The sequence below is a fragment of the Streptomyces sp. genome, assembly GCF_019510245.1.
GTDB lineage: Bacteria > Actinomycetota > Actinomycetes > Streptomycetales > Streptomycetaceae > Streptomyces.
The window spans coordinates 1-57,037 of the sequence record NZ_JAEKKT010000116.1 but is presented as its reverse complement, the minus strand read 5'-3'; the positions used below and the strand labels follow the sequence as shown (position 1 = coordinate 57,037).

At 71.2% G+C, this 57,037-nt stretch carries 46 protein-coding genes and 4 pseudogenes (1 of these 50 cut by a window edge); 24 read left to right on the top strand and 26 right to left on the bottom strand.

Annotated features, from left to right (window positions below; all coding sequences use genetic code 11):
• Window positions 1–1,489 carry the 5' portion of an MFS transporter gene (locus JF597_RS08150; RefSeq protein ID WP_293991104.1) on the bottom strand. It extends 110 nt beyond the left edge of the window, so the window shows 1,489 of its 1,599 coding nt (coding positions 1–1,489); it begins with the start codon at window positions 1,487–1,489; the stop codon falls past the left edge of the window.
• Window positions 1,490–1,724: 235 nt separating this feature from the next.
• Between JF597_RS08150 and panB the strand changes: the two genes are divergently transcribed.
• From panB to JF597_RS08135, 3 genes are all read left to right on the top strand, one after another.
• Window positions 1,725–2,600 carry a 3-methyl-2-oxobutanoate hydroxymethyltransferase gene (panB, locus tag JF597_RS08145; RefSeq protein ID WP_293991102.1) on the top strand — a complete coding sequence of 292 codons (876 nt, stop codon included), beginning with the start codon at window positions 1,725–1,727 and terminating at the stop codon, window positions 2,598–2,600.
• Between the two features lie 291 nt (window positions 2,601–2,891).
• A complete protein-coding gene (locus JF597_RS08140) occupies window positions 2,892–3,899 on the top strand; it encodes an ATP-binding cassette domain-containing protein (protein WP_293991100.1) in 1,008 nt (335 codons plus the stop codon).
• The gene (locus tag JF597_RS08135) at window positions 3,896–4,723 is read left to right on the top strand and encodes an ABC transporter permease (protein WP_293991098.1); all 828 of its coding nucleotides are present in this window, start codon (window positions 3,896–3,898) and stop codon (window positions 4,721–4,723) included. Before JF597_RS08140 ends, JF597_RS08135 begins: the two co-directional genes overlap by 4 nt.
• 19 nt (window positions 4,724–4,742) lie before the next feature.
• On the opposite strand, the gene JF597_RS08130 is transcribed toward JF597_RS08135, so the two are convergent.
• Together JF597_RS08130 and JF597_RS08125 are read right to left on the bottom strand one after the other, a co-directional pair.
• On the bottom strand, window positions 4,743–8,015 hold the full coding sequence (locus JF597_RS08130; RefSeq protein ID WP_293991096.1) for a BTAD domain-containing putative transcriptional regulator: 3,273 nt from the start codon (window positions 8,013–8,015) through the stop codon (window positions 4,743–4,745).
• Window positions 8,016–8,050: 35 nt separating this feature from the next.
• Complete coding sequence (locus JF597_RS08125; RefSeq protein ID WP_293991094.1) at window positions 8,051–8,596, bottom strand: Uma2 family endonuclease; 546 nt, start codon at window positions 8,594–8,596, stop codon at window positions 8,051–8,053.
• A 139-nt stretch (window positions 8,597–8,735) separates the two neighbouring features.
• Here JF597_RS08125 and JF597_RS08120 point away from each other — a divergent pair, with 139 nt between their 5' ends.
• Window positions 8,736–9,536 (top strand): site-2 protease family protein, encoded by an 801-nt coding sequence (locus tag JF597_RS08120; protein WP_293991092.1) that lies wholly within the window; start codon window positions 8,736–8,738, stop codon window positions 9,534–9,536.
• Between the two features lie 84 nt (window positions 9,537–9,620).
• Here the strand turns inward: JF597_RS08120 and map are convergent, their stop codons facing one another.
• Window positions 9,621–10,478 carry a type I methionyl aminopeptidase gene (gene map / locus JF597_RS08115; RefSeq protein ID WP_293991090.1) on the bottom strand — a complete coding sequence of 286 codons (858 nt, stop codon included), beginning with the start codon at window positions 10,476–10,478 and terminating at the stop codon, window positions 9,621–9,623.
• 58 nt (window positions 10,479–10,536) lie between these two features.
• Here map and JF597_RS08110 point away from each other — a divergent pair, with 58 nt between their 5' ends.
• Complete coding sequence (locus JF597_RS08110) at window positions 10,537–10,770, top strand: hypothetical protein (protein ID WP_293991088.1); 234 nt, start codon at window positions 10,537–10,539, stop codon at window positions 10,768–10,770.
• Between the two features lie 13 nt (window positions 10,771–10,783).
• On the opposite strand, the gene JF597_RS08105 is transcribed toward JF597_RS08110, so the two are convergent.
• Both JF597_RS08105 and JF597_RS08100 read right to left on the bottom strand, forming a co-directional pair.
• On the bottom strand, window positions 10,784–12,091 hold the full coding sequence (locus JF597_RS08105) for an MFS transporter (protein WP_293991086.1): 1,308 nt from the start codon (window positions 12,089–12,091) through the stop codon (window positions 10,784–10,786).
• A gap of 202 nt (window positions 12,092–12,293) precedes the next feature.
• Complete coding sequence (locus tag JF597_RS08100) at window positions 12,294–12,893, bottom strand: hypothetical protein (RefSeq protein ID WP_293991084.1); 600 nt, start codon at window positions 12,891–12,893, stop codon at window positions 12,294–12,296.
• An 80-nt stretch (window positions 12,894–12,973) separates the two neighbouring features.
• Between JF597_RS08100 and JF597_RS08095 the strand changes: the two genes are divergently transcribed.
• From JF597_RS08095 to JF597_RS08085, 3 genes are read left to right on the top strand one after another with little or no spacing between them, the layout of a single operon-like run.
• Complete coding sequence (locus JF597_RS08095) at window positions 12,974–14,053, top strand: sialidase family protein (protein WP_293991082.1); 1,080 nt, start codon at window positions 12,974–12,976, stop codon at window positions 14,051–14,053.
• 37 nt (window positions 14,054–14,090) lie between these two features.
• A complete protein-coding gene (gene npdG / locus JF597_RS08090; RefSeq protein WP_293991080.1) occupies window positions 14,091–14,810 on the top strand; it encodes an NADPH-dependent F420 reductase in 720 nt (239 codons plus the stop codon).
• Window positions 14,811–14,814: 4 nt separating this feature from the next.
• A complete protein-coding gene (locus JF597_RS08085) occupies window positions 14,815–15,054 on the top strand; it encodes a hypothetical protein (protein ID WP_293991078.1) in 240 nt (79 codons plus the stop codon).
• On the opposite strand, the gene JF597_RS08080 is transcribed toward JF597_RS08085, so the two are convergent.
• Window positions 15,044–15,715, bottom strand: a complete 672-nt coding sequence (locus JF597_RS08080; RefSeq protein WP_293991076.1) for a PhzF family phenazine biosynthesis protein — start codon at window positions 15,713–15,715, stop codon at window positions 15,044–15,046. The genes JF597_RS08085 and JF597_RS08080 overlap by 11 nt on opposite strands.
• A 261-nt stretch (window positions 15,716–15,976) precedes the next feature.
• Here JF597_RS08080 and efeO point away from each other — a divergent pair, with 261 nt between their 5' ends.
• From efeO to JF597_RS08060, 4 genes are read left to right on the top strand one after another with little or no spacing between them, the layout of a single operon-like run.
• On the top strand, window positions 15,977–17,110 hold the full coding sequence (gene efeO, locus JF597_RS08075; RefSeq protein WP_293991074.1) for an iron uptake system protein EfeO: 1,134 nt from the start codon (window positions 15,977–15,979) through the stop codon (window positions 17,108–17,110).
• A 10-nt stretch (window positions 17,111–17,120) separates the two neighbouring features.
• Window positions 17,121–18,386, top strand: coding sequence for an iron uptake transporter deferrochelatase/peroxidase subunit (gene efeB / locus JF597_RS08070; RefSeq protein ID WP_293991072.1), 1,266 nt, complete (start codon window positions 17,121–17,123; stop codon window positions 18,384–18,386).
• A gap of 3 nt (window positions 18,387–18,389) precedes the next feature.
• Complete coding sequence (gene efeU, locus JF597_RS08065; RefSeq protein ID WP_293991070.1) at window positions 18,390–19,283, top strand: iron uptake transporter permease EfeU; 894 nt, start codon at window positions 18,390–18,392, stop codon at window positions 19,281–19,283.
• Complete coding sequence (locus tag JF597_RS08060; RefSeq protein ID WP_293991068.1) at window positions 19,222–20,232, top strand: hypothetical protein; 1,011 nt, start codon at window positions 19,222–19,224, stop codon at window positions 20,230–20,232. The genes efeU and JF597_RS08060 overlap by 62 nt, the downstream gene beginning before the upstream one ends.
• A 123-nt stretch (window positions 20,233–20,355) precedes the next feature.
• Here JF597_RS08060 and JF597_RS08055 read toward each other — a convergent pair whose 3' ends face one another.
• The 4 genes from JF597_RS08055 to JF597_RS08040 form a co-directional block, all read right to left on the bottom strand.
• Window positions 20,356–21,102 carry a bifunctional DNA primase/polymerase gene (locus JF597_RS08055; protein ID WP_293991067.1) on the bottom strand — a complete coding sequence of 249 codons (747 nt, stop codon included), beginning with the start codon at window positions 21,100–21,102 and terminating at the stop codon, window positions 20,356–20,358.
• Between the two features lie 81 nt (window positions 21,103–21,183).
• Entirely contained in the window at window positions 21,184–22,179 is a 996-nt protein-coding gene (locus JF597_RS08050) for a small ribosomal subunit Rsm22 family protein (protein WP_293991065.1), read from the bottom strand.
• Window positions 22,176–23,369, bottom strand: coding sequence for a serine hydrolase domain-containing protein (locus tag JF597_RS08045; RefSeq protein ID WP_293991063.1), 1,194 nt, complete (start codon window positions 23,367–23,369; stop codon window positions 22,176–22,178). The genes JF597_RS08050 and JF597_RS08045 overlap by 4 nt, the downstream gene beginning before the upstream one ends.
• Window positions 23,309–24,730, bottom strand: coding sequence for a Bcr/CflA family efflux MFS transporter (locus tag JF597_RS08040; RefSeq protein ID WP_293991061.1), 1,422 nt, complete (start codon window positions 24,728–24,730; stop codon window positions 23,309–23,311). The genes JF597_RS08045 and JF597_RS08040 overlap by 61 nt, the downstream gene beginning before the upstream one ends.
• Before the next feature lie 123 nt (window positions 24,731–24,853).
• Here JF597_RS08040 and JF597_RS08035 point away from each other — a divergent pair, with 123 nt between their 5' ends.
• Window positions 24,854–25,852, top strand: a complete 999-nt coding sequence (locus JF597_RS08035) for a Gfo/Idh/MocA family oxidoreductase (RefSeq protein ID WP_293991059.1) — start codon at window positions 24,854–24,856, stop codon at window positions 25,850–25,852.
• A 152-nt stretch (window positions 25,853–26,004) separates the two neighbouring features.
• The gene (locus tag JF597_RS08030) at window positions 26,005–26,763 is read left to right on the top strand and encodes an SDR family oxidoreductase (protein ID WP_293991057.1); all 759 of its coding nucleotides are present in this window, start codon (window positions 26,005–26,007) and stop codon (window positions 26,761–26,763) included.
• A gap of 254 nt (window positions 26,764–27,017) precedes the next feature.
• Here JF597_RS08030 and JF597_RS08025 read toward each other — a convergent pair whose 3' ends face one another.
• Window positions 27,018–28,250, bottom strand: a complete 1,233-nt coding sequence (locus tag JF597_RS08025) for a serine hydrolase (protein WP_293991055.1) — start codon at window positions 28,248–28,250, stop codon at window positions 27,018–27,020.
• A gap of 198 nt (window positions 28,251–28,448) precedes the next feature.
• On the opposite strand from JF597_RS08025, the gene JF597_RS08020 reads away from it, so the two are divergent.
• Both JF597_RS08020 and JF597_RS08015 read left to right on the top strand, forming a co-directional pair.
• A complete protein-coding gene (locus JF597_RS08020) occupies window positions 28,449–29,948 on the top strand; it encodes an ABC transporter permease (protein WP_293991053.1) in 1,500 nt (499 codons plus the stop codon).
• Window positions 29,949–30,060: 112 nt separating this feature from the next.
• A pseudogene (locus JF597_RS08015) lies at window positions 30,061–30,735 on the top strand (ABC transporter ATP-binding protein); the annotation flags it as partial.
• A gap of 196 nt (window positions 30,736–30,931) precedes the next feature.
• Here the strand turns inward: JF597_RS08015 and JF597_RS08010 are convergent.
• The gene (locus JF597_RS08010) at window positions 30,932–31,918 is read right to left on the bottom strand and encodes an aldo/keto reductase (protein ID WP_293991051.1); all 987 of its coding nucleotides are present in this window, start codon (window positions 31,916–31,918) and stop codon (window positions 30,932–30,934) included.
• A 57-nt stretch (window positions 31,919–31,975) separates the two neighbouring features.
• Window positions 31,976–32,302, bottom strand: a complete 327-nt coding sequence (locus JF597_RS08005; RefSeq protein ID WP_293991049.1) for a nuclear transport factor 2 family protein — start codon at window positions 32,300–32,302, stop codon at window positions 31,976–31,978.
• Between the two features lie 133 nt (window positions 32,303–32,435).
• Here JF597_RS08005 and JF597_RS08000 point away from each other — a divergent pair, with 133 nt between their 5' ends.
• The 3 genes from JF597_RS08000 to JF597_RS07990 are packed head-to-tail and all read left to right on the top strand — an operon-like array spanning window position 32,436 to window position 33,743.
• Window positions 32,436–32,981, top strand: a complete 546-nt coding sequence (locus JF597_RS08000) for a DoxX family membrane protein (RefSeq protein WP_293991231.1) — start codon at window positions 32,436–32,438, stop codon at window positions 32,979–32,981.
• Between the two features lie 31 nt (window positions 32,982–33,012).
• On the top strand, window positions 33,013–33,486 hold the full coding sequence (locus JF597_RS07995) for a MazG-like family protein (RefSeq protein ID WP_293991047.1): 474 nt from the start codon (window positions 33,013–33,015) through the stop codon (window positions 33,484–33,486).
• A gap of 8 nt (window positions 33,487–33,494) precedes the next feature.
• Window positions 33,495–33,743, top strand: a complete 249-nt coding sequence (locus JF597_RS07990) for a hypothetical protein (RefSeq protein ID WP_293991045.1) — start codon at window positions 33,495–33,497, stop codon at window positions 33,741–33,743.
• A gap of 95 nt (window positions 33,744–33,838) precedes the next feature.
• Here JF597_RS07990 and JF597_RS07985 read toward each other — a convergent pair whose 3' ends face one another.
• The 4 genes from JF597_RS07985 to JF597_RS07970 form a co-directional block, all read right to left on the bottom strand.
• Window positions 33,839–34,396 carry a hypothetical protein gene (locus tag JF597_RS07985; protein WP_293991043.1) on the bottom strand — a complete coding sequence of 186 codons (558 nt, stop codon included), beginning with the start codon at window positions 34,394–34,396 and terminating at the stop codon, window positions 33,839–33,841.
• Between the two features lie 113 nt (window positions 34,397–34,509).
• Window positions 34,510–36,852 carry an FdhF/YdeP family oxidoreductase gene (locus JF597_RS07980; RefSeq protein ID WP_293991041.1) on the bottom strand — a complete coding sequence of 781 codons (2,343 nt, stop codon included), beginning with the start codon at window positions 36,850–36,852 and terminating at the stop codon, window positions 34,510–34,512.
• Between the two features lie 308 nt (window positions 36,853–37,160).
• Window positions 37,161–37,979, bottom strand: a complete 819-nt coding sequence (locus tag JF597_RS07975) for an SAM-dependent methyltransferase (protein ID WP_293991039.1) — start codon at window positions 37,977–37,979, stop codon at window positions 37,161–37,163.
• Window positions 37,980–38,265: 286 nt separating this feature from the next.
• Entirely contained in the window at window positions 38,266–38,502 is a 237-nt protein-coding gene (locus JF597_RS07970; protein ID WP_293991037.1) for a hypothetical protein, read from the bottom strand.
• A gap of 449 nt (window positions 38,503–38,951) precedes the next feature.
• Between JF597_RS07970 and JF597_RS07965 the strand changes: the two genes are divergently transcribed.
• From JF597_RS07965 to JF597_RS07950, 4 genes and pseudogenes are all read left to right on the top strand, one after another.
• Entirely contained in the window at window positions 38,952–39,641 is a 690-nt protein-coding gene (locus JF597_RS07965) for a DUF4142 domain-containing protein (RefSeq protein WP_293991229.1), read from the top strand.
• 158 nt (window positions 39,642–39,799) lie between these two features.
• Window positions 39,800–40,438 carry a DUF6518 family protein gene (locus tag JF597_RS07960; protein WP_293991035.1) on the top strand — a complete coding sequence of 213 codons (639 nt, stop codon included), beginning with the start codon at window positions 39,800–39,802 and terminating at the stop codon, window positions 40,436–40,438.
• Between the two features lie 246 nt (window positions 40,439–40,684).
• A complete protein-coding gene (locus tag JF597_RS07955) occupies window positions 40,685–41,707 on the top strand; it encodes an LLM class flavin-dependent oxidoreductase (protein WP_293991033.1) in 1,023 nt (340 codons plus the stop codon).
• A 148-nt stretch (window positions 41,708–41,855) separates the two neighbouring features.
• A pseudogene (locus tag JF597_RS07950) lies at window positions 41,856–42,167 on the top strand (SDR family oxidoreductase); the annotation flags it as partial.
• A 23-nt stretch (window positions 42,168–42,190) separates the two neighbouring features.
• Here JF597_RS07950 and JF597_RS07945 read toward each other — a convergent pair.
• Entirely contained in the window at window positions 42,191–43,405 is a 1,215-nt protein-coding gene (locus JF597_RS07945; protein ID WP_293991031.1) for a PP2C family protein-serine/threonine phosphatase, read from the bottom strand.
• Between the two features lie 439 nt (window positions 43,406–43,844).
• Here JF597_RS07945 and JF597_RS07940 point away from each other — a divergent pair, with 439 nt between their 5' ends.
• A complete protein-coding gene (locus tag JF597_RS07940; protein WP_293991029.1) occupies window positions 43,845–44,507 on the top strand; it encodes a hypothetical protein in 663 nt (220 codons plus the stop codon).
• Window positions 44,508–44,772: 265 nt separating this feature from the next.
• On the opposite strand, the gene JF597_RS07935 is transcribed toward JF597_RS07940, so the two are convergent.
• From JF597_RS07935 to JF597_RS07910, 7 genes and pseudogenes are all read right to left on the bottom strand, one after another.
• Complete coding sequence (locus JF597_RS07935) at window positions 44,773–45,222, bottom strand: hypothetical protein (RefSeq protein ID WP_293991027.1); 450 nt, start codon at window positions 45,220–45,222, stop codon at window positions 44,773–44,775.
• A 147-nt stretch (window positions 45,223–45,369) separates the two neighbouring features.
• Window positions 45,370–45,882 carry a hypothetical protein gene (locus JF597_RS07930; protein WP_293991026.1) on the bottom strand — a complete coding sequence of 171 codons (513 nt, stop codon included), beginning with the start codon at window positions 45,880–45,882 and terminating at the stop codon, window positions 45,370–45,372.
• A 50-nt stretch (window positions 45,883–45,932) separates the two neighbouring features.
• Window positions 45,933–46,454, bottom strand: a complete 522-nt coding sequence (locus JF597_RS07925) for an SMI1/KNR4 family protein (RefSeq protein WP_293991024.1) — start codon at window positions 46,452–46,454, stop codon at window positions 45,933–45,935.
• Between the two features lie 13 nt (window positions 46,455–46,467).
• The gene (locus JF597_RS07920) at window positions 46,468–49,590 is read right to left on the bottom strand and encodes an RHS repeat-associated core domain-containing protein (RefSeq protein WP_293991022.1); all 3,123 of its coding nucleotides are present in this window, start codon (window positions 49,588–49,590) and stop codon (window positions 46,468–46,470) included.
• 183 nt (window positions 49,591–49,773) lie between these two features.
• A pseudogene (locus JF597_RS55495) lies at window positions 49,774–50,124 on the bottom strand (hypothetical protein); the annotation flags it as partial.
• Between the two features lie 544 nt (window positions 50,125–50,668).
• Window positions 50,669–54,607, bottom strand: a pseudogene (locus JF597_RS55490) (LamG-like jellyroll fold domain-containing protein); the annotation flags it as partial.
• Between the two features lie 1,809 nt (window positions 54,608–56,416).
• Window positions 56,417–56,821: a hypothetical protein gene (locus JF597_RS07910; RefSeq protein WP_293991018.1), complete on the bottom strand. Its 405-nt coding sequence runs from the start codon at window positions 56,819–56,821 to the stop codon at window positions 56,417–56,419.
• Between the last annotated feature and the right edge of the window lie 216 nt (window positions 56,822–57,037).

Genomic DNA, 57,037 nt, shown 5'->3' with positions numbered 1-57,037 from the left:
CGCCACACAGGGCGGTGATGTGCATGGCGTGCAGGAAGGCGTCGTTGGCGGGGGTGACCAGGGCCTTGCCCTGCGCCCCGAGCTTCGAGGCGACGCCGAGCGTGGCCTCGATGGACTCGCCGGCGGTGTCGCGCAGCCCCGGGGGCAGCGCGCCGAGCCTGCCCTCGATGCCGTTGCGGTACGACGTCGACAGCACCGAGCCGAGCACGGCGATGCCGAGGGCGCCGCCGACCTGGCGGAAGGTGTTGCTGAGCGCGGAGGCGGAACCGGCCTTCTCGCGGGGCAGGGCCTGCATGATGACGACCGAGGTCGGCGTCATGATGTGCGCCATGCCGGTGCCCATGAGGAAGAAGACGACCTCGAGGATCCAGATCGGCGTGTCGGCCTCGAAGGTGGCGAAGGTGGCCAGGGTGGCGGCGATCAGCACCAGGCCGCCCGCGGTGGTGGCCTTGTTGCCGAACCGCTCCACCACCAGCCGGGCCCGCGGCGCGAAGATCATCTGCGCGGCGGCCAGCGGGAGCAGCAGCAGACCGGACTGCAGCGGCGAGTAGCCGCGCACGCTCTGGGTGTAGAAGACGGAGAAGAAGGTCACGCCCATCAGCGCGAAGAAGACCAGCGCGATGGCGGCCATGGCGGCCGAGAAGACCTTGTTCTTGAAGTAGGTGACGTCCAGGGACGGGTGGTCGCTGCGCTTCTCGTAGATCACGAAGCCGGCGAGGACCGCGAGGCCGGCGAAGATGGTCGCGAGCACCTTGGCGTCGGTGAAGTCGGCGAGCTCGCCGCCCTTGATGATGCCGTAGACCAGCAGGACGAGGCCGACTACGGAGAGCACCACGCCGACGGGGTCGAGACGGCCGGGGCGCGGGTCGCGCGAGTCGGGCACCAGCCAGACCATCAGGGCGAGCGCGATGATCACGATCGGTACGTTGACGAGGAAGACCGAGCCCCACCAGAAGTGGTCGAGCAGCACACCGCCGGTGATCGGGCCGATGGCGATGGCGAGGCCGACGCCGCCGGCCCAGATGCCGATCGCCTTCGGCTGCTCCTGGCGCTCGAAGACGTTCATCAGGACGGCGAGGGTGGCGGGCATCACGAAGGCGGCGCCGAGGGCCATCAGGGCGCGGAAGGCGATCAGCTGGTCCGCGGAGCCGGACTCGGCGGCCAGGGCCGAGCCGACGCCGAAGATCAGGAGGCCGCCGATGAGCACCTTCTTGCGGCCGAGGCGGTCGCCGACGAGCCCGGAGGTGAAGAGCAGGCCGGCGAAGACGAGGGTGTAGGCGTTGATCGCCCATTCCAGCTGGCTCTGGGTGGCGCCGAGGCCGACCGGGGCCGGGGTGGAGATGGTCTTGACGGCGACGTTCAGGATCGAGTTGTCGAGCACCACGATCAGCAGGCTCAGCATGAGCACGCCGAGAATCGCCCAGCGGCGCCGGTGCACCGCCTCGGGTATGCGCGGGCCGGGTGGAGCGTGGTCGGCAGGAGTTGTCATGCCGATGAGCCTATGACCATTCCAATACGGTACCGTCTCGTATCTGAATTCCTTTACCCAGACCTTACGGAACGCGGCAGAGCGGGGCGGCCCCGGGTCAGAGGGCGGCGGCCGGGGACCGGTGACCGATGGATCACACGGGGGTCCTCTGGCCGTCGGCGGCACGAAGTGCCACCATGAGAGGGATCCGGGGACACCGTCAGGGTGCCTCGAGATGACTGAAGGAGCCGTTGTCATGACGCAGCTTTCGGCTGCCCAGACTGTGCAGAACAGCCCCTCCGACGGCAGCAGGGCACTGTACGGGGGGAAGGGCACCCGCCGCATCACGGTTCGCGACATCGCCCTCGCCAAGGAACGCGGCGAGAAGTGGCCCATGCTCACCGCCTACGACGCGATGACCGCCTCCGTCTTCGACGAGGCCGGCATCCCGGTACTCCTGGTCGGCGACTCGGCCGGCAACTGTCACCTCGGCTACGAGTCGACGGTCCCCGTGACGCTCGACGAGATGACGATGCTGTCGGCGGCCGTGGTCCGCGGCACCCAGCGCGCCCTGATCGTCGGCGACCTCCCCTTCGGCTCCTACCAGGAGGGCCCGGTGCAGGCGCTGCGCTCGGCGACCCGGCTGGTGAAGGAGGCGGGCGTCGGCGCGGTCAAGCTGGAGGGCGGCGAGCGGTCGCACGAACAGATCCGGCTGCTCGTCGAGTCCGGCATCCCGGTGATGGCGCACATCGGCCTGACCCCGCAGTCCGTCAACGCGATGGGCTACCGCGTGCAGGGCCGCGGCGAGGAGGCGGCCCAGCAGCTGCTGCGCGACGCCAAGTCGGTCCAGGACGCGGGCGCGTTCGCGGTCGTGCTCGAACTGGTCCCGGCGGAGCTCGCGGCCGAGGTGACCCGGGTGCTGCACATCCCGACCGTCGGCATCGGCGCCGGTCCCGAGACCGACGCGCAGGTCCTGGTCTGGACGGACATGCTCGGCCTGACCTCGGGCCGGGTCCCGAAGTTCGTGAAGAAGTACGCGAACCTGCGCGAGGTCATGGGCGACGCGGCCAGGGCCTACGCCGAGGACGTCGTCGGCGGAACGTTCCCGCTGGAGGAGCACTCCGTCCACTGAGCGCTCCGCGAGGAGGGCCGCGGTGCGCCGTCGTTCGTCCGCGGCGTCGTCGTGGCCGGTCGCGCAGTTCCTCGCGCCCCTTTGGGGCCCGCCGAACAGCGGGCCTACTGAGAGCCACTGCGGAAACACCGAGGCCGGCCCGCCGATCTTCCCCCGTCGGCGGGCCGGCCGCTTTTCACCAAGCGACCGTCGGCGAGCTATCGCCGGCTATCGGCGGGCTATCGGTGAACTGTAGGCCGGTGTCGGCGGGCTGTCGGTGGTTTGTCGGTGGGGCCTGGCACCGTACTTTCCATGACGCGAATCGACAACAACGCCGTGTCCGTACGGGGGCTGGTGAAGCACTACGGCGACACCAAGGCACTCGACGGAGTTGATCTGGACGTCCGCCAGGGCACCGTGATGGGCGTGCTCGGGCCGAACGGGGCCGGCAAGACCACCCTGGTGCGGATCCTGTCCACGCTGCTGCGGCCCGACGCGGGAGAGGCGACCGTCGCCGGGTACGACGTACTGCGCCAGCCCCGCCAGCTGCGCCGGGCGATCGGGCTGACCGGGCAGTACGCCTCCGTGGACGAGAAGCTGCCGGGCTGGGAGAACCTCTACATGATCGGGCGGCTGCTCGACCTGCCGAGGAAGGACGCACGGGCCCGGGCCGACGAGCTGCTGGAGCGGTTCTCGCTGACCGAGGCCGCCAAGCGCCCCGCGAGCACCTACTCCGGTGGTATGCGCCGCCGGCTCGACCTCGCCGCCTCGATGATCGGGCACCCGCAGGTGCTGTTCCTGGACGAGCCGACCACCGGCCTCGACCCGCGCACCCGCAACGAGGTGTGGCAGGAGGTCAAGGCCATGGTCGGCGACGGGGTGACCGTGCTGCTGACCACCCAGTACATGGAGGAGGCCGAGTACCTCGCCTCCGAGCTGACCGTCGTGGACCGCGGGAAGGTCATCGCCGGCGGCAGGGTGGAGGAGCTGAAGGCGAAGGTCGGCGGGCGGACGCTGCGGGTGCGGCCCGTCGACCCGCTGCAGGTCCGGCCGCTCGCCGCCATGATCGACGAGCTGGGCATCACCGGGCTCGCCGGCACCACCGTGGACGCCGAGAACGGCACGCTGCTGGTGCCGATCCTCAGCGACGAGCAGCTGACCGCCGTGGTCGGCGCCGTCACCGCCCGCGGTATCACCATCAGCTCCATCGTCACCGAACTGCCCAGCCTGGACGAGGTGTTCCTGTCCCTCACCGGCCACCGCGCCAGTGCCCCGCAGGACGCCCAGCCCGCCGACGACCGTCAGGAGGTCGCCGTATGAGCGCCACGACCGCAACCCCCACCGCAACCGCGGCCGTATCCGATGCCCGGATCCCGCTGCGCGGGCACCTGCGGCACACCGGGGCCCTGATCCGCCGCAACCTGCTGTGGATCCGGCAGGACCCCGAGTCGATGTTCGACGCGCTGCTGATGCCGGTCGTCTTCACGCTGCTGTTCGTGTACGTCTTCGGCGGCTCGATCGGGCAGGCGCTCGGCGGCGGTCAGGACGGGTACGTCCAGTACGTCATCCCGGGCATGATCGCGATGATGAGCATGACGCTCTCGCAGGGCGTCGGCACCGGTTTCAGCCAGGACTTCAACTCCGGTGTGATGGACCGGTTCCGGTCGCTGCCGATCGGGCGCGGCTCGGTGCTGTTCGCGAAGATCTCGGTGGAACTGGTGCGGATGCTGTTCGCCACCGCCGTGCTGATGATCGTCGCCGTGCTGGTCGGGTTCCACATCAACCACTGGGGCGGGCTGTTCGCCGCCGTGGGCCTGTCCGCGGTCTTCGCCTCCTCGATCATGTGGGTGTTCCTCACCCTGGGCGTGATCCTGAAGAACGCCCAGTCCGTGCAGGCCATGGGGTTCCTGGTGCTGTTCCCGCTGCAGTTCGGCTCGTCGATCTTCGCGCCGACGAAGTCGATGCCGGGCTGGCTGCAGGCCTTCACCGACTACAACCCGCTGTCCACGCTCGCCGACGCGGCGCGCGGGCTGATGGTCGGCGGCCCGGTCGCCCACGACCTGTGGATCACGCTGGCCTGGTCGGTGGGGATCACGGCGGTGGCGGCGCCGTACGCGATCTACAAGTTCCGGACGAAGAGCTGACGTCCACCGCAAGGGGACGTCAGAGCAGGGCGGTGGCCTCCGCGCGGGAGAGGCCACCGCCCTCGGCGTACGCCGACTCGTAGGCGGGGTCGTCGGCGAGGGCGGCGCGGACCCGGACCTCCGACCGGTCGCGTGTCGTGCGCTCCAGGCCGACCTGGAGGTGGCCGGGCGGCAGCAGGGCGTCGGCGGCGCCCAGGCAGCGGGCGCCGTCCAGGGCACGTGCGCCCCCGTCGAGGCCGGCCAGGGCGACCGCGGCGACGGTCAGGCACAGGGAGGTCAGGTGCGGGGTGATGGCCTCGCTCAGCGGGTCGGCGGCGAGCCGCACCGCGTCCCGCAGCTTGGCCAGCGCCTCCGCGTGCAGGTCGTCGAGGGCGTCCACCCAGGCCTCCTGGGTGAGGATCAGGGCGTCGAAGACGACGAAGTGGGAGATCTTGAACTCGGCGCGCAGCAAGCGGAGTTGCTCGCGGGCCTCGGCGATGCCGCCGCTCAGCAGGAGCCAGGTGGTGAGGAAGAGCCGGGCGGCGGGCATCGACTCGTTGTTCAGGCCCTCGTTGTCGGCGATGACCTGGCGCAGCAGCCGTTCCCCGCGCTCGGTCTCGCCCGACTCGATCAGCACGCTGCCGAGGCGGGCGTGCAGCACGGCGGTCTGGGCGCGGGCACCGAGCCGGCCGACCCGCTCGATGGCGGCCTCGTAGTCGGCGGCCGCCGCCAGGTAGTCGCCACGGCGCTCCCGGGCCTCGGCGCGCCCGGAGAACGCCTCGGCGGTGCCCCAGTCGTCCCCGAGGCGCCGGAAGATCTCCAGCGCCTCGTCGGCGTCCCGGGTGGCGTCGCCCGCCCAGGCGGCGCGGTTGGCGAGCAGGTTGGCGCGCATGGCGAGGCTCCCGGCCAGCTCCCACTCGTAGCCGGCCGTCTCGCGGCAGGTGCGGACGGCGGCGTCGAGGATCTCGCGCAGCCGGTCCATGCCGCCGGTCAGCATCACGGCGAAGAACCAGAACATGCCCGGCGCCCGGCAGGTCTGCGGCATGCCGGGTTCGTAGACCTCGGTGACGGCGCGCAGCTTCGCCTGCGCCTCGGGCGTCTGCCAGGCGTCCAACTCGGTGTCCATGCAGGCCAGATGGGCCAGGTGCAGGCCGCGCCGGGCCTCGGTGAGGACCTCCCCGGTGTACGGCGGCGGGGCGTCGGTGCAGCGCTGCCACACCGGCTCGGCCGGGCGCAGCGGCGCGGCGAACGGGTCGGGGCCGAGGGCTATGACGTCGGCGCACCAGGTGCGGGTCTCGATCCGCTGGTCGTGCATCTGCCAGTACCAGAACAGCGAGTGGAGCAGGCAGAGCGCCTCGTGCTCGTCCCGCACGGCGATGGCGTGCCGCAACGCGGTGCGCAGGTTCTCGTACTCCAGCTGGAGCCGTGCGATGGCGGCCCGCTGGCCGGCGCCGCGCAGCAACGGTTCGGTGGTGCGGGCGAGTTCGCGGTAGTACGTCAGGTGGGCGCGCTCGGCGGCGGCGCGGCCACCGCTCTCGTCGAGGCGCTCGGCGGCGTACTCGGCGACGGTCTCCAGGAGCCGGTAGCGCATCCCGCCGTCCGCGGCCTCGTCCGAAGGGGCCGCCACGACCAGGGACTTGTCGACCAGGGTGCCGAGCGCGTCGAGGGCGGCGGGGCCGCAGACGGCCTCGGCGGCGGCCAGGTCGCAGCCGCCCGCGAAGAGGGAGAGCCGGCCGAGGACGTCGCGTTCGCCGGCGTCGAGCAGGTCCCAGGACCAGTCGACGACCGCGCGCAGGGTCTGCTGGCGGGGCAGCACGGTGCGGCTGCCGGAGGTGAGGAGCCGGAAGCGGTCGTCCAGCCGGTCGGCTATCTGGCGCGGGGTCAGCATCCGCAGCCGGGCGGCGGCCAGTTCGATGGCGAGGGGCAGTCCGTCCAGGCGGCGGCAGATCTCGGCGCAGGCCGCCGCGGTCTCGTCGTCGGCGTCGACCGTGAAGCCGGGGCGGGCCGCTGCGCCCCGCTCGGCGAGCAGCCGGAGCGCCACCGGCTCGGGCAGCGGCTCCACCGGACGCAGCAACTCCCCCGGCACGCCGAGGGGTTCGCGGCTGGTGGCCAGGATCGTCAGGTCCGGGCAGCGCTCCAGGAGCCGGGCCGCCAGGTCGGCCGCCGCGTCGACGACGTGCTCGCAGTTGTCGAGGACGAGCACCATCCGGCGCCGGGCGCAGTGCTCGACGAGCCGCTCGACCGGGTCGTCGTGCCGGTCGGCGGCGGCCCGCATGGCCTCGGCGCCGCCGCCGTACAGCACGGCCTGGCGGGCACCGAGCGCACTGAGCACGGCCTCGGGGACGTCGGCGGGGTCGTCGACGGGGGCCAGCTCGGCCAGCCAGACGCCGTCCCGGGCGTGTTTCAGGGTCTCGGCGGCCTCCTGCGAGAGCCGGGTCTTGCCGGCCCCGCCGGGTCCGAGCAGGGTGACGAGCCGGGCGGCGGCGAGGTCGCCCCGGATGGCCTCGATGTCGGCCTCGCGCCCGACGAAGGAGGTGAGCCGGGCACGCAGGTTGCCGGGCCGGGCAGAAGCCGGTGCCGCGGGCTCCGGGTCGAGGAACCCGGCGTGCAGGGCGCGCAGTTCGGGCCCGGGGTCGGAGCCGAGGCGGTCGGCGAGGAGGTGGCGTACGTCGTCGTAGGCGGCCAGTGCCTCGGCGGTGCGGCCGGTGCTGTGCAGGGCGCGCAGGCGCAGGGCCTGGAGGGGTTCGTCGAGGGGGTGCGCGTCGCACAGGGCGGCCAGCTCGGGCAGGGACTGCTCGGCCTGGCCGAGGGCGAGGGCGGCGGTGTGGCGGGCGCGCAGGGCGTCCAGGCGGCGGACGTCGACGCGGGCCGCCTCGGCGGTGCGGTCGGGCAGATCGGCCAGGGCCGGGCCGTGCCACAGGGCGAGGGCGTCGTCGAGGACGGCGGCCGCCTTGGCGGGGTCGCCGTCCGCGAGGGCGCGCAGCCCCTCGCCGGTGAGCCGCTCGAAGCGGTGCAGGTCGACGTCGTCGGGGGCGGCGGCCAGCCGGTAGCCCCCGTCGGTGGAGTCGACCGCGTCCGCGCCGAGCGCCCTGCGCAGCCGGCCGACCAGCGCCTGCAGCGCGCCGCCCGCGTCCGCCGGCGGCTCGTCGCCCCACACCTCGTCGACGAGCAGCCCGGCGGGCACCGCACGGCCGGGCCGCAGCGCCAGCACGGTCAGCAGGGCACGCAGCCGTGCCCCGCCCACGGGGACGGCCGTGCCGTCGGGGCGGAGTGCCTGGGTGGTGCCGAGGATCGCGTAGCGCACGGGGTCCATTGTCCCTGGGGACGCCCGGACGCCGCCTGTGGGTTTCAGATGCGGACGAACTCGGAGGAGTCCAAAGTGAGGGTCTGGTCGGCGACGGGAATGGAGATCTGGTCGCCGAACACGCCGGACTCCTGGTGCTGGTACTCGCCGTCTTCAGGACGGGTCAGCAGCGTCCACCTGGCGGAGAGCACATCGACGATCAGATAGACCGGGATACCACGCAGGGCATAGTGGCTCGGCTTCGTGTTGTAGTCGCGGTTCTTGCTCTCCGGTGAGACGACCTCGACCACGAAGGGCAACAGTTCCTCGTTGATGTCGCTCTTGTCCGTCTGGACCACGTCGAGCGGGATCGCCGTGGCATCCGGTTCGGGCTTGTAGCCCTCCCGGGGCGGAACGACAGAGAATTCACTCGTCGCGACCCAGCCCGGCAGCCGCTGGTCGATCTGGTTCTCGATGCGCCGCTGCGTCGCCCTGTGCGCAAAGGTGACTGGTACCACAGTGAGCCCGTTCTCCGTCAGCCGGAGGCGCGCGCTGCGCGGGACCTCGATCCGGTCCTGGACCAGTTCGACCCATCCCTCGGCGATCGTCATGAGCACCTCCTCGTTCGACTCGCTATCAGCGTAACGACTAACAGGAACCTCGGGCCGCCCGCAGGACGTTCTTCACCCGTCACCTGTACGGTCTACCCCGCACGCCACCTCCACCGACGCGCCCCGGGAGCCCCCCGCCATGACCGCCACCACCACCCGCCCCAGTGACCGGCGGATCTCTCCCGTGTTCGTCGGGATCCTCGCCGTCACCGCGGTCACCGGGTGGGCCACCTGGTCCGGGTTCGCCGAGCAGCCCGGGGTCGCCGTGTTCCTGTTCGTGACGGCGGCCTGGATCGTCTCGCTCTGCCTGCACGAGTACGCGCACGCGCGCACCGCCCTGCACGGCGGCGACATCACGGTGGGCGCGAAGGGCTACCTGACGCTGAACCCCCTGAAGTACACGCACGCCGTGCTCAGCATCGTGCTCCCGGTGCTGTTCGTGATCATGGGCGGGATCGGCCTGCCGGGCGGTGCGGTCTTCATCGAGCGCAGCCGGATCCGGGGCCGCTGGCGGCACAGCCTCATCTCGGCCGCCGGTCCGCTGACGAACGTCCTGTTCGCCGCCGTGTGCACCGCCCCCTTCTGGCTGGACGCGCTGGACGGCGTCCCGCGCGACTTCCGTTTCGCCCTCGCCTTCCTCGCCCTGCTCCAGGTCACGGCGGCGATCCTGAACTTCCTGCCGGTGCCGGGCCTGGACGGCTACGGCGTGATCGAGCCCTGGCTGTCGTACGGCGTCAAGCGCCAGGTGGAGCCGTTCGCCCCGTTCGGCCTGCTCTTCGTGTTCGCGCTGCTGTGGGTGCCGTCGATCAACACCGCGTTCTTCGACGTGATCGACGCGCTGCTGCGCCACCTGGGCGTCGGCGACCTCGACCAGTACTGCGGTCAGCAGCTCTACCGGTTCTGGCAGGGGACGGACGGGTTCTGCTCGGCCGCCGGCTGACCCGCACGCGGAAGCGGTCCGCCGCTTCCGCGAAAAAGGCCCGCCCTCCGGGAGGAGGACGGGCCGGGCGGCCGCGGGAGCGGGCTACGGCAGGGTGAGGATCTCCGCGCCGGTTTCCGTCACCACCAGCGTGTGCTCGAACTGCGCGGTGCGCTTGCGGTCCTTGGTGACGACGGTCCAGCCGTCGTCCCACATGTCGTACTCGTACGTCCCGAGCGTCAGCATGGGCTCGATCGTGAAGGTCATCCCCGGCTGCATCACGGTCGTCGCGTGCGGGCTGTCGTAGTGCGGGATGATCAGCCCGGAGTGGAACGACGAGTTGATGCCGTGGCCGGTGAAGTCACGGACCACCCCGTAGCCGAAGCGCTTGGCGTACGACTCGATGACCCGGCCGATGATGTTGATCTGCCGGCCGGGCCGGACCGCCTTGATCGCCCGGTTCAGGGACTCCCTGGTCCGCTCCACCAGCAGCCGGCTCTCCTCGTCGACGTCCCCGACCAGGTAGGTGGCGTTGTTGTCGCCGTGCACCCCGCCGATGTACGCGGTCACGTCCAGGTTGACGATGTCGCCGTCCTGGAGCACCGTCGAGTCCGGAATGCCGTGGCAGATGACCTCGTTGACGCTGGTGCACAGGGACTTGGGGAAGCCGCGGTAGCCGAGCGTGGACGGGTAGGCCCCGTGGTCGCACATGTACGCGTGCGCCACCCTGTCGAGTTCGTCCGTCGTCACACCCGGTGCGATGATCTTCGCGGCCTCCTCCATCGCCTGCGCGGCGATGCGGCCGGCGATCCGCATCGCCTCGATGGTCTCCGGGGTCTGCACCTCGGGCCCGGTGTACGGGGTCGGCGCGGGTTTGCCGACGTACTCGGGGCGGCGGATGTTTCCGGGTACCGAACGGGTGGGAGAGAGCTCCCCTGGTACGAGCAGCGACTGGCCAGACATGCCAGCGAGTCTAACCAGCGGGCATGGGGGAACATGTGGATGGCGAAAGGAGCCGGTCATGCCCCTGTTCAAGAAGCGGACCGTTGCGAAGCCGGGCGAGTGGTACTACTGCCTGCAGCATCAGAAGGTCGAGGAGGGGCCCGAGTGTCCCGCCAAGGACCGGTTCGGGCCTTACGCCACCCGTGGGGAGGCCGAGCACGCGATGGAGATCGCGCGGGAGCGCAACCTCCAGTGGGAGAACGACCCGCGGTGGCACGACGCGCCCGCGGGGGACTCCTCGGACGAGGGCTGATCAGGAGCGCTGATCACGGGTGCTGGACGGGGTCGGCCGCGGCTTCGGTCGCGGCTTCGGTCGCGGCTTCGGCGGTGCGTCGGGCGCGCAGTCGCAGGGCGTGTTCGTCGGTCTGCGCGTCGTACGACATCAGGGCGGGCAGGCACAGGGCCAGCAGGCCGACCGCGCCGGTGCACAGCAGCCCGCCCGCGCCGACGGACGCCCGTACCCCGAGCCATCCGGCCATGCCGCCGGAGCGGACCTGGCCGAGAGTGGGGCCCACGGAGTACGACAGCAGTTCGATCCCGGCGAGGCGGCCGCGCAGCTCGTCGGGGATCGTCTGGTTCCACATCGCGGCCCGGAAGATCCCACTGACCATGTCGCAGCCGCCGGCGACGGCGAGAAGCAGCAGGACCAGCCACACGTTCGCCACGGCGCCGGCGGCGGCGATCGCGAGGCCCCACAGCGCGGCGGACAGCACGACCATCCGCCCCTGCCGGCGCACCCGTGAGGTCCAGCCGCTGACCAGGCTCACGAGGAGCGAACCGGCCGGGATGCTCGCGTACATCAGCCCCAACGACCAGGGCGCGTTCAACTCGTCGGCGAGGAAGGGCAGCACGGCGAGCGGCATCGCCAGGAACATCGCCGCGAGGTCGACCGCGTAGGTGCCGAGGAGTTCCTTGCGGCTCCAGGCGTAGCGGGCGCCCTCGGCGACGGAGCGGAGGGAGGGCCTGGCGGCCTCGTGGGAGGCGGGCGACGCGGCGATGGGCAGGATGAGCACGACCGAGACGAGGAACGTGACGAGGTCGGCGCCGTACGCCCAGCCGAGGCCCGCGTACGCCACGACCAGGCCGGCGACGGCGGGGCCCGCGACGCCGCCGATGGTCCAGCGGAAGGAGTTGAGGGCCGCCGCGGCCGGGAGGTCGTCGTGGGCGACGATCCTCGGCAGCAGGGAGTCGAGGGCGGGGCGCTGCACGGACACCAGCGCGGCGGAGAGCGCGGCGACGGCGTACAGCGGCCACACCGCCGGGTGCGGCAGCAGGGCGTTGACCAGCAGGCCCGCGCTGAGCAGGCCCTGAGCGGCCTCGGTCCGGACGATCAGGGCGCGCTTGTCGAGGGCGTCGGCGAGGGCGCCGCCGTAGAGGCCGAAGAGGATGAGCGGGAGCAGTTCGACAGCGCCGATGGCGCCTACGGCGGCCGCGGAACCGGTGAGGTCCTTGATCTGCACCGGGAGCGCGACGAACGTCAGGAAACTCCCGAAGCTGCTGATCAGACCGGAGACCCACAGCCGCCGGAAGTCGACGGAGGCCTTCCAGGGGGCTAGGTCGGGGAGGAGACTCACGGGGGGCCATGTTGAACGCTGCGCTCGGCGGCAGCAAACACTTTTCGCCCGGGTGCGGCCCGATGGGGGCTGGTCGCGCAGTTCCCCGCGCCCCTTCGGGGCGCGTTGGTGCAGCGCCCCTGACGGGGCGCCGGGGGTACCCCCGGCCGAAGGCTGGGGGAGGAACTGCGCGAGCAACCCCCACGCGCCCGCAGCCGAAGTCTCACCAGGGAGTCGGAGGCGGCGCCATCACCGTTTCCGCCAGCTTCGCCAGGCGGTCCCTGAAGCTGCGGCGGCTCCTCGGCGACGGGCCGTTCTCGCCGGCTGCCGCGCTGACCAGGTGCTGGACCGTGTCCAGGTCCAGTTCCGCGGCCTCGGGGACGGCGAGGGTCTCGTGGGCCATGGCGGTCAGCGCGTCGTCGGTGGTGGTGGCGAGGGTCAGGACCGTCACGCCGGCGCGGCGGGCGGTGTGGACCCGCTCCAGCAGGGGTTCGGTGTCACCCGGCGCCACCACCAGCAGGGTCTCCCCCCGGCGGGCCGCCTCGATGCGGCCGGGGCCGACCGCGAGGTGCGCCGGGTCGGTGGGCCGGGCGTCGTACCGGACGAGGGTCGGCGCCAGTTCCGGCGTACCGGACCACGCCGCCTCGTCGACGAGGTGCGCGGCGAGATGCCACGGCTCGTACTCCGGCGTGCCGAGCAGGAGCAGTCCGCCGCCGTGGGTCACCACCGAGCCCCGCAGCGCGCCCGCGAACCTCCGTGTCGCGGTCAACCACTCGGTCCCGGCGAGCACTTCACGCAACAACGCGACCCGTACGGCGTCCATGCCTCCGCATACTGCCGCAATCGGACACTCGTGACGCGGAGTTCACCGCGAATTCGCCCGGCCCGGGGAGAAGGCGGCCCATGAGCGACGCAGAAGCAAGCATTCCCTTTCGCGCGGGCACAGAGGGGTACGCCAGTTTCCGGATCCCGGCGGTGGTGGTCTCCCGGGCGGGCACCGTGCTCGCCTTCTGCGAGGGGAGAGTCGACTCCGCCGCCGACCACGGGCACATCGACGTGGTGCTGAAGAGGTCCGCGGACGGCGGCCGCACCTGGGGTCCGCTCCAGGTCGCCGCGAGCAACGGGACCGACCTCGCCGGGAACCCGGCGCCCGTCGTGCTCGACACCGGTCGCATCCTGCTCGTGCACGTCCGCAGCGCCGCCTCCGCCACCGAGGACGCCATCCTGCGCGGGCAGGTGTCGGACGCCGACGGGCGGCGGGTGTGGGTGCAGCACAGCGACGACGACGGGGTGACCTGGTCCGCCCCGGTCGAGATCACCAGGTCCGTGAAGAAGGCCGGGTGGCGGTGGTACGCCACCACGCCCGGGCACGCCGTCCAGTTGCGTTCGGGCCGCGTCGTCGTGGCCGCCAACCACACCCTCCCGCCCACCGGGTCGGACAACGGCACCGAGGGCAGGTACAACAGCGGACACTGCCTGCTCAGCGACGACCACGGGGCGACCTGGTACCTCGGCTACCTCGACGAGAACACCGACGGGTACATCAACGTCAACGAGACCACCGCCGCCGAACTGCCCGACGGGCGCGTCTACTTCAACACGCGCAACGATTCACCGGCGCCGGGGAACAGGGCCGACGCCCACTCGGCGGACGGCGGGCGCACCCTGGTGAAGCCCTTCCGGCCGCAGGCCGGCCTCACCGCACCGGTCTGCCAGGCCAGCGTGCTCCAACTCCGCGATCCCGACCTGCTGCTGTACTCCGGGCCGGGCGATCCCGCGGCCCGCGCCCTGATGACGATCCGCACCTCCACGGACGGCGGCACCACCTGGCGGACCGCTTACACGGTCGACGGACTGCCGGCCGCCTACTCCGACCTGACCCGCATCGACGCGGCCACGGTCGGACTGCTGTACGAGACCGGCGACTTCAGCGCGTACACGACGATCACGTTCCGCCGGGTGCCCGTGAACCGCCTCACCTGACCGGGTGCGGCCGTCGGCCCGGACGTAGAGTCGGCCCATGACCTCTACCGACAGTGCACAGCAGCCGGCGGCCGAGAAGGCCCCTGCCAAGGATCCCTGGGACCTGCCCGACGTCTCCGGTCTGGTCGTGGGTGTGCTCGGCGGCACCGGCCCGCAGGGCAAGGGCCTCGCCTACCGGCTGGCCCGCGCCGGCCAGAAGGTGATCATCGGCTCGCGGGCCGCCGAGCGCGCGCAGGCCGCCGCCGACGAGCTCGGGCACGGTGTCGAGGGCACCGACAACGCCGAGTGCGCGCGCCGCAGCGACCTCGTGATCGTCGCCGTACCGTGGGACGGGCACGGCAAGACGCTGGAGTCGTTGCGCGGGGAGCTGGCCGGCAAACTGGTCGTGGACTGCGTCAACCCGCTCGGCTTCGACAAGAAGGGCGCCTACGCGCTGAAGCCGGAGGAGGGCAGTGCGGCGGAGCAGGCCGCGGCGCTGCTGCCGGACTCGCGGGTCACGGCGGCTTTCCACCACCTCTCCGCCGTGCTCCTCCAGGACCCGGAGATCGAGGAGATCGACACCGACGTGATGGTGCTCGGCGAGGTGCGGGCCGACGTCGAGATCGTGCAGGCGCTGGCCGGGCGGATCCCCGGGATGCGCGGCGTGTTCGCGGGGCGGCTGCGCAACGCGCACCAGGTGGAGTCCCTGGTCGCGAACCTGATCTCGGTCAACCGCCGCTACAAGGCACACGCCGGGCTCCGCGTCACGGACGTCTGAGCGGATGGGGGACACTGGGGGACGCCAGCAGTGTCCCCCTCGTCATGAGAAAGCGACCCCCATGCCCCGCCTCGCCCTCTACGCCCTGATCGTCTGCGTCCTCGCCGTCGTCGCCGCCGTCGTCTCCTTCATCCAGGGCAGCTGGCTGATCGGCGTGGTCTGGGTGCTGCTGACGGGACTGTCGTCCAACATGACCTGGTACTACGTGCGGCGCGGGCGCGCCGGCAAGTCGGTCACCGGCTGATCCCCGGCTGCTTCTCCGGGCCCTCCAGGAAGACCCGGCCGCCGATCTCCACCCAGCCGTACGGCTGCGGCGCGGTCAGGATCTGCGAACCCCGGCCCTGGGTGATGTTCAGGGCCCGGCCCAGCTGCGCGGTGAGCAGCAGGGCGGCCGCCCCGGTGGCCTCGTCCTCGTCGATGCCGTCGTTCCGGCCGGGGAAGGCGCGGGCGCGGACCCGCCCGGCCGACTCGTCCTCCCACGCCCAGGCGTAGATCCACTCCCCGGGCGGCGGCACCGGCAGCGCGTCGACCTCGGCGGCCTTGGCGTACTGGCGCAGGGTGCGCGGCGGGGCCCACTCCGGGAGCGCCTCGATCCAGCTGAACTCCCCGTCCAGCCGGGCGCCGACCACGCCGGCCGGGGTGACCAGTTCGGGCACGTCCAGCAGCCAGGCCGTGCCGACGCAGGGGTGTCCGGCGAACGGCAGGCGCAGGGTGGGGGTGTAGATGTCGAGGACTCCGCGCTCGGGGTCGTCCACGAACACGGTCTCGCTGAACCCGAGCTTCGCCGCCAGCACCTGCCGGTCCTCCCGGTCGGGCAGCACGGAGCCGTCCCGGACGACCCCCAGCTCGTTGCCGTACCCGCCGTTCGCCGCGCAGAAGACACGCAGCACGTCGTAATCAGTCACAGCGGCATTGAAGCACCCGCAGCGTACGACGCCTGCGCACTCGCAGCTCCTCCCCAGCCTTCGGCCGGGGATACCTCCAGCACCCCCGACGGCATACTTGACGATTTCTTTATATTCTTTTGGCTTAACCATCGAGGTATCGATATCAAGCCGTGTCTGTGATCTTTCCGTGTCTGGCCAATCACCACCCGCCCGGGTATGAGTGAGGTAAGCCTCAGGTAAGTTAGGCCAGCCTCACCACACCACCCGCTTGGAGCCTGCATGCGTGCCGTCCGACTCACCGTCACCGCCGCCGCCACCGTGGCCGCCTTGACCGCCCTCTCGGCCTGCACGGCGAAGAGCGACGCCGAGGGCGACGACGCGATCCGGGTCACCGCCGCCGACTCGAAGTGCGAGACATCGGCGAAGTCGGTTCCGGCGGGGCACGTCACACTCGCCATCGAGAACACGGGGTCGAAGGCCACCGAGGTCGAGATCCTCTTCCCCGACGACCGGATCGTCTCCGAGAAGGAGAACATCGGTCCGGGGACCAAGTACACGCTGACCGCCGAGGTGAAGGCGGGATCGTACGAGATAGCCTGCCGGCCCGGGATGAAGGGGCACGGCGTCCGGCAGAAGCTGACCGTCACCGGCGGCACGGCCGCCAAGCGCGACCCGAAGCTGGACGCGGCCGTCGCCGCCTATCGCGAGTACGCGCAGGAGCAGGCCGACGCGACGATCCCGAAGGTGCAGGCGTTCGCCGACGCCGTCGCGGCCGGCGACCTGGAAGCCGCCAAGAAGGCCTACGCTCCCTCCCGCGTCGGCTGGGAGCGCACCGAGCCGATCGCCGAGTCGTTCGGGGACATCGACCCCAAGACCGACACCCGCGCCGACGGCCTGGAGAAGGGCCAGAAGTGGACCGGCTGGCACGCGCTGGAAAAGGCGCTGTGGCAGGACAAGAAGACCGGCGCCGAGCAAAAGGCCCTCGCGGCCCAGCTGGTCACGGACCTGAAGGACTGGCAGCAGCGGGTCGGCAAGGCCGAGATCACCCCGACCTCCATGGCCAACGGCGCCAAGGAGCTCCTCGACGAGGTCGCCACCGGCAAGGTCACCGGCGAGGAGGACCGCTACTCGCACACCGACCTGAGCGACTTCAAGGCCAACGTCGAAGGCGCCCAGAAGGCGTACGAGCTGCTCAAGCCGGTCGCGCAGAAGAACGACGCGGCGCTCGCCACCGAACTCGACAAGCAGTTCGCCGCGCTGGACACGCTGCTCGGCAAGTACCGCACGGACAAGACCTCCGACGGCTACGTCTCGTACGACACGGTCACCGAAGCGCAGCGCAAGGAGCTGTCCGACGCGGTCAACGCCCTCGCGGAGCCGCTGTCGAAGCTCGCCGCGGCCGTGGTCAAGTAAGGAGCCGGGCATGGGTGACACAACCAATCCGTCGCGTCGCGCACTCATCGGCTGGGGCGGGGCCGGGCTCGCGCTCGGCGCCGCCGTGGCCGGAGGCGCGGTGGCCGCGGCCGAGTCCGGCGGCGGCGACAGCGCCGACGCCACCACCACCGCCGTCCCGTTCCACGGCGCCCACCAGGCCGGTATCGCCACCCCCGTCCAGGACCGGCTGCACTTCGCCGCGTTCGACGTGAAGACCGACGACCGGGCCGAGTTCGTGCAGCTGCTGAAGGACTGGACGGCCGCGGCCCGGCGGATGACCGCGGGCAGGGCCGTCGGCGAGGGCGCGTACGGCGGTCTCGCCGAGGCGCCCCCGGACGACACCGGCGAGGCCCTCGGGCTGCAGCCGTCCCGGCTGACGCTGACGATCGGCTTCGGGCCGTCCTTCTTCGAGAAGTTCGGCCTGGACCGCCGACGGCCCGCCGCACTCGTCGACCTGCCGAAGTTCCCCGGCGACAACCTCGACGCGTCCCGCACCGGGGGCGATCTCTGCATCCAGGCCTGTGCCGACGATCCGCAGGTCGCCGTGCACGCCATCCGCAACCTCGCCCGGATCGGCTTCGGCAAGGTCGCCGTCCGCTGGTCCCAGCTCGGCTTCGGGAAGACCTCGTCCACCACCCCGGACGCCCAGACCCCCCGCAACCTCATGGGATTCAAGGACGGCACCCGCAACATCGCGGGAACCGAGACCGACCGGCTGAAGAAGTTCGTGTGGGTGGGAGAAGGGGACGGGACCGACTGGATGACCGGGGGGTCGTACCTCGTGGCCCGGCGGATCCGCATGAACATCGAGACCTGGGACCGGACCTCGCTCCAGGAGCAGGAGGACGTCTTCGGGCGCGACAAGGGCGAGGGCGCCCCGGTCGGCAAGGCGAAGGAGCACGACGAGCCGTTCCTGAAGGCCATGAAGCCCGACGCCCATGTACGGCTCGCGCACCCGGACTCCAACGGCGGGATCACCATCCTGCGCCGCGGCTACTCCTTCACCGACGGGACGGACGGGCTCGGACGGCTCGACGCCGGGCTGTTCTTCCTGGCCTACATGCGTGACGTCGGCAAGGGGTTCATCCCGCTCCAGCGCAAGCTCTCGGCGTCCGACGCGCTCAACGAGTACATCCAGCACGTGGGTTCGGCCGTCTTCGCCGTCCCGCCCGGCGTCCGGGACAAGGACGACTGGTGGGGCCGGACGCTGTTCTCCGGATCCGCCGATTCCGCCGAGTCCGCCGAGGGGGCGTGAGCCGTGTTCTCGAACTACCTGATCGGGCTGCGGGAAGGGCTTGAGGCCTCGCTCGTCGTCTGTATCCTCATCGCCTACCTGGTCAAGACCGGGCGTACGGACGCCCTGAAACCGATCTGGACCGGTATCGCGGTGGCGGTGCTGATCGCCATGGGCTTCGGGTGCGCGCTCGAATTCGGTTCCCAGGAGCTGACGTTCGAGGCGCAGGAGGCGCTCGGCGGGTCCCTGTCCATCGTCGCGGTGGGCCTGGTGACCTGGATGGTGTTCTGGATGCGGCGCACCGCCCGGCACCTCAAGAAGGAACTGCACGGCAAGCTGGACGCGGCCCTCGCGATGGGCACGGGTGCGCTGGTCGCCACCGCCTTCCTCGCCGTGGGCCGGGAGGGCCTCGAGACCGCGCTGTTCGTGTGGGCGTCCGTGCACGCGGCGAGCGACGGCACCCCCCGGCCGCTGGTCGGCGTGGCGCTCGGCCTGGCCAGCGCGGTCTTCCTGGGCTGGCTCTTCTACCGGGGCGCGCTGCGCATCAACCTCGCCAAGTTCTTCACTTGGACCGGCGGCATGCTGGTGGTGGTCGCGGCGGGCGTGCTGGCGTACGGCTTCCACGACCTCCAGGAGGCCGACTGGATCCCTGGCCTGACCGACCAGGCCTTCGACATCAGCGGTACCGTCCCGCCGGACAGCTGGTACGGGACGCTGCTGAAGGGCGTGTTCAACTTCCAGCCCGACCCGACCGTGCTCCAGGTCACGGTGTGGCTGCTGTACCTGGTCCCGACACTCGCACTCTTCTTCGCCCCGGTAGGGTTCGGCTCCGGGAAGGGGAAGGTGAAGGCACCTGATGACGCACCTGACGACCAGGGGTCGCGGCCCTCGACGGCTCCGCGGGCTCCGCAGGCGTGATCGGAACGCGCTCATAGCGGTCTCGCTGACCGCCATGTCGCTGACGGCGAGCGGTTGCGTGGTGGTGCACGGGGAGCGCGAGGTGCTCCCCACCACCACCCGCGCCGAGGCGGCCAAGGCGCTCCGGCAGTTCACGGACGCCTACAACAAGGCCGACAAGGCCTACGACGGCTCCCTGGACGCGGACTACACGACCGGCGCCCTCGCCGACATCGACTCGGCGCGTCTGAAGGCCGGGCACGTCAACAGCCCGGCCGGCAACTCCGCCCACTCGGCGCTGGAGTTCGACGACGTCACGTACACCATCCCGAAGAAGGCCGGCTGGCCGCGCTGGTTCGTCGCCGACGCACACGGCAACAAGGGCGGCGACGACCGCTGGCTGCTGGTCTTCACCCGCAACAGCCTCTCCCAGCCGTTCCAGGTGGCGTACCTGACGCTGGTCGCGCCGGGCGACGTACCGAAGTTCACCACCGACAAGGACGGCTGGGCCGAGGACGTACCGGCGAACAGCACTCGACTCGCCGTCGCCCCGGGCGACCTGAGCCGGGACTACGCCACCTACCTGAAGAGCGGCGGCACCGTCTTCGCGGACGGCGTGCACACCAGCGGCTGGCGCACCGACCGCAAGAAGTCCACCAAGCCGGGCCTGGCCACCCAGTACATCGACGAGCCGCTCACCGAAGGCGACTACGCGCCGCTCGCGCTGCGCACCACCGGCGGCGGGGCGGCGGTGTTCTTCACCACCCGCTACTACGCCAAGGAGACGGCGGCCGCGGGCACCTCCGTGCCGACGCCGAACCTCAGCGTCAAGGCCCTCACCAAGGGCGAGATCAAGCAGTCGCTGACGATGCAGTTCGTCTCCAACCAGGTCGCACTGGACCCGGCAGGCTCCGGCAAGGTCTCCGTCCTGGGCCGCATCCAGGGCCTGACCTCGGCACAGGGCTCCTGAAAAGCGCCCCGTGAGGGGCGCTGGGGGTACCCCCAGCCGAAGACTGGGGGAGGAACTGCGCGACCAGCCCCCACGGCGCCGCACCCGACCGACGACCCGGCGCTTCCCACAGCCGCGGACGGCTCAGTGCCGCAGAGGCCAGCCGACCCCCGCCTCGTCGGCCTCCTCCCCCACGTACCGGGCACACGCGTCCGTGAGGATCTCCAGCAGACTCAGCGGATCGGGGAGCCCGTGCTCCGGGCCGCGTACCCAGTGCACCCGCCGGTCGCCGTCGCCGCCGGGCAGCCTGGCGGGCGGGACCAGGACGTAGGAGCCCCGGCAGTGCCAGCGCAGGCCCGGGTGCTCGTCCATGGTCTCGGGGCGGCAGTCCAGCTCGCAGGGCCACCACTCGTCCTCGTCCTCGGGCGTGCCACGGGTGAGGGTGAAGAAGAGCAGGCGGCCGTCGTCGCTCTCGGCGACCGGCCCGACCTCGACGCCGTTCGCGAGCAGCCGTTCCAGCGCCTGCCGGCCGGCCTCCAGGGGCACGTCCAGGACGTCGTGGGTCATGCCGGTCGCGGTGATGAAGTTGGCCTGCGGCTGGTGCCGGGCCCAGCGCTCGATCTGGGCGCGGTCGGTGGTGGACTGCGTCTGCCACGCGAACGACACCGGGTGCCGGGCCGGGGTGGGACAGCCGACGCGGTCGCAGGAGCAGCCGTAGCCGGGGGCCGGGTAGGCGGCGGGGGCCAGCGGGAGGCCCGCTTCGGCGGCGGCGAGCAGCAGTGCCGCGCGGCCCGAGTCGTCGGCGGCGGCCGCCTGCTTCGGGCGGCGTCCGCGGAGCCACTGGGAGAGTCTGCCCTGCCGGCCGCTCGGGCCGCCGAACGTCGCGCTCATCTATCGCCTCGCCTCGCTGTGGTCCGGACAGGATGCCTTATGGTCCCGTCTGGGCGTGAAGCGGGGGGTACGAGAGCTGTGTCACCCGGGCGGCCAGGCGTCGCCCCAGTCCGCGTCCCGGGCCGCCCGGTACAGGTCGCCGTGGCGCTTGGTGACCGTCGTGCGGCGCAGGTGCTCGTCGGTCTCGCACAGGTCGAGCAGGACCTGGCCCTTGCGGATCTGGGGGCGGCGGACCACCCGGGCCGGTGCCGGGGCGGGCGGGAAGCGGGTGGCGGCCACGTAGCTGAACTTCTCGTCCTCGTAGGGCAGCGACCCGCCCTTGACCTGACGGTGCAGGGAGGAGCGGCTGACCCGGGCCGAGAAGTGGCACCAGTCCGTGCCGGGGACGATCGGGCAGGCGGCGCTGTGCGGGCAGGGCGCGGCGACGTGGAAGCCGGCGGCGACCAGGCGGTCGCGGGCCTCGATGACCCGGGCGTAGCCGGCGGGCGTGCCCGCCTCGACGATGACGACGGCCTGCGCGGCGGCCGCGGCGGCCGCGACGAGGGCGGCGCGGCCGGCCTCGTCGAGTTCGTTGAGGACGTACGACACCGTGACGAGATCAGTGCTCTCGATGGTGAGCGCCGCTCCGATCCGCGCGCGCTGCCACGACGCGTCCCGCAGCGCCGGGTTCGCCGCGGCGATCTCCCGGCCGAGGGCCAGCGCCGGCTCGGCCCAGTCGAGGACCGTCACCGGCCGCACGCCCTCCCAGGTGTCGGTCACCGCCCAGGTCGCCGCGCCCGTCCCGCCGCCGACGTCCACGTGACTGCCCGGCACCCATCCCTCCGGTACCGCGTCTGCGAAGGCGGCCAGCGCGGACCGTACCGCCTCGAAGGTCGCCGGCATCCGGTACGCCGCGTACGCCACCACGTCCGCCCGGTCCCGCAGGATCGGCGCGTCGGTCGGGGTGGCCCCGCGGTAGTTGGCGATCAGCCGCTCGACGGCCGAGGCGGCCTGCTTCGGGGGCAGGCCGTCGAGCAGGTCGGAGAGCGTCGCGCGGAGCCGGTCGGCCGGTGGGGCGGGAGGGGTGGGGTGGTTCACCCGGCGATTGTATGGACAGCCCTGGCGAGGCGGGTCGCCACGGCTGCCCGGGGGGCGCTGTCGCCGGGACGGCGCCGCGGATGCACGCTGTTGGCCAGCAGCACCAGGAACGTGTCCGTGGCCCGGTCGAGCACCAGGCTGGTGCCGGTGAACCCGGTGTGGCCCGCGGCGCCCTGTCCCGCCAGCTCGCCCATGAACCACGGCTGGTCCACCAGGAAGCCCAGGCCGGGCGGGGCCAGCAGCAGGTCCACGAAGTCGGGGCCGAGGATGCGCGCCGGGCCGTACGCGCCGCCCGCGAGCAGGGCCCGGCAGAAGATCGCCAGGTCCGGGGCGGTGGAGAAGAGGCCGGCGTGCCCCGCCACGCCGCCCAGCGCCCAGGCGTTCTCGTCGTGCACGACACCCCGCAGCATGCCCCGGTCCGCCTTGGCCCACGGCCGCCGCTGGTCCTCGGTGGCCGCCGCCCCCGGGCAGGGGCCGAAGTCGGTGGCGGTCATGCCGAGCGGCCGGGTGATGCCGTCGCGGACCAGGACGTCGAGGGGGCGGCCGGTGATCCGCTCCAGGACGTGCTGGAGGAGGAGCAGGTTGAGGTCCGAGTAGCGGTAGGCGCCCGGGGCGCTGGTCGGGGCCTCCGCCCGGAGCAGGTCGAGGCGGACCGTGTCGTCGGGGCAGTCGTAGAGCGGGAGTTCGGGGCGCAGGCCGGAGGTGTGGGTGAGGAGCTGGCGGACGGTGATGCCGTGCGCGGCGGCCCCGTGGAAGTCGGGGAGGTAGGCGCCGACGCGGGCGTCGATGCCGAGGGTGCCGCGCTCCAGCTGCTGCACGGCGGCGACCGCGGTGAACAGCTTGGTGAGGGAGGCGACGTCGAAGGGGGTGTCGACGGTCGCCGGGACCCGGGCGGCGGGCGGGAGCTCGACACCGGCGTCGGTCGCGGGGTCGTACGCGGACCAGCGCACGGCCCAGCCGGACGCCTCCTGTACGGCGATCACGGGTCCGCGTCCGGCGACCACGACGGCCCCGGCCGCCCAGGGGCGCTCACCGGCGGTGAGGTCGTGCACTTCGCGGACGAGGTGCCTGAGTTCCGCGGGGTCGAGACCGGCCCGTTCCGGTGTCTCGACGCGCAGTCTCGGTACGCTCAGCTGCCTGCTCCCTCCGTCCTCGCACGGGTGTTCCCACGTGCTGCCCAGGGACGGCACATTCCCACGAAGCAGGCCAGTGCCACCAGTGCCCCGGCCAGTTGGACGATCGCCATGGGCACGGCGGTTCTCTCCCCCGCGATCCCGACCAGCGGCGAGGCGACCGCGCCGACGAGGAACGAGGAGGTCCCGAGCAGCGCGGACGCGGAACCGGCGGCGTGCCGGGTGCGCAGCAGGGCGAGGGACTGGGCGTTGGGCAGGGTGAACCCCATCGCGGACATCAGGACGAAGAGGGCGGCGGCGACCGGGGCGAGGCCGACCGGGCCGAGGACCCCGGCCGACATCAGGAGCAGGGCGGTCGCGGCGAGCACGGTCACGGCCAGGCCCGCGCCCAGCACCTTGTCCAGGCTGACCCGGCCGACCAGCACCTTCCCGTTGACCTGCCCGGCGATCACCAGTCCGACCGAGTTGACGCCGAAGAGGAGGGAGAAGGTCTGCGGGGAGGCGCCGTAGATTTCCTGTATCACGAACGGGGACGCCGCTATGTAGGCGAAGAGGGCCGCGAAGGCGAAGCCGCCGGCGAGCATGTAGCCGGTGAAGGGCAGGTCGGCGAGGAGGCTGCGCATGGCGCGGACGGCGGCGGCCACTCCCCCGGCGTGCCGGTCGGCCGCCGGCAGGGTCTCCGGCAGCCGCACCCACACCAGTGCGGCGAGCAGCGCCCCGACGGCCGTGAGGACGACGAAGACGCCCCGCCAGTCCGTCACCCGCAGGATCTGCCCGCCGATCAGCGGGGCGACGACCGGGGCGACCCCGGAGACCAGCATCAGGGTGGAGAAGAAGCGGGCCATGGCGACCCCGTCGTAGAGGTCGCGTACGACGGCCCGCGCGATGACGATGCCGGCCGCGCCCGCGAGGCCCTGGGCGAGGCGGAAGGCGACCAGGGTCTGAACGTCCGGCGCGACGGCGCACAGGGCGGTGGCGACGACGTAGACGGCGAGGCCGGCCAGCAGCGGGCGGCGGCGCCCCCAGCGGTCGCTCATCGGGCCGACGACCAGCTGGCCGAGGGCCATGCCGGCGAGGCAGGCGGTGAGGGTGAGCTGGACGGTCGCGGCGGGGGCGCCGAGGGAGCGGGTGACCTCCGGCAGGGACGGCAGGTACATGTCCATCGCGAGCGGGGGCGTCGCGGTGAGCCCGCCGAGGACCAGCACGAGCAGGAGGCCGGCGCGGCGGGTCGCGGCGGTGGCGGAGCCGGGCCGGCCGGCCGGGCCGCGCGGCGCGGGTACGGCGGTGCCCTGGGCGTTCGCCGTGTCCTGGGCGTTCGCCGTGTCCTGGGCGTTCGCGGTGTCCTGGGCGTTCGCGGTGTCCTGGGCGTTCGCGGTGCCCTGGGCGTCGGGTGTCGGCGGCGCCGGCTGCTCGGGCATGTGTCCCCCGTCTTCGTTGGTCTCGCGGTCCGGTCGGCTGTTGCTGGACCCCGATGGCCCCCGCATATGCTCTCAGCTCGTACAGACTGCCGGGAAACACGTGAGCGAGGGTGGGCGGCCGGGATGGGTGAGCAGAGCGTGCGGTGGGGGATCCTGGCGACGGGCGGGATCGCGGCCGCGTTCGCGGCGGACCTGGTCGATCTGCCCGACGCGGAGATCGTGGCGGTGGCCTCGCGGTCCCCGGAGGCGGCGGCGGGGTTCGCGGAGCGGTTCGGGATCGGCCGGGCGTACGGGGACTGGGAGTCGCTGGCCCGCGACGAGGACGTCGACATCGTGTACGTCGCCACTCCGCACTCGGCGCACCGGGCGGCCGCCGGGCTGTGCCTGACGGCCGGGCGGAACGTGCTGTGCGAGAAGCCGTTCACGCTCAACGCCCGCGAGGCCGGGGAACTGGTCGCGCTGGCGAAGGAGCACGGCCGCTTCCTGATGGAGGCGATGTGGATGTACTGCCATCCGCTGATCCGGCGGCTCACGGCGCTGGTCGCGGACGGGGCGATAGGCGAGGTGCGGACCGTGCAGGCGGACTTCGGCCTGGAGGGGCCGTTCCCGCCGGCGCACCGGCTGCGCAACCCGCTGCTCGGCGGGGGCGCGCTGCTCGACCTGGGCGTGTACCCGGTGTCGTTCGCGCACCTGCTGCTCGGTGAGCCGGACGGGATGTCGGCGCGAGCGGTGCTCTCGGACGAGGGCGTCGATCTCCAGACAGGTGCACTGTTCTCCTGGGAGAGCGGCGCTCTCGCCTCGGTGCACTGCTCCATCGTCGGCGGCACCGGCACCACGGCCTCGGTCACCGGCTCGCAGGGCCGGATCGACATCCCGGACGGCTTCTTCAACCCCGACCGCTTCGTGCTGCACCGCGACGGCCGCGACCCGCAGGAGTTCGCCCTGACCCCGGAGGACGGCCCGCGCAACACCTTCCGCCACGAGGCGAGGGAGGCGATGCGCGCGGTCCGGGCCGGCGACCAGGAGTCCCCCCTCGTCCCCCACGACAGCACCCTCGCGGTCATGCGCACCCTGGACGCCCTACGCGCCCTGATCGGCGTCCACTACCCGGACGAGGCATAAAGCCCCCCCGCTGGAAGCGCCCCGCACTGGAAGCGCCCCAAAGGGGCGCGGGGAACTGCGCGACCAGCCCCCACCCAGCCGCACCCGACCGACGACCCGACCCAGCCCGACCCGGCCCGGCCCTCCCAGCGGAGCGCCTACGCTGCGGCCCCATGGACACCAAGCAACCAAAGATCGCGGTCGTCACCGGCGCCGGCTCCGGTATCGGCCGTGCCGTGGCCACGGAACTGCTGCGGGCCGGCTGGTCGGTGGCGCTGGCCGGCCGCCGCCCCGCGCGGCTGGCGGAGACGGCGGCACTGGTGCCGGAGGGCGCCTCCGTCGCCGTACGGACCGACGTCTCCCAACCCGACGACGTGGCTGCACTGTTCGCGGCGGCCGTGGACCGGTTCGGGCGGGTGGACCTGCTGTTCAACAACGCGGGGACGTTCGGCCCCGGCGGGGTGGCCGTGGAGGACCTGCCCTACGAGGCGTGGCGGCACGTGGTGGACACCAACCTCAACGGGGCGTTCCTGTGCGCGCAGGCGGCGTTCCGGCAGATGAAGGAGCAGGAGCCGCAGGGCGGCCGGATCATCAACAACGGGTCCGTCTCGGCGCACGCGCCCCGCCCCCGCTCCGTCGCCTACACCGCGACCAAGCACGCGCTGACGGGACTGACCAAGTCCCTGTCCCTGGACGGGCGGCCGTACGGGATCGCGGTCGGGCAGATCGACATCGGCAACGCGGCAACCGACATGACGGCCCGGATGGAGACCGGCGCGCTGCAGGCGAACGGGGTGATCGCCCCGGAACCCGTGATGGACGTGGCGGACGTGGCGCGGACCGTGCGGCACATGGCCGAGCTGCCGCTGGCGGCGAACGTGCAGTTCGCGACGGTACTGGCGACGGCGATGCCGTACGTGGGCCGGGGCTGAACCGCCGTTCAGCGGGCCCTCCACAACCTGCACAAGCGGAATACCGACGTCCGCGGTATTGCAGCCGGTAACGGGCCTATGCTCAACTCTCCTCCACCAGAACTTCACAGTTGAGGCTCTGGCATTCCGCCGACCACACCGAGGGGGGAGGCGGCAGCCGTTCCACCGGACCGGGCGGGGGTGGACCCGCCTGGGACCGCGGGTACGCACCGGTGGGTGGGGCGGCTGCCGCGTGACGTCAGCCCTCCGTCACGTCAGCCCGCGGCCGGGCCGGCCGGCCCGGCCGGTGTGTCACCCGAGTCGGGGCCCGCCGCGGCACCGGCCGCCCGCCGGCGCCGGCGCAGCGCCCACGCCCCCACACCCAGCAGCCCGAACGTCACCGCCCCGCCCTCCGCGACCCGCCAGGGCGACGGTCCCGACGACCCCGAACCGGCCGCGCCCGTCCCGGCCGCCCCCGCGGCCCCGTTGCCCTTCGAGGGCGACGGACTCGCGCTCGCCCCGCCCTCGCTCAGCGGATCGACCAGCGTGCCCACCGGCTGCGCCGAACTCCCCTTCTCGAAGCCCCAGTCGAGCAGCGCGGCGGTCTGCTCGTACACCGCGTTGGTGCCGGGGTCCGGGTGCATCACGGTGACCAGCAGGGTGCGGCCGCCCCGGGTGGCACCGCCGGTGAAGGTGTTGCCGGCGTGACTGGTGTAGCCGTTCTTGACGCCGAACAGGCCCTTGTAGACGTCGAGGCCCCAGGCGCCGGTGAGCAGGCGGTCGGTGTTCTGGATCTGGAAGGTCTTCTTGCCGCCCGCCGGGAAGTTCGCGGTCCGTGTGGCGCAGTAGCCGCGGAAGTCGTCGTCCTTCAGTCCGTGCCGGGCGAAGAGGGTCAGGTCGTACGCCGACGACAGCTGGCCCGGGTGGTCGAAGCCGTCGGGGCTGACCACATGGGTGTCGAGGGCCTGGAGGTCGGCCGCCTTGGCCTGCATCTCGGCGACGGTCCGCGCGATCCCGCCGTTCATGTGGGAGAGGACGTGCACGGCGTCGTTGCCGGAGCGCAGGAAGACGCCCTGCCAGAGCTGCTCGACGGTGTAGGTGAGGCCGGGTTTGATGCCGACCAGGCTGGAGCCGGCCGGGACGTCGGAGATGTCGGAGTCCTTGACCCTGTACCGCTCGGTCGGCTCGAATTTCTTCAGCACGGTGTCCGCGAACAGCATCTTCAGGGTGGAGGCGGGCGCCAGCCGCCGGTGCGCGTTGTACGAGGCGAGCACCTCTCCGCTGTCACAGTCGGCGAGCAGCCAGGCGCGGGCGGTGATCTTCTTCGGCAGCCCGGCGGCTCCCCGCACCTGTATGCCGCCCCGGGCCAGCCGCTCGCCGCCGACCACGGTGGCGGCGGTCCTGGCGCCGGCCGTGGCGGCCGAGGCGGGAGCCGCCACGGAGAGGGGGAGGGCGGCGGCCGTCAGTCCGAGGGCGGCACGCCGGGTCAGCCGAGAGGAATCGCGCATCCCGGGACCGTACACCGCGCCCAGCAGGGCCTTGCCGGGAGGACCCCTCCCCGGCATATGAATTTGCTGTCTTATGAAAGTTTGCTGAGACGTCCCGGTTCTCAGCTCTGACACATCTTTTACCCAGGGCCGCTCAAAGGTTTCTCCCTAGCTTGAGCTCGCGTCCACAGCGGGCGCCAAGAACCTTCGAGGAACGGGATGTTTGGCATCTATCTCAAGCGCGAGCTGGGCCGCAGAAAGAAGGCGGCCCTGGTCATCGCTCTGGGTCTGGCGCTCGGTATCGCGCTGGTCATCACGGTCAACTCGGTGTCGGCCGGCATGACCCAGGCGCAGGACAAGGTCCTCAAGTCGCTGTACGGCCTCGGGACCGACATGACGGTCACCAAGGCCCGCACCGCGCCGACCTCGGGCAGCTCCGGCGGCCCGAACTTCAAGTTCGACGCCAAGTCCAGCAGCAGCTCCACGCAGAGTTCGGACCGCGTGCAGACGCAGGGCGGTCAGGCCCTGAAGTCGTCCCTGGTCACCAAGGTCGCCGGCCAGAAGGGCGTGGAGAGCGCGGTCGGAGCGCTCTCCCTCAACGTCACCAAGGTCGACGGCTCCTTCACCCAGGGCAAGGCGAAGTCCTCCACCAGCAGCAGCGGCAGCAGCGGCAGCAGCGGCAGCAGCGGCAGCAACAGCGGCGGCCAGGGCCAGCCGGGCGGCGGCAGCAGCAGCGGCTCGGGCGGCGCGCCGCAGGTGCAGGGCGGCGGCGCGAACTTCAACGTCAACAGCTACTCCGTGGCCGGCGTCGACGTGGCCCACCAGGGCCTCGGCCCGCTGTCCACCATGAAGGTCACCTCGGGCAAGACCTTCACCACCGCGCAGACCGGCGCCAAGGTCGCGGTGGTCAGCAAGTCGTACGCCAAGGAGAAGAAGTACAAGGTCGGCTCGACCTTCAAGATCTCCGGCACCACGTTCACCGTCATCGGGATCGCGACCCCGGACAGCAGCGAGTCCGACACCGACGTGTTCGTCCCGCTGAAGGTCGCGCAGACCCTCGGCGACGCCAAGAACCAGGTCACCACGATCTACGTCAAGGCGACCGACTCCAAGCAGATCTCCACCGTGAAGAAGGAGATCACCGCCAACATCTCCGGTACGACGGTCACCACCTCCGCCGACCTGGCCTCCACCGTCTCCGGTTCCCTCTCCACCGCCTCCAGCCTGGCGACCAGCGTCGGCAAGTGGCTGTCCATCGCGGTCCTCGCGGCGGCCTTCCTGGTGGCGGCCCTGCTGACCTCGTCCGCGGTCTCCCGCCGGGTGCGTGAGTTCGGCACCCTGAAGGCGCTCGGCTGGCCGTCCCGCAACGTCACCCGCCAGGTGGTCGGCGAGTCCATCGTGAACGGACTGATCGGCGGTGCCCTCGGCATCGCCCTCGGCGTCGGCGCGGCCTACGCGGTCACCGCGATCAGCCCGAAGCTCACCGCCCAGCTGGGCAGCTCCGGCGGCGGTGGCGGCGTGGGCGGCGGCCCGGGCGGCGGCCCCGGCCAGCAGGCCTCCCAGAACACCCTCGAGATCGCGCTGTCCGCGCCGGTCTCCCTCACCACCATCGCCCTCGCGGTCGGCCTCGCGGTCGCCGGCGGTCTGATCGCCGGCGCGATGGGCGGCTGGCGCGCCTCCCGGATGCGCCCGGCCGACGCCCTGCGCAGCGTCTCGTAACCCCCCGCCCCCGAGCCGGGGCGCCGCTTCCACTCCCCCCGGGACACGGCGCCCCACCCCCTTACGGGCCTTCCCTACGGCCCTTTCGGCAGAGCACCCAGTGGAGAACCCCATGTACAGACTCACCGGAGTCACCAAGCGCTACACGCGGGGCAAGGAGACGGTCGAGGCGCTGCGCGGCATCGACCTGACCATCGAGGACGGCGACCAGCTCGTCATCCAGGGCCCGACCGGCGGCGGCAAGTCGACCCTGCTCCAGATGATCGGCGGCCTGGACCGCCCGACCGAGGGCAGCGTCATGCTGGACGACGTCGACCTCGCCCAGGTCAGCGAGACCAAGCTCACCCGGCTGCGCGCGGAGAAGATCGGCATCATCTTCCAGGCGTTCAACCTGATCCCGACGCTCACCGCCCAGGAGAACGTCGAGACGGCCCTCGTCCCGCTCGGCATCAAGCCGGCCGAGCGCCGGGAGCGCGCGGCGGAGGCCCTGCGCTCGGTGGGCCTCGGCGAGCGCCTCGGGCACGCCCCCTCCGAGCTCTCCGGCGGGCAGCAGCAGCGCGTCGCGATCGCCCGCGCGCTGGTGAAGAAGCCGAAGGTGCTTCTCGCCGACGAGCCGACCGGCAACCTCGACGAGGGCACCCGGGACGACATCATGGCCCTCCTCGAAGGCCTGTGGCACGAGTACGGGCTGACCTTCGTCATGGTCACCCACGACTCCTCCATCGCCCGCCGTGCTCCGCGCCTGGCCACCATCAAGGCCGGCCAGATCACCCTCACCGAGCAGGGCGGCGGACAGCGGTACGCGCAGCAGGCGGCGACCGGACACGGGCAGCAGCAAGCGGCGGCCGGACACGGGCAGCAGCAGGCGGCGGCGTACGGCGCCCCGCAGTCCCAGGCCCACGACCGGCAGCCGTACGTGCAACAGCAGCACGGCGGCGGCGGTCAGGCGTACTGACCGCGGTCAGTGAGCGGCGCGGGGCCGCTCACCGCCCGAGGAGACGGTCGATCTCGGCCATCTGCCCGGCGGTGAGCGGCCCCTTCGCGATCGCGCCGGCGTTCTGCTCGGCCTGGGCGACGGACCGGAAGCCGGGGATCGGGACCGTCCGCGGGCTGCGCGCCCAGATCCAGCCGAGGGCGCCCTGGGCGAGGGTCCGCCCGTCGCTGGTGAGGACGGCGCGCAGGGCCTCGATCCGCTCGACCCACGCGGGATCGGCCCCGTCGCCGTCCCCGAACCCGGGCAGCCAGGCCGGCGGCCTGCTGCGGATGTCGCCGGCCGCGGCCCCCGCCCGCCGTCCGCCGAGCAACCCCATGGCGAGCGGGCTGCGGTTGACGGCGGCGAGGTCGAACTTCTCCGCCACGTCGAGGAGTTGCGGAGCGTCTTGGAGCACGTTCAGGGTGTGCTGCACGGCCGTGCAGTGCGGTCCCTCGGCGAAGACCGCGGCGCGGGCGGGGTCGTCGGTGCTCCAGCCGTAGGCCCGGATCAGCCCCTCGCCGACCAACTCCTCGCATACGTCCCGGAGTTCGGCTGCACGAACCGGGTCGGCGTCGGAGATATGGAGCTGGTAGAGGTCGACGTGGTCGGTGCCGAGGCGGCGCAGCGATGCGGTGAGGGCGCGGCGGACGTGGGCCGGGGAGTCATCACGGCCGGTGAGGGTGCGGGTCTCCTCGTCGAAGACGTTGCCCCACTTGGTGGCGACGACGACCTCGTCCCGCCGCTTGCCGAGGGCACGGCCGAGGACGCGCTCGCTGTGGCCGGCGCCGTAGGTGTCGGCGGTGTCGAAGAAGGTGACGCCGAGGTCGAGGGCACGGTGGACCGCCCGCACGGACTCCTCGTCGTCGACCTTGCCCCAGCCGAGCGGCTGCCCGGTGGCGTCCTGCCACTCGCCGCCGATGGCCCAGCAGCCGAAGCCGAGCGCGCTGACACGGATGCCGGAACTGCCCAGGGTCCTGGTGGTGCTGTCGGTTTCCATGCCCACGACGCTAGGAGTTGGAGTGCACCCGAAGACAAGCGATTGCGCGGTCTGTCTCTACGCCTGCCCGGTCTCGAAGCGGGAGATGCGGCCGTCGTCCTCGATGGTGAAGTCCCAGCGGGTGACCATCTCGCCCCAGGTGTCGTTGCGGTAGTGGGCGAGCAGGGAGCGGCCGCCGTTGGACTCGTTGTCGACGTCGAGGTGGCCGTTGGAGGAGAAGATCTCCCGGTCGATCCAGTCGTCGAGGTCCCGGTCGGAGCCGTCGTCCGCCATCGTCGCGTCCGGCGTGAGGAGCTCCACGAGGCGCTCGCGGTCGCTGGCGTTGACGGCGGTGACGAAGGCCCGCACCGCCGGGTCGCTGAGCTTGGCTGTCTTGATCGGCATGCCAGCCAGCGTCACACCGGTCCCGGTGGCCCGCCACCCGCCCGCCACCCGAACGGCTGCGCGGACGGGCCGACCGGGTGTGCCGGATGCGACGGTGGAAATCCGCGATCCGTTGCCGCCGATGGGAGCTCCCGTGACCTGCTACGACCGACGTGACGTGGGCCTGCTGCTGCTCCGGCTGGGCACCGGCGGGGTGCTGGCCGCGCACGGCACGCAGAAGCTGTTCGGCTGGTTCGGCGGGGGCGGCCTGGAGGGCACGGGGCAGTTCATGGAGTCGGCCGGGTACGCGCCGGGGCGGCAGAGCGCGCTGGCGGCGGGGCTCGCGGAGGCGGGCGGCGGGACCCTGCTGGCGCTGGGTCTCGCGACCCCGGCGGCGGGGGCCGCGGCGGCCGGGGCGATGGCGGGCGCGACCGCCCTGCACAAGCCGAACGGGTTCTTCGCCGCGGAGGGCGGTTACGAGTACGCCGCGACCCTGGGCCTGGCCACCGCGGGCCTGGCCGTCGCGGGCCCCGGCCGGCTCTCCCTGGACCACGTGCTCGGACATGTCTTCGACCGCGGCTGGATGGTCCCGACGGCGCTGGGCGTGACGGCGGCGGCCACGGCGGTGGTGATCGGCGCCCGGAACCGGCGGGTACGGCGGGCCAAGGAGGGGGAGCAGGAGGCGCTGTTCGAGGAGTAGCCGCGGGAACGGGCATGGCAGGCTCTGCGCCATGACGGAAGAGCACACGACACCGCCCACGGAGCCCCGGCCCGCCCCGTCCGCTTCGGCCGCTTCGGCCACTTCGGCCACTTCTGCCGCCCCGGCCGGCCCGGCCGCCCCGGACCTGTGGACCTCCATCGAGGACCTGTGGACCTGGCTGGACGCCCACCGGAGGCACGGCGGCGAGACCGGCCTGGTGCTGCGCATGCTCAAGCTCACGGAGGAGGTCGGCGAGGTCGCCCAGGCGGTGATCGGGGCGACCGGCCAGAACCCCCGCAAGGGCGTCACCCACACCTGGGAGGACGTGCAGGGCGAGCTGTGCGACGTGGTGATCACGGCCCTGGTGGCCCTGCGGACGCTGACACCGGACGCGGCGGCGGTGTTCGGCCGGCATCTGGCCGGGGTGACGGAGCGCTCGCTGGGGGCGGCGGCCACCGGCGGGACGGGGGATCGCGAGGATCCGGACGGGGTTCTGCCCGGCTGAGCGGGTCCGTGGCGCGGTGGACGACCCCGGTCCCGGCCCCCTGTCCCGTCCCCGCCCCGGTGTGCGGGAGGAGCCGACCGGCCCTCCTCGCTGCCGCCGCGCCGCCCGGCTACGAGGCACACGAGGCCCAGCGGCTGCACGACGAAGCCGAACGGCGGGCCCGGGAAAACAAGGAACTCGGCGCCGAGCACCCCATGACCCGGTCGGTCACGGCGTGGCGCCCGATCGACGCGGACATCGAGCCGCCGGTCACCTGACCGGCGGTGCGGGACAGGCGGGGGCCGCGGACGAGTCCGCCGCCCCGCACGTCCGCGCACGGCGGACACATGTCCCGGGCGAACCGGGAGAGGTGTCAGGCACCGGCCTCCGGTGTCACGAGGGTGTAGAAGACCGCCCGGCCCTGCTTGGTGCGCCGGGCCCGGTTCCTGGCGACCAGGTTCTCCAGCGTCGTACGGATCACCGTCGTCTTGATGGTGCGGCCGGGCTGGGCGGCCCTGATCGCCTCGGCGACGTCGGTCGCGGACCGCGGCTCCCGCTGCTCGGCCAGATAGGCGTGGACGGCCTCGACGAGGCTCGGCTTCGCCTCCGCGGGGCCCGGCTTCACGAGGTCACGGCGGTCCGGGGCGGGCTCGGTCCGCTGGTGCGGCACGACGGCATCGGTGTCGGCGTCGGCCGCCGCGGGCGCGGGTGCGGGTGCGGGGATGGACGAGGCGGAGGCGGAGGACTGGGGGGTGAGTGCCTGCTGCAGCCGCTCCAGCACCACCCTGTTCTCCCGTACCGCGCGCAACTGCTCTTCCAGGGCGGCGATCTCGGTGGCGAGGCGGTCCTGTTCCCGGGCGTTGACTTCGAGGTCCTGCGCGATCCGCGCGCTGTACTCGGACGCCAGCTCGGTGCCGGGTGTCTCGGACATAGGGTCGGGCCTCTCGTCGATGTGCTCCGCGCGGCCACGCCGATGTGCTCCGCGCGGTGAACAGCGTACGCACACAGAGCGTCCCACAGGGATGACTCGGGCCGTCGGGTGTCTCAACGGGCGGCAGCGGCCGGTCCGATGGTCGCCCGGATGTGTTTCATCAACGGCTGGTCGCTCTGTTCGCTGTAGTCGCACAGGGCGATCAGCGCGTTCATCTCGGGCATGTACCCGGCCGCACAGCCGCGGGGCAGGTCGTACGGAACGGCGAGGTAGCCGTTCAGCGCACGGGTGCTGCCGTCCTTGGCCGTGCTCTCGATGTCCACCGGGTCGAACTCCGCGATGCCGCGCTCCCGCATGTCGGCCGCGTTCATGAAGACGAGGGTGCGGAGGTTCCTGATCCCCCGGTAGCGGTCGTTGTCGGAGTAGATGGTGGTGTTCCACTGGTCGTGGGAGCGCATGGTGCCCAGCGCCAGCGTCCCCGGCGCGGGTACGACGTCGGGCAGCGGTGCCGAGGAGAACTCGGCGCGCCCGGAGGCCGTACGGAAGACCAGTTCCCGCGCGGGCTGCCGGATCCGGAAGCCCAGCGGCAGCCGCACCCGCCGGTTGAAGTCCTCGAAGCCGTCGAGGACTTGGGCCATGGTGTCGCGGATACGGTCGTAGTCCTCGACGTACCAGGCCCAGGGTGTGGTGCTGTCGGGAAGCGCCGCGCGGGCGATCCCGGCGATGACGGCGGGCTCGGACAACAGGTGCGCGGAAGCAGGCTTCTTCATCCCGACCGACAGGTGCACCATGCTCATGGAGTCCTCGACCGAGGTGCTCTGGATGCCGCTCCGCTGGTGGTCCTTCTCGGTACGGCCGAGGCAGGGCAGGATCAGCGCCCGCCGGCCGTGGACCAGGTGGCTGCGGTTGAGCTTGGTGCTCACCTGGACGGTGAGTTCGCAGTTGCGCAGGGCCTCGTGGGTGGCGCGGGTGTCGGGCGCGGCGAGGGCGAAGTTGCCGCCCATGCCGACGAACACCTTGACGTCGCCGCGGAGCATCGCCCGGATGGTGCCGACCGTGTCGAGCCCGTGTTCGCGGGGCGGATCGATCTCGCACACCGCGGCGAGCCGGTCCAGGAACCGGCCGGCCGGCCGGTGGTCGATGCCGCACGTACGGTTGCCCTGCACGTTGCTGTGGCCACGCACGGGCGAGGGCCCGGCGCCCTCCCGCCCGAGGTTGCCCCGCAGCAACAGCAGGTTGACGATCTCCCGTACGGTGTCGACGCCGTGCTCGTGCTGGCTGACGCCGAGGCACCAGCTGATGATGCTGCGGTCGGCGTCCCGGTAGATCCTGGCCGCGCGGAGGATGTCGGCGCGGCCGACGCCGGACTGCCGCTCGATCTCCTCCCAGGACGTGGCCTCGCACACCTTCCGGTAGTCCTCGAACCCGCTCGTGTACCGGTCGACGAACTCCTGGTCGAGTGCCTTGGGATCGGACGCCGACTGGTCGAGGACGGCCTTGGCGATCCCGCGCAGCAGCGCCATGTCACCGCCGACGCGCACCTGGAGGTCGAGGGTGCCGGTGCGGGTCGAGTGGCAGGCGGCCATGTCCACGAAGTCGTGCGGGATGATCGTCCGCCGCGAGGCCGCCTCGATCAGCGGGTTGACGTGCACGATCTGTGCACCGCGCCGGTAGGCGGCGGCGAGGGCGGTGAGCATCCGGGGCGCGTTCGAGGCGGCGTTCACGCCCAGGATGAAGAGGGCGTCGGTGACATCCCAGTCCTGGAGGTCGACGGTCCCCTTCCCGGTGCCCAGCGAGGCGGTGAGGGCCCGCCCGCTGGCCTCGTGACACATGTTGGAACAGTCCGGGAGGTTGTTCGTCCCCAGCTCGCGGGCCAGGAGCTGATACAGGAAGGTGGCCTCGTTGCCGAGCCGCCCGGAGGTGTAGAAGGACGCCTGGTTCGGATGGTCGAGCCCGCGCAGCACTCCCCCGACCAGGTCGAACGCGTCCCGCCAGCTGATCGGCACGTAGTGGTCCGTGTCACCGTCGTAGACCATGGGCTCGGTCAGCCGCCCCTGGTCCTCCAGCGCGAAGTCGCTCCATCCGGCCAGCTCACCGACGGAATGGGCGGCGAAGAACTCCCGCCCGACCCGCTTCCGGGTCATCTCCCAGGTGACGTGCTTGACCCCGTTCTCACAGAGATCGAGCCGCAGCCCCTTGGTGTCGTCGGGCCAGGCGCATCCGGGACAGTCGAAGCCGCCGTTCTCATGATTCATCTTCATGATCGCCCGGGGCCCCTCCACGAGCGCCCGCTCCCGCACCAGGAACTTGCTCACGCTCTTGGCGGCGCCCCAGCCTGCGGCGGGATGGTGGTACGGATGGAAGAACGGCTCCCCGTCGGGCCGCGGCCCCACCCGCTCCTCGCCCCCCGGCTCCGCCGGCCGCAACCGCTTCTGCTCGTCGTGGGAGGTGCTCACGGCTCTCACCCTTCGCCGGCGCGGGGCACACACCGCCGGGTCAGCGGCGTCCTTTCCATGCTAGGCAGGGCGTTCCGGGGAGGCGAGGCGATCTAGGAGCCCTGCGGCCAGGCAGGCGGCCGGGCAGGCGGCCGCGATCTCGCGCAGCCGGAGCGGGGTGAGTCTGCCCTGGGACTGCCCTGGGATCTGCCGTCCCCCGCCCCGGGCCGCCCGGGTGAGAGGCACCCGCCGGTCACCGCTGGGGCGAACTCCGTGGCCGCCGGGACCCGGGCCAGGTCACCGGCGGTGAAGTGAACGCGTAACCGCCGTCACGGCTTCCGCGCGAGCCCACCGTGCTCGGCGACGACCTCCGGGGCGCCCGGACCGTCCTCCGGCCGCCACTGCGTCACCGAGACGACACCGGGCTCGACGAGCTCCAGACCGTCGAAGAAAGCGGTGATCTCGTCGATGGAGCGCAGGTTGTACGGAACGGCGCCGCTGCTGTTGTAGGCGTCCTGGGCCTGCTCGAAGACGGGGTCGACACCGCGCGATCCGTCGTTGACGGAGAGGTAGCTGCCCGAGGGCAGGGCGTCCATCAGCCGGCCGACGATGGAACGGGCCTGCTCGTGGTCGGCGACGTGCCCCAGGATGTTGCTGAGGATGAGCGCGGTGGGCCGGCCGAGGTCCAGCGTCCTGGCGGCGGCCTCGAGGATCCGCTCCGGGTCCGTCACGTCGGCGTCGATGTACGCGGTCGCGCCTTCCTCGGTGGAGGTGAGCAGCGCACGGGCGTGGGCGAGGACCATCGGGTCGTTGTCGACGTAGACGATCCGCGCCTCAGGGGCGAGCCGCTGGGCGACCTCGTGGGTGTTCTGCGCGGTCGGCAGCCCGGTGCCGACGTCCAGGAACTGCCGGACACCCGCCTCGGAGACGAGATACGCGATGTTCCGACGCAGGAAGGCCCGACTGGAGCGGGCGATGGTGACGATCCCGGGGAACACCTCGGTGTAGGCGTCACCGGCCGCCTCGTCGACGGGGTAGTTGTCCTTGCCGCCGAGCCAGTAGTTCCAGATACGGGCGGAGTGCGGCACCGAGGTGTCGATCTTCTGCTGCTGCTCGGCCGGGTCGGGTGTGGTCACGGGGTCGGTCATGAGGCGGGTGCGTCCTTCGGCGGGGGGGATCGGGTCGGGGCACACTTTAAGGGCGAACCCCCTTGCGTAGCACACCAGTTCACGGCATCCGGCCGGTTCACCGGCCGCGGACGTCTTCGTCGGCATCATCGAGAACGGCCCCCAGGACCGGTCGTTCGGCTTCGGCCGTGCCCAGTACGCCGAGGGCGACCTGGCTGTGCCCGGCGCCCGACCCGACAGCTCCGCAACCGGCGGCGGGTACGCCCCTGGCCGTCGCCCGTGCGGCCCGGCACCCCACTCGGCGTGCTCAGGCCGCGTCGATGCGGCACGGGACCGGACCGGCCGGGCTCGGACCGACCAGACTCGGACCGGCCGGACTCGGCTCGGCTGGTGGTGGGCTGTCGTTGTGGACCAGCGTCAGGTGACGGTCCCGGGCGTGGCGTGCGGTCGTCGGCGGATCGCCGCCCAGCCAGTCCTCCACACGGTCCATTACGTGCAGCAGCAGGCCCAGCACGGGCAGCAGCGACGCAGCCACAGCGATCACGACGGCGGGTCCCTTCCGGTGAACGGCACCCGGCCGGGTACCCTCCCGGCCGCCGTCAGCCGCCGTCCCGTGTGAAGTTCTGGTGAGCAGTCGGTGCACGTCGGTGGATGCCGGCCCAGCGGCGCCCTCCCCTCAGTCGGTGTCGTCGACGTGCCGGGAAGGACCAGAAGTGCGGGAATGGACCTGGCCCTTCCCGGCCGCCGCCACATGATCGACCGGGGACCACTCGGCTCCGATAGGGCCCAACAGTCCCTTCTTCGGCCGCCGATAGGGCCTAACGGCCCTTCTTCACGGCGCTTCTTCACACACCGCCCATCGCTTTACGAACCCATGACGAGCCCAAGAGGTTCTGCGCGCCCTCTCGTCCGTATGCCTGCGTGTGCGGGATCCGAAGAACCGGATCAGGAGACACGGTGTTCGTTTCACGGAAGGCGGCGGGAACTCTCTTCGTGGGTGGTGCGCTCAGCTTCACTCTCGGCTCCCTCCTCTACCCCGCCATGCTCGGAGTCCAGAAGGTCAGCAGCGCACCCGAACGGGTCCTCGCCACCCCGGCGACCGGACCGCTGACGGAAGCCGACCGGGATTTCGTGGTCAAAGTGCGCTCGGCCGGACTGTGGGAGTACCCCGTCGGCCAGAAGGCGGCGAAGAAGGGGACGACGAAGGCGGTCAGGAACGCCGGGGAGCATCTGGTCGACGGGGACGCCTCGTTGGACGCCGCCTGCCGCAGTGTCGCCGATCAGCTGGGCATCACGCTGCCCAACCAGCCGTCGCCCCAGCAGCAGAGCTTCGGGTCCCGGCTGACCGCGGAAAGCGGCAAGGAGTTCGACACGGACCTGGCCACCACCGTGCGCGCGACGAACGGCCAGCTCCTCACCACGATCGCGAGCGTCCGCAGCACCACGAGGAACTCGCTGGTCCGCGCGCTGGCCGACCAGGCCAACAGCACCGTCCTGGACCACATCACGGTCGTGGAGAAGACCGGCCTGGTCGATTTCGCCCGGGCCCTCGCCCAGGAAACCACCTCCCCCGGCCTTCCGGCCCAGGACCTGACCCCGCCGCCCGCGGTCGCGGGCCAGCCGCAGGTCGTCCTCACCCCGCCGGCGAACGGCACGGTGTCACCGAGTCCGACGGAGAGGTGAGGCGAGGTGAGGATCTGAGTCGGGCCGCCCACGCCGGCCGGGCGGCCCGACATCGCCTCGCGAGCCCGTCCGGTCCGGTCCGGCAGGCGGCACTGCACTGCGGAGCCCCCCTTGGCCACTATGCACCATGTGTATACTTCGCATGTATAGTGCCGGGCATGGCTTCCATGACCGCCTTCCGGCGCGACGCCCCCGCCACCGTCCTCACCGCGACCACCGCCTTCGGACTGCTGCTCGGCTGGGCGACGTACGGCCTGCACGGGATGGCGCCCCTGTTGGACCGGGCCACCAACTCGACGTCCACCTGGATCATCTGGACCGCCGCGGCAGGCGCCCTGATCCGGAGCCGGCAACTCGCCATCTGGGGCGGGGCGTTGATGATGCTCGCCACCTGCGGTGGCTACTACACGGCGTCCACCCTCGGCGGCACCTTCGGGAGCGGAGGGCTCGGGACCGCCGCCGTGTGGTCGGTGGCGGGACTCGCGGGAGGGCCCCTGCTGGGATGGGCCGGGTGGACGGTACGGCGAGGGCAGGGGGTCGTGCGGGCGGCGGCCGGGGCGGTCGTCACGATGGTGGTGCTGGGCGAGGGACTCTGGTTCGGACTGGGGCTCCGTTACTGGGGAGACGCGACCGCCTTCCTGGCCGTCGGCGCGCTGCTCACCGCTCTCCTGACCGCCTACCTGGCGCGCGCCGGGGTGCAGCGCTCCTGGCTGTGCGCCGTTCTCGCTCCCGTGGGCGGTCTCGTCTTCTACCTCGCCGAGAAGGTCGTCCTCGACGGCCTGCTCGGATCGGTCTGACGCCGCCCGACCGGCCCCTCTGCGGGGACTCCGGCCCATCGCAGGCCCCGCCGGAAGCTCACGGATCGCATGCAGCCGGCATGGCCGGAAGCCCTCACGAACCAGGACACCGGCCGCCGATCCGGCCTCGGGAACCGCACGGCGTCGAGTCGGTTCACGCAAGCAGTTTCCCCAGCGCTTCTGCGCTCGGACGGGCACCACCGGGTCACGGCGGAATGAACCCGTGCGCCGATTGTTGAAAGCGGTATGAAAAAGATCGGGTTCCTGTCCTTCGGGCACTGGACGCCGTCGCCGCACTCGCAGACGCGCTCCGCGTCGGACTCCCTGCTGCAGGCGATCGACCTGGCGGTCGCCGTGGAGGAGCTGGGGGCGGACGGCGCCTACTTCCGCGTGCACCACTTCGCCCGGCAGCACGCCTCCCCGTTCCCGCTGCTCGCGGCGATCGGCGCGCGCACCAGCCGGATCGAGATCGGCACCGGTGTGATCGACATGCGCTACGAGAACCCCCTGTACATGGCGGAGGACGCGGGCGCGGCCGACCTGATCTCGGGCGGCCGGCTCCAGCTCGGCCTCAGCCGGGGCTCACCGGAGCAGGTCGTGGACGGCTGGCGGCACTTCGGTTACCGGCCGCCGGAGGGCGGAACCGACGCCGACCTCGCTCGCGCGCACACCGAGGAACTGCTCGAGGTGCTCAGGGGCGAGGGATTCGCGGAGCCCGACCCCAGGCCGATGTTCGCGAACCCGCCGGGCCTGCTGCGCATCGAACCGCACTCCGAGGGGCTGCGGGACCGCATCTGGTGGGGTTCCGGCTCGAACGCCACCGCGGTCTGGGCCGCCGGGCTCGGGATGAACCTGCAGAGCTCGACCCTCAAGGACGACGAGAGCGGCGAGCCGCTCCACGTCCAGCAGCGCAAGCAGATCGAGGCGTACCGCGAGGCGTGGCGCGCCGCGGGACACACCCGCACCCCCAGGGTGTCGGTCAGCCGCAGCATCTTCCCGCTCGTCGACGAGCGGGACCGCGCGTACTTCGGCCGGGACCGCGACTCGACGGACCAGATCGGCTACATCGACGCCCACACACGCAGCATCTTCGGCCGGTCCTACGCCGCCGAGCCCGACGTGCTCGTCAAGCAGCTCGCGGAGGACGAGGCCGTCGCCGCCGCCGACACACTGCTGCTCACCGTGCCCAACCAGCTCGGTGTCGACTACAACGCGCATGTCGTCGGCAGCATCCTGAAGCACGTCGCGCCGGAACTCGGCTGGCGCTGACGACCAGCGCCACGGCAGGTGCCGCCAGGGGAGGCAGCGTCCCACGCCGACGCGGACGAACCGGGCGGCATCCTCGCCCCGGTGTGATGCGGCAGCCGGACACGTCGGCGCAGCACGTGCACGCCGCGACGGGCCACTGAGCCGACGAGCCTTCGGTGTGTACGGCGCATCGAAGGCCGCCATCCGCGCCTTCTCCCGCACCTGGGCCGACGAACTGAGCTGGCGCGGCATCCGCGTCAACACCATCTCGCCCGGCCCCATCACCACCCCCGGACTCGACGGTCTCGCCGCTGACGAGGAAGGGGCCGCGCAGCCGCGGGAGACCCTCGCCGGCACCGTGCCCCTGGGCCGCATGGGCCGGCCGGAGGAAGTCGCCGACCTGGCGCTCTTCCTCGCCACCGGCCAGTCCAGTTTCATCACCGGCACCGAGATCTTCATCGACGGCGGTGCCAAGCAGGTGTGGTCCGGTCCGCTCGCCGGCCCTCACCCGGCGCGTCTGCGACGGCGTTCGCGCGGCGGTCTGCGGCTGCGGGCACCGGGGCCGTACCAGTCCAGGCACAGGACGGTGGCGTCGTCCTGCGGGTGGCCGTCCCAGGCGTCGGTGACCGCGGTGGCCAGAGTACGTACGACCTCGCGCGGGTGCTCGGCGGCGGTGTCACGGATGAGGCCGGGGAGGTCGACCTTCTTCGCCTCGCGTTCCTGCATGCCGTCGGTGTGCAGCACGAGGCGGTCACCGGGGCGCAGGTCGAAGTCCTGTACCCGGTACGGCCCCTTGTCTGTGGCGACGCCGAACGGCAGGTTCACCGCCAGCCGCAGTTCGTCGACCGTGCCGTCGCGCAGCCGCAGGGGCCAGGGATGGCCGGCGTTGACGAGCTGGGAGCTCGTGCCGTCCAGGGCGATGCGCAGCAACTGGCCGGTGGCGAAGGTCTGCCGTCCGTGGGCGAGGAGGGCCTCGTGGGTCTGACGGGCCTGTTCGGCGAGGTCACACCCGGCACGGCGGGCGCCGCGGGAGGCGTTGACCAGGAGTGTGGCCATGAGTGCGGCGCTGACGTCGTGGCCCATGGCGTCGGTGACGGACAGGTGCAGGGTGTCGTGGTCGAGGGTGTAGTCGTAGGTGTCACCGGCGATGTCGGCGGCCGGGACCAGGGCGCCCGCGAGGGCGAACTCCGGGGCCTCGCAGGAAGGGGCGGAGGGCAGGAGCTGGCGCTGGATCTCCGCGGCCAGACTGACCGAGGTCGTGCGGTTGCCCCAGTGGTAGAGGTCGGTGAAGCGGCGGTCGGTGACGACGATGTACGCCAGCGCGTGCGCGGCCTCCTCGACCTGCTCCAACACTTCCCGGCCGGCCTCGGAGAGGAACAGCTCCAGGACACCGATGGCGTCGCCGCGGTTGGTGACGGGGGTGAGCACCCTGTGCCCGCGCTCGCCCTCCGGCACCCGCACCGTCCGCTGTACGCGCAGGACCTCGTCGTAGACGCTGTCGTCGAAGGGGATCTCTTCAGCGCGACGCTCCTGCGGCGTGGCGGCCTCCTCGCTCACCCGCAACAGTCGTCGGCCGACGACGTCGACGAACAGGTACGACACATATCGGGCACCGAACCGCTTGCGCAGATTGCGGGCCACGACATCGAGAGAGCGCACCGGCGCGGCGTCCTCCGCCGCTGCCAGCACCTCGGCCAGTGCGATCCGATCGCGTGACACATCCGCCTCCTATCCGTTGCGTACTCGTTTTCCCGCTGATGCGCCGGACACGGCCCTGCTGTGACCCACGCCTCAAATACGTGCGTGCGCATGGAGGAGGATTCAGGTTCGGCCACCACAGCCCCGCCGCCGAAGCCCGCGTCGCCGGGGCGGGTCCTACCGAGCCGGGCTGTACGCCAGGCGTTCCGGGAGACCGGCGGAGGATTTCAGCCCGCGTACGGCCCGGCGGTCCACATCGCAGCCGCAGCCGCGGCCCGCAGCGTGCCCCAGTCGACCGTGTCGCCACGAGAGACAAGAAGCGCCACGCGGTGGAGTGCGGCCTCGATCGCTGATCGCCGCCATCCATGAGTGGCTGTAAGAATCCGGCGACTCGCCAGGGCCGGCGCAGGCCCCCGACAAACCAGTCGAGAATGCCTTTGCGGGCTGTCACCCTGGCCAGATGTTGCTCAAGCTGACCGGTTCCAGCGGCGCGGGCAAGACCGCGCTCGCCTTCGCCGTCGCCGGCCGACTCGACCGGATCGTGGTGCACGACTTCGACGAAGTCGGTGTCCCGGACCCTCCGATCCCTCCCCACTGGCGCAACCGCATGACCGAGGTGTGGGTGCGCCGAGCGCTGGAGTACCAGGACCGTGGAATGGACCTGCTGCTGTCCGGGAACTCACCGCTGGGCGAAGTCCTGGCCGCCCCCTCGGCACCGTCGCTGAACGGGATCGCCGTCTGCCTGATCGACGTCGCCGACCAGGACCGGCGCGACCGACTCGCCGCACGCGACGGCGGCCGATGGGACCAGGCCGCCACCGACGCCTTCTGCGGCTGGGCGGCCTGGCACCGCGGGCACGCCCGCGACCCACGCTTCCGGCCCGACATCATCATCGACGGGAGCTGGCCCGAGATGGCCTGGCACCGATGGACCACGTGGACCGCCGTGGACCCGCGATGGCGCACCCACCTGATCGACACCACTGGCCAGTCGCTCGCGACATCCGTGAACCAGGTCGAGCGATGGGTCACCGAACAGCGCAACGCACACCGGTCCGGCCGACTGGCTCTGTCCCGAGGCTGGGCGGACGAGACGCCCGGCCCGGCCGACCACGATGCTTGATCCCTTCTGAAGCACGCCCCAGGTCGAGGGCCGACGCCGAGGCCGCGCAATCCCACCGGGGCAAGACCGCAGCAAGCTCTGCGACCCCAGGGTGGTGCTCCAATGGCTGTCGCGATGACGGTCGAGGCCCTTTCGCGGGCAAAGCCGCAGGTGGCGGCAGACGAGTCGGGCCGTACGCCGGGGATGGCCACCCCACCACTGTGAGCTGCGCAAACGCAGAGCGAGGGTGGCCGGGGTGAGGTTCTCTCGCAGCCGCAGTGACCTGTCACGCGGCCAGCGCGCCGGAGAGGCTCCGCGCGCTCACCGCGTCCGGGTCCAGATGCGTAGTCCCACGCAACGGCTGACTGGACACCACCACGAAGCGGACATGCGGGACCGCCCCCGCCGCGAGGCGGGCGGCGACGGCCGAGCGAGCTGCGGTGCCCGTGGTGACGACGGTCGAGCAGCGAAGCCGCACAAGTGTGTTGACGTAGGCGACGGCGTCCGCACCGGTCGGGAGGCGGTAGCGCTGGACGACGATCTTCGAGTCACTCGCCCCGGCAGTCTTCTGCATCGCCGCCCACGTGCCCGTGGTGTCCACGTCCGTCGACGTCAGCAGACAGTCCCGGGTCGCGGTGTCGACGTGCGACACGGGCTCCGGCGCGTGCACGCCGGCCTCCGGCGCAGCACGCAGGAACCACACGAGGACACCCGCCATCACCAGGGCTGCCCCCACACCCAGCATGGCCCCCAGACGCCGCCGTGAGACACGCAATGTCACCCGTACGCCCCATTCCTCGTTCTCAGTAGTTGATGATGTCGCACCCAGCGAGGCCCAAGCCGGCCAGCAGGAACAGCAGGAACAGCAGGAAGGACACCAGGATCAGAAGCCCTCAAGGTCGTCGCCCTCATCGAGCAGACGCTGTTCCTCACGCCATGATGCGAACGTGGCCGGCATGGCGAACTCAGCCCCCAACGGCGGACGGATCTCCCCTTCCACCAGACGCAGAAGGAACTCGGCCATTCCCATGTCGTACACGCGTTCCTGGCGACGGTTCCTGGGCCGGAAGATCACCTTCAACTGCTCCGGTTCGCCCGCACACCGCCACAGAAAGTCGTCACCGGCCTCGTTCGAAACCCAGGTCAGCACCCCGCCCTCAAGCGGCCGCTCGGCTCGGAAGAGCAGGTGGTCGTCGTACGGACACCCGTCGAAAGGCGGCGTCAGGACGCCTATCGACTCACTGATCGTTCCCATGCCGCACGCCGCTACGAAGTCGCGGTAGTCGGCCGGGAATTCCCACCCGGTAGCAGCTCGCAGCGTGTCCCAGTCGACCGTGTCGCCACCGCCCGCGGGCGGCTGCACAAGACGGCTCAGCGTTTTCACAGCCCAGTGCATGGTGTCCTTCTGCAGATCCAGCCGGCGATGTGGAGTGCGAATGTCACGGTTCAGCTCAGCGGTTCGAAGAACGGTCGGTCGGGCGCGAAGGCGCGAGAACACACCGTCACGTCCTCACCCCTGAGGTACGCCAGCAACCACTCACTGAATGTCATCTCATGGAGCACCCACGCAGGGCTGTCAAGCTCCTGAACCAGGACGCGCCAAGGCGAGGAAGGGCCGTCGGGAACCCGGAGGAAAACCCATTCCCCCGTCGTGGCCGACGCCACCGGCATCAGCTCACCAGGGTTCGCCCCGGCCGGACTCGGCAGGTACTCCGCCATGTCTTCCTCGCGGAAAAGCTCAAGATCACCTTTGATGGATTCCGTCAGATTGTGCAGAAGATGACCGGCGGGGTGCTCCAGATACAGTTGGTTGTTGATCTGGACCGAACCGTAGGCATCCACGATCTCACGGAAGTCCGCCGGGAATTGGATTCCGAACTCCCTCTCCAATTCGTTCCATGGCGCCGGATCCGTCCAATTGAATCCAGGTTCGCCCAACAAGGCTCGGATCTCCCCAAGCGTTGCCATCACTTGACCCCTTCTAGCACGTCGAGCCGATGCCGGTCTTGGAGTTGACCACAGTGCATGAATAGCTGTCCGTGATCCTACCTCTGGGTCCGTACACGGCCATTCCCACCTGGATAGTCGTCGGAACGGCCGAGTGAGTGTCTCCGTACACGGGAACGACCGACATGAACAGACTGTCGTTTCTGTTCAGCGCCTTCCATCCGAAGGCCTCCACCTTGCTCGCCATCCGAGCATTCGCCCTGGCGTTCAACGCCACCAGGTTGCGGACATCCTCGCCGGTACCCTTACCCCAATAACCTATCAGGTGGCCCGCCTGCGGCCTTCCGCCTCCTGCTCTGATCTCTCCCATTCCATCCGGCTCGACGGACGGTTCGCATTCAGGGCACTTCGGCAAACCGCCGGCTCCCGTCCGTGACCTGCGATCGCTCTTGGTGAGAAATGCGATGGCACCGGTCGCCCTGCATCCCTTGCTCCCCTGATGGTCCGTGTATTCCTCGAGACCACCGTAGATCCGCCCCCCGTCGACCAGGGGCATCGCATCGCACGAACTCCTGCGCCCGTCGTCATCGTCATCTCCGGCGCAGCCACCGGTCGCCACGCAGACGGCCGCCGTAGTGAGTCCCGCCGCGATGGCCGAGGCCGCGTTGCGTATCGAGTTACCGATATTGATCTGCACCGTCGGCGGCTCGGTGGCGGCTGAGATCGAGTGGACCTTCAGCGTGGACTTGCCGATGGACGTGGTGATCTTGATGGCGTGGGCGCGGATCGCCGCGCGGCGTGCCGCGGCGGCGGCTGCCGCTGCCGCGGCCGCCTTGGCCGCGGCGGCCGCCTGTTCCGCGGCGCTGACGCCGCTGCCCCCGCCGCCGCAGTAGTAGCAGGTGCCGCCGCTGGAGCCGCCGCCTCCGGAGCCGGATCCCGAGGAGGAACGGCCGCTGCTGTGCGAGGGCCTGCTGTAACGGGTCTCGCAGGCCATCGACCAGTAGTCGACGCACTCTCCGGACGCGACGTGGGTGGCGCTGGAGCTGGAGCTGGCGGCGTGGGAGTGGCTGTGCGTGGTGGAGCCGGAACTCCCCCAGCTGGACACTGAGTTCCACGCGTCCGAGATGCTGTTGGACAGGCTGGAGCAGTACGCGATGCAGGCGCCGATCAGAGCCGAGCCCACGAGGTAGGCGCCCTCCGCTTCTCCGATGCACGCGTCCCAGAAGCAGTGCCCGCTCGGATCCGTCCCGGTGAGCGGTGCGTCGTTCGCGTACGCGTAGTCGTTCGCGTTGGTGCTGTCTCCGACCGCCGGATTGTCGAACGTGTCCGCGGAGTTGAAGCCGCCTGTGCTGGGGCTGTACCAGCGGGCGTGCATGTTGACGTTGCCGGTAGCCGGGTCGGTGTACTCGCTCTGGTAGCCCGCGCTGCCGGTCAGGGTGGAGGCGATGGTCGTGCCCCACGGGTCGTAGCTCGCAGAGCCGGTCAGCGTACTGCCCGTCGCCGTGAACTGGCCGATGACGTCCATGTGCAGGTCGGTCCAGGCCAGGGTGGCGCCGGCCGCCGAGGACTCGCCGGTGAGGGCGCCCGAGGGGTCGCGGCTGTAGGTGGTCGTGCCGTCGGAGGCGACCGTGTTGTCGGTGCCGGAGTAGGTGAGTGCGGTCGAGCCGTCGGTCATGGCACGGCCCAGTGCGTCGTAGGTGTAGGCCGTGGCTCCGGCGGTGGCCTGCTGACCGTAGGCGTCGAAAGTGTATGGCGTGGAGCCCTTTGCGGCGAGGGCGCCGCGTGCCGTGTAGCTGTAGTCGAGCGTTCCGTCGAAGGTCAGCTGGTCCCGGGCGTTGTAGGTGTAGGTCTTGGCGCCCGCGGTCAGTCGGTTGCCGTCGCCGTCGTAGGTGTATCCGGTGGTCGTGGCGCCGGATGTCCAGGACGTGAGGCGGTCGGCGTAGTCGTAGGTGTACGAGTTCGTCGCGGCGCCCTGGAGTCCCGTGGTGGTCTTGGAGGTCAGGTTGTCGTTCTTGTCCCAGTCGTAGCCGACGGAGGCCACGGTGGTGCCGGCCGCGGTGGTGAGGACGTCGGAGGTGAGGCGGTGCAGGGAGTCGTAGCCGTAGTTGCGGACGTCGCCCGACGTGCCGTAGGTCACCGACTTCGGCTGGGAGAGGGAGTTGTACTGGTAGGTGAGGATGGTGCCGGTCGCCGCGTCCGTGTCGGTGTTCAGGCGGCCGTCGGTGTCGTAGGTGTAGCTGCTCGTGCCGGAGGCGTCGGTGCGGGTGGTTGGGTTCTCGTCGGTGTTGTAGGTGAAGGACGAGTTGCCCGCCTGGCCCGATGTGGTGAGGACGTCGCCGAGCGCGTTGGTGTCGTAGTACTCCCAGGTGCCGCCGACGGCCGAGGCCACCAGGTGTCCGTTCAGCGAGTAGGCGAAGCGGCGGTCGGCGGTGCTCGCGTCGGCGCCGGTGCCGGTCTGTGCGGTCAGGTCGTCCAGGGCGTCGTAGGTGTTGGTGAGGGTGACACCGCCCGGGTCGGTCTGGGTGACGAGGCGGCCGCGTTCGTCGTAGGTGTAGGTGGTGGTCCGGTCGGCGTCGCTCGTGTAGCCGGTGACCGCCGGGACCTCCTTGCTCGCCGGCAGGCTCAGCGAGTTGTACTTGTAGTACGTGGTGTCGCCGTTGCCGTCGGTGTAGGCGGTCTGGTGGCCGGCCGTGTCGTAGCCGAACTTGGTGGTGATGCTGGTGCTGTCGGTAACCGGCTCCGTCTGCTTCGTCAGGTCGCCGACGGCGTCGTACTCGTAGCTCGTAGTGTGCTGACGGGCATCGGTGGCCGTCTGGAGTTGGCCGTCGTTCGTGTAGGTCGCCGACGTGGACGACAGCACCGTGCCGGCCGGCGTCTGGTTCGCGGTCGCGGTCTCGCGGCCGGCCGCGTCGTAGGTCGCGGTCTGGACGCTCTGGTCCGGCAGGACCGTCTTGATGACGTCGTCGCGCAGGTCGTAGCTGTACGTCGTGGTGTCGCCGGTGGTGTCGGCCGCCGTGTGGGTGCGGCCCAGCGCGTCGTACGTGTACTTGGCCGTGACTCCGCTGACCGAGGCGGTCTGCGAGACCTGACCGGCCGCGTTGTAGGCGGTGTCGGTCTCCTGTTTCGTCTGGGCGGTGGTCGAGGTGTAGACGTACACCCAGTCGCTGCTCGCGCGGCCGAGGTCGTCGTAGCTGTGGTGGGTGACCGAGCCGTAGGGCGAGGTCTCGGTCAGCCGGTCGCCGGCCAGGTCGTAGGAGTAGGTGAAGGTCCCCTGGGTGGCGGTGCCGGAGATGTCGATGGCGGGGTTGGTCTGCTTGACCAGGTCGCCCAGCTGGTCGTAGCCGTAGTCGGTCTCGCCCTTGGCGTCGGTCTCGGTGAGGACGTCGCCGGCGGTGTCATAGGTCCAGGCAGTGGTGGCCGAGGTGCCGTTGTACGACGGCAGGGTGGTGCCGGTCTTGCGGCCGTCCCGGTCGTAGGCGGTGGCGGTGATGTTGCCCTTCGGGTCCTCGGCCTCGGTGCGGTCGCCGAAGGTGTCGTAGCCGTCGAGGGTGATCGGGTACTCGGTGTCCGTGGCGCCGGTGCCGGGCGTGGTGACGGTGATCGCCGGGCTGGTGGTCGTGGTCAGCCGGCCGGCCTCGTCGTTGGTGTAGTGGGTGACCTGCTGCTGGGCGTCGGTGGAGGTGACCTGCAGGCCGCGCTCGTCGTAGGTGGCGCTGGTGGAGAGTGAGAGAGCTGGAGACGTACTGCGCGGAGGACAGCGTGTCGCCGGCCGCGTCGTAGGTGTACGTCCGCTTCTGCGCGGGGTCGCCGGCCGCGTCCGTCTGGGTGGACGTCAGGACGCGCGAGTCGGCGTCGAAGGTGTACGCGGTCGACCGGTCCAGGTCGTTCGGGTCCTGCGTGGTCCCCGTGGTGCGGTCGGCGGCGTCGACCGTGTACGTGGTGGTGAGGCTGCCGTTCGCGGTGGTCTTCGCGGTGAGGTTGCCCGCGTAGTCGTATGAGTCCTGCTCCTCGACGTAGCTGGTGCCGGCGGAGCCGGTGCGGGTGATCTGCTTCGTCAGGCCGTTGTCGTAGTAGGCGTAGGTGGTGGTGACGCCGATGCCGTCGGTGAGGGTGTGCAGGCGGCCGACACCGTCGTACGTCCGCTGCTCCAGCAGCTTGGCGGCGGGTGTGTCGGGGGTCGCCGAGGAGCCCGTGTAGTTGGTGAGGGTCGTCGTCAGCGGGTTGCCGTCGGCGTCGTAGGTGAAGGCGTAGGACTGGCCGTCGGCGTCGGTCTCCGTCTGCTTGTTGCCGTAGGAGTCGTAGGTGTAGGCGGTGGTGTGCTGTTCGGGATCCGTGATGGTCTTCGGTTCGCCGAAGTCGTTGTAGACCGTGCTCGTGCTCCGGGCCGTGTCGCCGCCGGTGGTGTCGGAGACCGTGCTGGTGAGCGTGTTGCCGTCGGCGTCGTAGGTCCTGGTCGTCAGGGCCGTGTGGACGACGTTCGCCCGGACGGCGTTCGTGGTGCCGGGGTCGAGTTCGGTGAGGACCCGGCCCAGCGGGTCGTAGGTGTAGTGGGTGACCAGGCCCGCCGGGTAGGTGTCGGAGATCTCGGTCCTGGTCAGGACGCGGCCGACGGCGTCGTACGTGTACCGGGTGACCAGGCCGAGCGGCGAGGTCTGCTGGGCGAGGTCGCCGTTCGCGTAGTAGACGTACGAGGTCGTCGCGCCCCCTGGCGTGGTGATCGAGGCGAGCAGGCCCGCCGGGGCGACCGTGCCGGAGGCGTAGCCGGCCGTGGTGGACGTCGTGTACGTCTTCTTCGTCGTCAGGCCCGCGCTGTGGCCGGTGACCGCCGGTGTCGTGGTGGTCAGCAGATTGCCGTTGGTGTCATAGCTGTTGACGGTCTGGTAGGTGGTGTCCGTGGAGCTGGAGGAGCGGCCGTCGGAGGAGGTGAGCAGCTGGTCGTTGCGCGGATCCGTATCGGAGGAGGTGTTGAGGTAGTACGTGAAGTACGACGTCGAGCACTTGGCGGCCGACTGGTCCTGGCAGGTGGTGCGGGAGACCACGTCACCGCGGGAGTTGTGACCGGTGGTGGTGACGTCGCCGTTGTCGTCGGTCGTGGTGTACACGAAGCCCGCGGTGTCGTAGCCGTAGGAGGTGGTGGCGCCTGTCCCTTCGGTGTCGGTGAGGATACGGCCGCCGTCGGACAGGTCGTAGGTGCTGCTGAGGGTGTTGTTCCCGGGGTCGGTGACGGCCACGGACTCGGTGGCGACGGTGCCGCCCGCCTGCTTGTAGGCGTTCCACTGGGTGGCGACCTGGGCGGAGGTCAGGTTGTGGCCGTAGAAGGCCACCTCGGCGATGGAGCCCTTGAAGTAGCTGACGTCACCGGGCGAGTCGAGCCAGCTCTTGGCGAAGCCCGCGCCGATGTAGGTGAGGGTGTTGGACTGGTCGGCGGGAGTGCCGGAGAAGGTGTCCTGTTTGGTGCCGTCCAGGAACAGCGCCTGGCTGTCGACGTCGCAGCTGAGCACCGCGTAGTGCCAGGCGTTGTCGGTGACCGTGCCGGTGGAGCCGAAGTCGGCGCTGCCGGAGCCGCTCACGCTCCACCAGTGGCCGTGCAGCTTGCCGTCGGAGCCCACGTACAGCACCGGTGTCCAGGTGCCGGAGGCCGAGGTGGCCCCGTCGATGGCGGTCGACTGGTCGCCGATGAGCACGCCGGCGGTGGAGGTCTTGAACCAGATGCCGATGCTGCGCTTGGTGTCGGTGTGCAGGAGGTCGGCGGGAACGGAGACGTAGGAGTCGGTGCCGTCGAAGGAGGCGGCGGTGCTCGCGGTGCTGTCCTTGCCGCTGAACGGGCCGCTCACCCCGAGGGTGACGTTGTTGAACGTGCCGTCGCCGCCGTCCACTTCGTCGTCCGCGTAGGCCGCCGAACCGTCGTCGCTGTCGTCGCCGAGTTGCCAGTACCCGGCCGGGTCCGCGCCCAGGACCGAACCGCGGAAGACCGCGCTGGAACCGGCCACGGTGGGGGCACCGAGCTTCCAGGTGCCGTTGTGCTCGTCGGTGACCTGCGTCAGACGGTCGGCATCGGTGTCGTAGGCGACGGCCGCGGTGGTGCGCCCGGCCGGACTCACCTCCTTGGTCAGCAGGGCCGCGCCGGCGGTGCCTGCCGCGTAGAGGTCGTCTGCCTGGGAGGCCGTGAGGGGGTGGCTGTAGAAAGAGACGTCGGAGATGGAGCCGGTGAAGTAGCTGACGGCGCCGGGGGAGTCGATCCAGGAGTCCGCGAAACCGGCGCCGATGTAGGTGTCGACGTTGGACTGGTCGTCGGGGGTACCCGAGAAGGTGTCCTGCTTGGTGCCGTCCAGGTAAAGGGTCTGGGTGGAGCCGTCGGAGCTGAGCACGGCGTGGTGCCAGGTGTTGTCCGTGACGGTGCCGGTGGAACCGAAGTCGGAGCTGCCGGAGCCGCTCACGCTCCACCAGTGGCCGCGCAGTTTGCCGTCCGAGCCGACATAGAGCACGGGCGTCCACGTGCCGGAGGCCGCCGTGGCGCCGGTGACCGACGTGGACTGGTCGCCGATCAGGACGCCCTTCTTGGACGTCTTGAACCACAGCGACACCGCGCGGGTGGTGCTGGCGTGCAGCAGTCCGGCCGGCACCTTGACGTATCCGCTGCCCGCGAGGGTCGCGGCTGTCGCCGAGGATCCGGTGAGCGGCCCGGTGGTGCCGCCGAGCGTGACCGTCTTGTAACTTCCCGCGTCCGTCTGCTCGTTGGCCAGGACCGAGGAGGCTGCCGTGGTGCTGCCGGACGCCTCGTCGAGGCGCCAGTAGCCGCTCGGGTTCGCGTCCAGGGCGGCGGCCGGGTAATTGGATCCGGGCTCGTAGGTGTACGCGTAGCACGAGGTCGACGGGGTCGACGGAGCCGAGGTGGCGGGCGGGCACACGGAGGTGAGCTGGTCGCCGGTGTAGCCGTAGCTCCACAGCGCGGCGGTGCTCGTGACACCGCTGGTGGCGGCGTCGGTCGTGACCGTCTGCACGTGGTAGTGGGCGGCGCCGGACGGCTTGGACCAGGCGAAGTACAGGGTGCGGCCTGAGACGTCGTTCTTGATGGTGCTCAGGCGGTGCGAAGTGTCGTAGGTGAGCGTCTCGGTGAGGCCGGCGTGGGTCTTGATCTGCGACAGCAGCCAGACGTTCGTGCCTCCGCCGGTGTCGAAGGTGTACGTCGTGCCCGAGGTCTCGGTCAGCGAATATCCGGCCGAGAGGGCCTTGAAGGTGCCGTAGGTGCCGGTGGGCGGGGTGTAGCCGGAGGACGAGTAGCCCCAACGCTGCTGCTTGCCGCCGTCATCCGTGATCACCACGCTCTTGGAGCCGTCGTCGTCCACGACGGCGCGCATGTCGGCGAGCGCCGACCAGCCCGCGCCGAACGCCCCGGCGGTGCTGGTGTCCAGGGAGTTGTAAGAACGGGTCATCTGCAGGTCCGGGCCGACGGTCGACACGTCGGCGTCGGTCGCGGAGGTGGTGAAGTTGCCGGCCTCCTCGTCGTAGCCGTGCCCGCCGTTCTGCGCCAGACGTGAGGCGACCAGGGGCTGGGCGACCAGGGTGGACAGGGCTCTGCTGCCGCTCGTGGTCGTCGACCAGCCGTCGTTGGCGGAGACGGTCCAGTAGTACGACGCCGACCAGTCCAGATCTCCCGACGGAACGGTCCACTTGGCCGAGGTCTGCCAGCCGGAGGTGTCGATCTGCTTGCCCGCCGAGTTGTACACGGCGAAGTCGTACTTCAGGGCCGAGTTGGGAAACGTGTCCGGATCGACGGCCTTGGCCTGCAGCTGCGGGCGCAGCGACGGCGAGACGAAGCCGGCCGCCGGGTTGGTCCGCTCGATGTCCGGCGCCGAGTTCTTGCTGTAGGTCACCGTGATGTACGGCGCGTGGGAGTCGACCTGGGAGGAGTCGAACTTCTTCCACTGGTTGGAGTTGGTGCCCGAGGAGAACACGGACAGGCCGTAGTTGCCGGTCTCGCCGAGGGCTACCTTCTGGAACCAGTCCGTGTCCAGACTGGTGGTCTGCCACTGGCCGGTGCCGGTGGAGACGGAGGTGTTCCCGCACACGGTGCCGGAGACAGTGCCCGACCAGGTGCCGATGGAGGCGGCGGTCGCCGGCCGGTCCGACCAGGACTTGCTGCCGGTCACCCACCACTGCTCGGTGATCGGCATGACGTCGTACGAGGTGGCGGAGCTGCACGTGTATGCCCACACGTCGAACAGGTGCAGCGAGGCGGCGCTGATGTGGTAGCCGTCGCTGTCCGGCAGCCCCAGGAACTTCATGAACGCCTGGCCGATGTAGGCGCCGCCGTCCGGGGTGCCCACGCGCATGGTCGTGTCCGACGAGTAGTCGGCGGTGTTCGGGTAGTAGACGTACGTCGTCAGGGTCTGGCCCGCGGTCGTCACGGTCATGGTCGGGTCGACGGTCACCGGGAAGGCGATGTCGGAGCCGGACAGCCAGGAGGCGTCCAGCGACATCTTCACGGCCGGGGTGCCGTCGACGTCGGTGACGCTGTACGTCATGCCCCAGTTGTCGTGCGACTCGCCGGTGGCCGGGTCGACGTAGGAGTCCCGGCCGAACGGCTGAGGCAGCGTCGCGGCGACCGTGCCACTGCCGTCCACCAGCTCCACCGTGCCGTCGGCGGCGGTGGTCAGCGTCAGTCCCTTGAGCGACATCGGGAACACCCAGCTGGTCGGCGCGTTCGCCGAGGTCAGCACGAGGGACTCCTTGACGCCGTCCGCGGTCGGCGCGAGCACGAGGTTCGTGTCGGTCAGGACGCCGTCGTACTCGACGCCGGAGCCGGAAGCGGCGCCGGACACGGCATTGGCACCGGCCAGCGACCAGGACACCGACTCGGAGTCGGAGATGGTCAGCGTGGCCAGGTCGTCCTGTGCGGAGGTCCCGGAGCTGACGGTGGGACTGGGGGCCGGACTGGGGGTGGCCGTCGGGTCGTCGGCCTGGACGGCGGACATGGTCTTCCAGCTCAGGGCGGCGGGCACGACCGAGCCGGTGCCGCCGGCCCGCAGCGCGGACTGTCGTACGGAACCCGCCGTTGCCGTGGCGGGCGCGAACGACACTCCGAGGGAGTTCGCCTTCTCGTGCCAGCGGCCGTCGTCGCCCTTCGCCACCTGGGTGTCGATGGATTTCCAGGTCCCCGTGTCGTCCTTGTAGTTGATCCGGGACTGCGACATCTTCCGGGTGAAGGACCCGTCGGCGTTCTGGAAGTAGTCGAACTGCGCCCCCGACTTGGCAGCGACGCGCTTGCTCGTCTTCGGGTCGAAGCCCACGGATGCCCTGCCGGAACGTTCCTTCTCAGCTCGGGTGCTCGGCGCCTTCCAGGCGGCCAACTGCCCCTTGCCCTTGCCCGGTGCCTTCCCCGAGGGCCGTCCGCGACCGCCCCTCGCGGCACGCACGTCACGCGCCGAGCCGGTCTTCGCCCCCGGGCCCGGACCGTCGGAGCCCGACAGCCACTTCCAGACCTGGTTCAGTCCGGCCCCCAGGGAGGCGGACGGCCGTGTGGCCGCGTAGGCGGCGCCGCCCTCCTGGGCCCAGAAGGACACCAGCAACGGCACCACGGCCAGCCACACACGCCACCGCGACAGCGGACGCACCCCACCCACCGACCTTCACGAACGCACCGTCAGGAATCAGAGACAGCTGGGGGCATTCGGGCTCGGCCGTAAGCACACAGGCTGCGGCGACAAGTTGTAAGCGCCACGTGAAGGAGGGGGCAAGATCCCTTTTGCCAACCCTGGACATCCCTTTGGCGAGCCCTGAACAACCTACCGAGCCGCCGCCACCCGTTCGCATGTCCGCCATCCCGACGTCACCTTTACGCCAACCGCCCCGCAGGGTCGGTTCGAACGCGCAGCCGTACTCACCCTGGGCCGCTCGATCCACCCCGCCGGGACCTCTGCATTGAGTTCATCCAGTGGGACCGCACCGACCACGATCCGGAAGGCGCCGTCACGTGTCCGCCGTCATCCGCCAGACGGTTGCGGCGGGTGCCACCGATCCGGTCGGTACTCGTCGCGCAGCCGACGGCTCGCGACCGTGAAGGGGTGCTCTGGGCCCAGGCTCCGTTCCCGTTGTGCGACGACGTCGCTCATCAGCTCGATGCCCGCGTCCATGTGGCCGAGCGCGGACCGGGTTCGGCAGGAAAGCTGCCGGGCTGCAAGCACGATCGGATACTCGGTGCCGAAGCGCCGCACATAAGCTTCGGCGACCATTCGAATCGCCTCGTCGACCTCGCCGAACCGGCCCAGGAGGTACAGCGCCCAGGCGCGGTTGTGCCGGGCACCCAGCGTCGCCGTGTGGTCGGCGCCGAGGCGCCGGACGCATTCCGACAGCAGCGAGAGCAGCGTGCCGCCTTCTTCGGTGACCACCTCGGAGGCGGGCAGGATCTCCAGCAGACTGGCGCGGGCGCGCAGGGCCAGTGGTGCGCGGGGCCCAGTGCCGTGCGCCGACCGGCGACGACGGCCCGGAGCAGTCCCAGCGATTCCTCGCGCCTGCCGAGGTTCGCCAGGACGAGTTGCAGGCCGTAACCGCTGTCCAGGGTGTCGGGATCGTCGGACCCGCCCCCCACACACGCTCGAACCGTC

What these genes read in the sequence shown, in the direction of transcription:
- JF597_RS08085 (WP_293991078.1), top strand. Translation starts at nt 14,815, where the DNA reads ATGGGGGACACTGGGGGACGCCAGCAGTGTCCCCCTCGTCATGAGAAA.
- JF597_RS08095 (WP_293991082.1), top strand. Translation starts at nt 12,974, where the DNA reads ATGAGCGACGCAGAAGCAAGCATTCCCTTTCGCGCGGGCACAGAGGGG.
- JF597_RS08060 (WP_293991068.1), top strand. Translation starts at nt 19,222, where the DNA reads ATGACGCACCTGACGACCAGGGGTCGCGGCCCTCGACGGCTCCGCGGG.
- efeB (WP_293991072.1), top strand. Translation starts at nt 17,121, where the DNA reads ATGGGTGACACAACCAATCCGTCGCGTCGCGCACTCATCGGCTGGGGC.
- JF597_RS07930 (WP_293991026.1), bottom strand. Translation starts at nt 45,882, where the DNA reads ATGCACTGGGCTGTGAAAACGCTGAGCCGTCTTGTGCAGCCGCCCGCG.
- JF597_RS08120 (WP_293991092.1), top strand. Translation starts at nt 8,736, where the DNA reads ATGACCGCCACCACCACCCGCCCCAGTGACCGGCGGATCTCTCCCGTG.
- JF597_RS08125 (WP_293991094.1), bottom strand. Translation starts at nt 8,596, where the DNA reads ATGACGATCGCCGAGGGATGGGTCGAACTGGTCCAGGACCGGATCGAG.
- JF597_RS08010 (WP_293991051.1), bottom strand. Translation starts at nt 31,918, where the DNA reads ATGGAAACCGACAGCACCACCAGGACCCTGGGCAGTTCCGGCATCCGT.
- npdG (WP_293991080.1), top strand. Translation starts at nt 14,091, where the DNA reads ATGACCTCTACCGACAGTGCACAGCAGCCGGCGGCCGAGAAGGCCCCT.
- JF597_RS08030 (WP_293991057.1), top strand. Translation starts at nt 26,005, where the DNA reads ATGGACACCAAGCAACCAAAGATCGCGGTCGTCACCGGCGCCGGCTCC.
- panB (WP_293991102.1), top strand. Translation starts at nt 1,725, where the DNA reads ATGACGCAGCTTTCGGCTGCCCAGACTGTGCAGAACAGCCCCTCCGAC.
- JF597_RS08140 (WP_293991100.1), top strand. Translation starts at nt 2,892, where the DNA reads ATGACGCGAATCGACAACAACGCCGTGTCCGTACGGGGGCTGGTGAAG.
- JF597_RS07960 (WP_293991035.1), top strand. Translation starts at nt 39,800, where the DNA reads ATGGCTTCCATGACCGCCTTCCGGCGCGACGCCCCCGCCACCGTCCTC.
- JF597_RS07955 (WP_293991033.1), top strand. Translation starts at nt 40,685, where the DNA reads ATGAAAAAGATCGGGTTCCTGTCCTTCGGGCACTGGACGCCGTCGCCG.
- JF597_RS07985 (WP_293991043.1), bottom strand. Translation starts at nt 34,396, where the DNA reads ATGTCCGAGACACCCGGCACCGAGCTGGCGTCCGAGTACAGCGCGCGG.
- JF597_RS08035 (WP_293991059.1), top strand. Translation starts at nt 24,854, where the DNA reads ATGGGTGAGCAGAGCGTGCGGTGGGGGATCCTGGCGACGGGCGGGATC.
- JF597_RS08040 (WP_293991061.1), bottom strand. Translation starts at nt 24,730, where the DNA reads ATGCCCGAGCAGCCGGCGCCGCCGACACCCGACGCCCAGGGCACCGCG.
- JF597_RS08135 (WP_293991098.1), top strand. Translation starts at nt 3,896, where the DNA reads ATGAGCGCCACGACCGCAACCCCCACCGCAACCGCGGCCGTATCCGAT.
- efeO (WP_293991074.1), top strand. Translation starts at nt 15,977, where the DNA reads ATGCGTGCCGTCCGACTCACCGTCACCGCCGCCGCCACCGTGGCCGCC.
- JF597_RS08055 (WP_293991067.1), bottom strand. Translation starts at nt 21,102, where the DNA reads ATGAGCGCGACGTTCGGCGGCCCGAGCGGCCGGCAGGGCAGACTCTCC.
- JF597_RS08100 (WP_293991084.1), bottom strand. Translation starts at nt 12,893, where the DNA reads ATGGACGCCGTACGGGTCGCGTTGTTGCGTGAAGTGCTCGCCGGGACC.
- JF597_RS08005 (WP_293991049.1), bottom strand. Translation starts at nt 32,302, where the DNA reads ATGCCGATCAAGACAGCCAAGCTCAGCGACCCGGCGGTGCGGGCCTTC.
- JF597_RS07925 (WP_293991024.1), bottom strand. Translation starts at nt 46,454, where the DNA reads ATGGCAACGCTTGGGGAGATCCGAGCCTTGTTGGGCGAACCTGGATTC.
- JF597_RS07940 (WP_293991029.1), top strand. Translation starts at nt 43,845, where the DNA reads ATGTTGCTCAAGCTGACCGGTTCCAGCGGCGCGGGCAAGACCGCGCTC.
- JF597_RS08020 (WP_293991053.1), top strand. Translation starts at nt 28,449, where the DNA reads ATGTTTGGCATCTATCTCAAGCGCGAGCTGGGCCGCAGAAAGAAGGCG.
- JF597_RS08130 (WP_293991096.1), bottom strand. Translation starts at nt 8,015, where the DNA reads ATGGACCCCGTGCGCTACGCGATCCTCGGCACCACCCAGGCACTCCGC.
- JF597_RS08110 (WP_293991088.1), top strand. Translation starts at nt 10,537, where the DNA reads ATGCCCCTGTTCAAGAAGCGGACCGTTGCGAAGCCGGGCGAGTGGTAC.
- JF597_RS07995 (WP_293991047.1), top strand. Translation starts at nt 33,013, where the DNA reads ATGACGGAAGAGCACACGACACCGCCCACGGAGCCCCGGCCCGCCCCG.
- JF597_RS08025 (WP_293991055.1), bottom strand. Translation starts at nt 28,250, where the DNA reads ATGCGCGATTCCTCTCGGCTGACCCGGCGTGCCGCCCTCGGACTGACG.
- map (WP_293991090.1), bottom strand. Translation starts at nt 10,478, where the DNA reads ATGTCTGGCCAGTCGCTGCTCGTACCAGGGGAGCTCTCTCCCACCCGT.
- JF597_RS07975 (WP_293991039.1), bottom strand. Translation starts at nt 37,979, where the DNA reads ATGACCGACCCCGTGACCACACCCGACCCGGCCGAGCAGCAGCAGAAG.